The organism is Candidatus Neomarinimicrobiota bacterium, assembly GCA_036476315.1.
Classification (GTDB): Bacteria; Fidelibacterota; Marinisomatia; order Marinisomatales; family S15-B10; genus JAZGBI01.
In genome coordinates this window covers 1-57671 of the sequence record JAZGBI010000011.1, presented here as the reverse complement: position 1 = coordinate 57671, position 57671 = coordinate 1, and the positions used below count along the sequence as shown (strand labels likewise).

At 50.9% G+C, this 57671-nt stretch carries 54 protein-coding genes (1 of these 54 running past the window's edge); 48 read left to right on the top strand and 6 right to left on the bottom strand.

Going from position 1 to position 57671, the window contains the following annotated elements:
- On the top strand, positions 1 to 19 hold part of the coding region annotated (locus tag V3U24_01340; protein ID MEE9166100.1) for a hypothetical protein (this coding region is incomplete at its 5' end). The annotated region extends 316 nt beyond the left edge of the window; 19 of 335 annotated nt are visible.
- Between the two features lie 41 nt (positions 20 to 60).
- The gene (locus V3U24_01335; protein ID MEE9166099.1) at positions 61 to 1065 is read left to right on the top strand and encodes a glycosyltransferase; all 1005 of its coding nucleotides are present in this window, start codon (positions 61 to 63) and stop codon (positions 1063 to 1065) included.
- On the opposite strand, the gene V3U24_01330 is transcribed toward V3U24_01335, so the two are convergent.
- Positions 1033 to 1896 carry a sulfotransferase gene (locus tag V3U24_01330; protein MEE9166098.1) on the bottom strand — a complete coding sequence of 288 codons (864 nt, stop codon included), beginning with the start codon at positions 1894 to 1896 and terminating at the stop codon, positions 1033 to 1035. The genes V3U24_01335 and V3U24_01330 overlap by 33 nt on opposite strands.
- A 52-nt stretch (positions 1897 to 1948) precedes the next feature.
- Positions 1949 to 2929 carry a sulfotransferase gene (locus V3U24_01325; protein MEE9166097.1) on the bottom strand — a complete coding sequence of 327 codons (981 nt, stop codon included), beginning with the start codon at positions 2927 to 2929 and terminating at the stop codon, positions 1949 to 1951.
- A 177-nt stretch (positions 2930 to 3106) separates the two neighbouring features.
- On the opposite strand from V3U24_01325, the gene V3U24_01320 reads away from it, so the two are divergent.
- The 6 genes from V3U24_01320 to V3U24_01295 all read left to right on the top strand — a co-directional run bounded on the left by V3U24_01320 (position 3107) and on the right by V3U24_01295 (position 11000).
- Entirely contained in the window at positions 3107 to 4588 is a 1482-nt protein-coding gene (locus V3U24_01320) for an oligosaccharide flippase family protein (protein ID MEE9166096.1), read from the top strand.
- A gap of 5 nt (positions 4589 to 4593) precedes the next feature.
- Positions 4594 to 6975: a YfhO family protein gene (locus V3U24_01315; protein MEE9166095.1), complete on the top strand. Its 2382-nt coding sequence runs from the start codon at positions 4594 to 4596 to the stop codon at positions 6973 to 6975.
- Between the two features lie 110 nt (positions 6976 to 7085).
- The gene (gene sat / locus V3U24_01310; GenBank protein ID MEE9166094.1) at positions 7086 to 8225 is read left to right on the top strand and encodes a sulfate adenylyltransferase; all 1140 of its coding nucleotides are present in this window, start codon (positions 7086 to 7088) and stop codon (positions 8223 to 8225) included.
- A complete protein-coding gene (gene cysC, locus V3U24_01305) occupies positions 8215 to 8778 on the top strand; it encodes an adenylyl-sulfate kinase (protein MEE9166093.1) in 564 nt (187 codons plus the stop codon). The genes sat and cysC overlap by 11 nt, the downstream gene beginning before the upstream one ends.
- Positions 8779 to 8802: 24 nt before the next feature.
- Positions 8803 to 10005 (top strand): HAMP domain-containing sensor histidine kinase, encoded by a 1203-nt coding sequence (locus V3U24_01300; GenBank protein ID MEE9166092.1) that lies wholly within the window; start codon positions 8803 to 8805, stop codon positions 10003 to 10005.
- A 26-nt stretch (positions 10006 to 10031) separates the two neighbouring features.
- A complete protein-coding gene (locus V3U24_01295) occupies positions 10032 to 11000 on the top strand; it encodes a N(4)-(beta-N-acetylglucosaminyl)-L-asparaginase (GenBank protein ID MEE9166091.1) in 969 nt (322 codons plus the stop codon).
- Positions 11001 to 11020: 20 nt separating this feature from the next.
- Here the strand turns inward: V3U24_01295 and V3U24_01290 are convergent, their stop codons facing one another.
- Positions 11021 to 11626 (bottom strand): superoxide dismutase, encoded by a 606-nt coding sequence (locus tag V3U24_01290; GenBank protein MEE9166090.1) that lies wholly within the window; start codon positions 11624 to 11626, stop codon positions 11021 to 11023.
- A 251-nt stretch (positions 11627 to 11877) separates the two neighbouring features.
- Between V3U24_01290 and V3U24_01285 the strand changes: the two genes are divergently transcribed.
- Positions 11878 to 13017 (top strand): hypothetical protein, encoded by a 1140-nt coding sequence (locus V3U24_01285; protein MEE9166089.1) that lies wholly within the window; start codon positions 11878 to 11880, stop codon positions 13015 to 13017.
- 133 nt (positions 13018 to 13150) lie between these two features.
- Here V3U24_01285 and V3U24_01280 read toward each other — a convergent pair whose 3' ends face one another.
- The 3 genes from V3U24_01280 to arsC all read right to left on the bottom strand — a co-directional run bounded on the left by V3U24_01280 (position 13151) and on the right by arsC (position 14957).
- Positions 13151 to 13624 carry a GNAT family N-acetyltransferase gene (locus tag V3U24_01280; protein ID MEE9166088.1) on the bottom strand — a complete coding sequence of 158 codons (474 nt, stop codon included), beginning with the start codon at positions 13622 to 13624 and terminating at the stop codon, positions 13151 to 13153.
- 186 nt (positions 13625 to 13810) lie between these two features.
- Positions 13811 to 14581: a sulfite exporter TauE/SafE family protein gene (locus tag V3U24_01275; GenBank protein ID MEE9166087.1), complete on the bottom strand. Its 771-nt coding sequence runs from the start codon at positions 14579 to 14581 to the stop codon at positions 13811 to 13813.
- Between the two features lie 25 nt (positions 14582 to 14606).
- On the bottom strand, positions 14607 to 14957 hold the full coding sequence (gene arsC / locus V3U24_01270) for an arsenate reductase (glutaredoxin) (GenBank protein ID MEE9166086.1): 351 nt from the start codon (positions 14955 to 14957) through the stop codon (positions 14607 to 14609).
- A 379-nt stretch (positions 14958 to 15336) separates the two neighbouring features.
- On the opposite strand from arsC, the gene V3U24_01265 reads away from it, so the two are divergent.
- The 39 genes from V3U24_01265 to pdxS form a co-directional block, all read left to right on the top strand.
- On the top strand, positions 15337 to 16365 hold the full coding sequence (locus V3U24_01265) for a rod shape-determining protein (protein ID MEE9166085.1): 1029 nt from the start codon (positions 15337 to 15339) through the stop codon (positions 16363 to 16365).
- A gap of 12 nt (positions 16366 to 16377) precedes the next feature.
- Entirely contained in the window at positions 16378 to 17169 is a 792-nt protein-coding gene (gene mreC / locus V3U24_01260) for a rod shape-determining protein MreC (protein MEE9166084.1), read from the top strand.
- Complete coding sequence (gene mreD, locus V3U24_01255; protein MEE9166083.1) at positions 17166 to 17651, top strand: rod shape-determining protein MreD; 486 nt, start codon at positions 17166 to 17168, stop codon at positions 17649 to 17651. The genes mreC and mreD overlap by 4 nt, the downstream gene beginning before the upstream one ends.
- A 15-nt stretch (positions 17652 to 17666) precedes the next feature.
- On the top strand, positions 17667 to 19451 hold the full coding sequence (mrdA, locus tag V3U24_01250) for a penicillin-binding protein 2 (GenBank protein ID MEE9166082.1): 1785 nt from the start codon (positions 17667 to 17669) through the stop codon (positions 19449 to 19451).
- A complete protein-coding gene (gene rodA, locus V3U24_01245) occupies positions 19448 to 20671 on the top strand; it encodes a rod shape-determining protein RodA (GenBank protein MEE9166081.1) in 1224 nt (407 codons plus the stop codon). Before mrdA ends, rodA begins: the two co-directional genes overlap by 4 nt.
- Before the next feature lie 192 nt (positions 20672 to 20863).
- A complete protein-coding gene (locus tag V3U24_01240) occupies positions 20864 to 21619 on the top strand; it encodes a tetratricopeptide repeat protein (GenBank protein MEE9166080.1) in 756 nt (251 codons plus the stop codon).
- Positions 21620 to 21659: 40 nt separating this feature from the next.
- Positions 21660 to 22499 carry a glycogen/starch synthase gene (locus V3U24_01235; protein ID MEE9166079.1) on the top strand — a complete coding sequence of 280 codons (840 nt, stop codon included), beginning with the start codon at positions 21660 to 21662 and terminating at the stop codon, positions 22497 to 22499.
- A gap of 43 nt (positions 22500 to 22542) precedes the next feature.
- Positions 22543 to 23793 (top strand): hypothetical protein, encoded by a 1251-nt coding sequence (locus tag V3U24_01230; GenBank protein MEE9166078.1) that lies wholly within the window; start codon positions 22543 to 22545, stop codon positions 23791 to 23793.
- A complete protein-coding gene (locus tag V3U24_01225) occupies positions 23780 to 25051 on the top strand; it encodes a hypothetical protein (protein MEE9166077.1) in 1272 nt (423 codons plus the stop codon). The genes V3U24_01230 and V3U24_01225 overlap by 14 nt, the downstream gene beginning before the upstream one ends.
- 1 nt (position 25052) lies before the next feature.
- Entirely contained in the window at positions 25053 to 26366 is a 1314-nt protein-coding gene (locus V3U24_01220) for a hypothetical protein (GenBank protein ID MEE9166076.1), read from the top strand.
- Between the two features lie 320 nt (positions 26367 to 26686).
- Positions 26687 to 28015, top strand: coding sequence for a serine hydroxymethyltransferase (gene glyA, locus V3U24_01215; GenBank protein ID MEE9166075.1), 1329 nt, complete (start codon positions 26687 to 26689; stop codon positions 28013 to 28015).
- Positions 28016 to 28090: 75 nt separating this feature from the next.
- Positions 28091 to 29056 (top strand): TRAP transporter TatT component family protein, encoded by a 966-nt coding sequence (locus tag V3U24_01210; protein ID MEE9166074.1) that lies wholly within the window; start codon positions 28091 to 28093, stop codon positions 29054 to 29056.
- 43 nt (positions 29057 to 29099) lie between these two features.
- Complete coding sequence (gene dctP / locus V3U24_01205) at positions 29100 to 30068, top strand: TRAP transporter substrate-binding protein DctP (GenBank protein ID MEE9166073.1); 969 nt, start codon at positions 29100 to 29102, stop codon at positions 30066 to 30068.
- Positions 30069 to 30094: 26 nt separating this feature from the next.
- Positions 30095 to 31906 (top strand): TRAP transporter large permease subunit, encoded by a 1812-nt coding sequence (locus tag V3U24_01200; GenBank protein ID MEE9166072.1) that lies wholly within the window; start codon positions 30095 to 30097, stop codon positions 31904 to 31906.
- Positions 31907 to 32075: 169 nt separating this feature from the next.
- The gene (locus tag V3U24_01195) at positions 32076 to 33401 is read left to right on the top strand and encodes a PorV/PorQ family protein (GenBank protein ID MEE9166071.1); all 1326 of its coding nucleotides are present in this window, start codon (positions 32076 to 32078) and stop codon (positions 33399 to 33401) included.
- Between the two features lie 64 nt (positions 33402 to 33465).
- Complete coding sequence (locus tag V3U24_01190; GenBank protein ID MEE9166070.1) at positions 33466 to 36339, top strand: T9SS type A sorting domain-containing protein; 2874 nt, start codon at positions 33466 to 33468, stop codon at positions 36337 to 36339.
- Positions 36340 to 36607: 268 nt separating this feature from the next.
- Positions 36608 to 39547 (top strand): hypothetical protein, encoded by a 2940-nt coding sequence (locus V3U24_01185; GenBank protein MEE9166069.1) that lies wholly within the window; start codon positions 36608 to 36610, stop codon positions 39545 to 39547.
- 1 nt (position 39548) lies between these two features.
- A complete protein-coding gene (locus tag V3U24_01180) occupies positions 39549 to 40457 on the top strand; it encodes a hypothetical protein (GenBank protein ID MEE9166068.1) in 909 nt (302 codons plus the stop codon).
- Positions 40458 to 40490: 33 nt separating this feature from the next.
- Entirely contained in the window at positions 40491 to 41249 is a 759-nt protein-coding gene (gene bamD, locus V3U24_01175; GenBank protein MEE9166067.1) for an outer membrane protein assembly factor BamD, read from the top strand.
- Positions 41250 to 41258: 9 nt separating this feature from the next.
- Complete coding sequence (gene nadD / locus V3U24_01170; protein ID MEE9166066.1) at positions 41259 to 41843, top strand: nicotinate-nucleotide adenylyltransferase; 585 nt, start codon at positions 41259 to 41261, stop codon at positions 41841 to 41843.
- A 6-nt stretch (positions 41844 to 41849) separates the two neighbouring features.
- Entirely contained in the window at positions 41850 to 42770 is a 921-nt protein-coding gene (locus tag V3U24_01165) for a calcium/sodium antiporter (protein ID MEE9166065.1), read from the top strand.
- A gap of 34 nt (positions 42771 to 42804) precedes the next feature.
- Complete coding sequence (locus V3U24_01160; GenBank protein MEE9166064.1) at positions 42805 to 43455, top strand: ATP-binding cassette domain-containing protein; 651 nt, start codon at positions 42805 to 42807, stop codon at positions 43453 to 43455.
- Complete coding sequence (locus V3U24_01155; GenBank protein ID MEE9166063.1) at positions 43452 to 44321, top strand: permease-like cell division protein FtsX; 870 nt, start codon at positions 43452 to 43454, stop codon at positions 44319 to 44321. The genes V3U24_01160 and V3U24_01155 overlap by 4 nt, the downstream gene beginning before the upstream one ends.
- Positions 44322 to 44405: 84 nt before the next feature.
- On the top strand, positions 44406 to 45449 hold the full coding sequence (hrcA, locus tag V3U24_01150) for a heat-inducible transcriptional repressor HrcA (protein MEE9166062.1): 1044 nt from the start codon (positions 44406 to 44408) through the stop codon (positions 45447 to 45449).
- On the top strand, positions 45442 to 46011 hold the full coding sequence (locus V3U24_01145; GenBank protein MEE9166061.1) for a nucleotide exchange factor GrpE: 570 nt from the start codon (positions 45442 to 45444) through the stop codon (positions 46009 to 46011). The genes hrcA and V3U24_01145 overlap by 8 nt, the downstream gene beginning before the upstream one ends.
- 3 nt (positions 46012 to 46014) lie before the next feature.
- Positions 46015 to 47130 (top strand): molecular chaperone DnaJ, encoded by a 1116-nt coding sequence (gene dnaJ, locus V3U24_01140; protein ID MEE9166060.1) that lies wholly within the window; start codon positions 46015 to 46017, stop codon positions 47128 to 47130.
- Between the two features lie 130 nt (positions 47131 to 47260).
- Complete coding sequence (locus tag V3U24_01135; GenBank protein MEE9166059.1) at positions 47261 to 47572, top strand: helix-hairpin-helix domain-containing protein; 312 nt, start codon at positions 47261 to 47263, stop codon at positions 47570 to 47572.
- Positions 47573 to 47587: 15 nt separating this feature from the next.
- Positions 47588 to 48349, top strand: a complete 762-nt coding sequence (locus V3U24_01130; GenBank protein ID MEE9166058.1) for a hypothetical protein — start codon at positions 47588 to 47590, stop codon at positions 48347 to 48349.
- A gap of 6 nt (positions 48350 to 48355) precedes the next feature.
- Entirely contained in the window at positions 48356 to 49282 is a 927-nt protein-coding gene (locus tag V3U24_01125; GenBank protein ID MEE9166057.1) for a hypothetical protein, read from the top strand.
- Positions 49282 to 49524 (top strand): hypothetical protein, encoded by a 243-nt coding sequence (locus V3U24_01120; GenBank protein MEE9166056.1) that lies wholly within the window; start codon positions 49282 to 49284, stop codon positions 49522 to 49524. Before V3U24_01125 ends, V3U24_01120 begins: the two co-directional genes overlap by 1 nt.
- Positions 49521 to 50045: an RsmD family RNA methyltransferase gene (locus V3U24_01115; GenBank protein ID MEE9166055.1), complete on the top strand. Its 525-nt coding sequence runs from the start codon at positions 49521 to 49523 to the stop codon at positions 50043 to 50045. Before V3U24_01120 ends, V3U24_01115 begins: the two co-directional genes overlap by 4 nt.
- Positions 50042 to 50536: a pantetheine-phosphate adenylyltransferase gene (gene coaD / locus V3U24_01110; protein ID MEE9166054.1), complete on the top strand. Its 495-nt coding sequence runs from the start codon at positions 50042 to 50044 to the stop codon at positions 50534 to 50536. Before V3U24_01115 ends, coaD begins: the two co-directional genes overlap by 4 nt.
- A gap of 437 nt (positions 50537 to 50973) precedes the next feature.
- Entirely contained in the window at positions 50974 to 51255 is a 282-nt protein-coding gene (locus V3U24_01105) for an FmdB family zinc ribbon protein (protein MEE9166053.1), read from the top strand.
- Between the two features lie 2 nt (positions 51256 to 51257).
- Positions 51258 to 52568, top strand: coding sequence for an isocitrate dehydrogenase (NADP(+)) (gene icd / locus V3U24_01100; protein ID MEE9166052.1), 1311 nt, complete (start codon positions 51258 to 51260; stop codon positions 52566 to 52568).
- A gap of 131 nt (positions 52569 to 52699) precedes the next feature.
- Positions 52700 to 53677, top strand: coding sequence for a GTPase ObgE (obgE, locus tag V3U24_01095; GenBank protein ID MEE9166051.1), 978 nt, complete (start codon positions 52700 to 52702; stop codon positions 53675 to 53677).
- Positions 53637 to 54758: a DNA-processing protein DprA gene (gene dprA, locus V3U24_01090; GenBank protein MEE9166050.1), complete on the top strand. Its 1122-nt coding sequence runs from the start codon at positions 53637 to 53639 to the stop codon at positions 54756 to 54758. Before obgE ends, dprA begins: the two co-directional genes overlap by 41 nt.
- 181 nt (positions 54759 to 54939) lie before the next feature.
- Positions 54940 to 55986, top strand: a complete 1047-nt coding sequence (locus V3U24_01085; protein ID MEE9166049.1) for a bifunctional oligoribonuclease/PAP phosphatase NrnA — start codon at positions 54940 to 54942, stop codon at positions 55984 to 55986.
- On the top strand, positions 55983 to 56858 hold the full coding sequence (ispH, locus tag V3U24_01080; GenBank protein ID MEE9166048.1) for a 4-hydroxy-3-methylbut-2-enyl diphosphate reductase: 876 nt from the start codon (positions 55983 to 55985) through the stop codon (positions 56856 to 56858). The genes V3U24_01085 and ispH overlap by 4 nt, the downstream gene beginning before the upstream one ends.
- Positions 56839 to 57671, top strand: an 833-nt coding sequence (gene pdxS / locus V3U24_01075) for a pyridoxal 5'-phosphate synthase lyase subunit PdxS (protein ID MEE9166047.1), incomplete at its 3' end; no start/stop codon positions are given. The genes ispH and pdxS, both read left to right, overlap by 20 nt.

The following is a 57671-nucleotide window of genomic DNA, read 5'->3' as shown; positions in this document are numbered from 1 at the left end:
AAAGGGGTATTATGGGTAGCCCTGAAACCAGTTAGCCAAAAGAGAATACAGGTCGAGCGGGTGACCAGGAATAAAGGAATCTTTGTGGCCTGGACCGAAGTTTCGAGAAGAAGCGAGGAACTCGCAAAGCAACTGGGTGCAGAGTATTACCGACTCAAAAGAAAGGACGCCCCCACTTTTCTCGCAATACTGAGGCTGATGGTGAATGCCATTATCACTTTCATCAAGTTCCTCCGATCACACCCCAAGGTGATCTACTCCTTTCAAGCGCACCCATTCATTACATTCACGGCCATGTTCTACAAACTTCTATCCGGTTGCAGAGTGATACCGGATCTTCATACCGCGGCCTTCAGCGACTACGATACTTTTCCCGTGAATTTCTTCAGTTTCATGCTCTGGCGCAACTGTGACATATTGCTGGTTCATAACGAGGGGCTGTCCCAGGCGCTTGGTGACCGATTCCCTTCCCTGGAGGGAAAGCTGTTCGTTCTTGAAGATCCCATCCCCGTACTTTCGGGTTCATCAGATCAGAACATGCTCAAGTGGAAGAACTCAGGTATGACTGCGGTATTAATCAGTCGGTTTTCCAGGGATGAGCCGATTGAACCCTTTTTGGAAGCGGCCGTGAGGCATGCCCATATCCATTTTTACATTACAGGCAACTACCATAGAGCCAAATTTTCACTGGAAAAATACCGCGAGCAGAATATCACCTTCACGGGATTCTTGCCTGAAGAGGAATATGTCTCTTTGCTTCGCTCGGCTGATTTCCTCATCGTGTTAACTACTCGAGACCGTACTTTGCTCTCAGGAGGTTACGAAGGACTGTCCTTGGTTAAGCCGATGGTTGTCTCGGAAACGGATACGATCCGCCGCTATTTCTCTGATTCGGTGGTCTACGCCCGAAGCACCCCGGACGCGATCTACAAGGCAATCGTTGAGGTAGCGGAGTCTGTTGACAAATATACTGTCCTGGCCGCTGCGAAAAAGAAGAACAAGATAAGAGAATGGGAAGAAAAGCGACAGAACTTACTCACGCTTTTGGGGAGTGCTATTCTGTAACTGGAAGGCTTTCAGGTCTATGTTTCTCATCTTCCTCAGGATGTAATCCTGCCTCTCCTGCGAGAATAGCGTTTCGAACTTTCGAGTTTTACGAATAGGTTCACTATTCCTGACTTTCCAGGTTTCCTCTGGTAATCGAAGTGTGGCCGCCTCTGTCTCGTAACTCAGCATTTTCTTGCTAAAGGCGATCCCGATCGCATCACAAATATGTTTGAGTTCCCTCTCCGGATCTACCACGATGTTTTCGTACATGACATGGACGTGATTATCAGAGTCAACGAACCTCCTGGATATTGACACGTCATGCTTCCATCGTCTGATGCATCGGTTCACAGATCGGGCTCCTCCAAAGTACTCTGGATGCTTGTGACTCGCCTCGTAGAGAGACGCGACCACATCCTGGCCATTGCGAATGACGTGAATGAAACGGCTGTCGGGACTGACCGAACTAATGAGGTGGATGTAGTAGAGATGCATGGGAGTTTTTTCCACCCACGCTGAATAATCCCGCTTGAGGCAATGCTCGTCCAGAATCCGTATGATGGCAGCTGACCACCTTTCAGTGGACCAGGTTGATTGAGGAAGCAGATGCAATAAACTTCCGTCTCCAGCCCTGTTCAATAATTCACCCATGATCCTTCTTTCTCCTGAACCGTATTTCTTAAGCGGACGCATCCACGATATCTTGGGCACTGTCGCTCTGAAAAAGTGGGTTTCAGGAAATGAACAGAGATCAGGGTGGGAGGCAAAAAGACTCTGCACAAGGGTAGTGCCAGATCTGGCGGCCCCAACGATGAAAATGCGTTTTGTGATTCGGTCTTTTTCGGACATAATCGTGTATGATGGTAGCTCTATCCGATGTCAGCCACTTTCCTTGATTCGGTCAGCGGTTGGTGGAGAATTCATGGTAATGCCTCACCGGGAGGATGCCGTATCCCTTCTGAACGGATTCCACTTGGTCGGGTGTCAGTTTCTGCCTCCATTTGTCGATTTGACCGGCCGCTTTCCGCCTTATTTCGTAACCGATTCCATCCGTATCGTGGGTCAGAAGGAATTCACCCACCTCTCTTCTCCACTCCAAGCCAAGTTCCTCATACAATGTGCGAAACGAGCCTTCAGGTTCATTGCAAAGCGATTCATGCGTCACAGACAACCATTTGGGATTCTCTTTCAGTTGCTGTTCCCAAATGTAGTAAAAGATGGATACCTGCAGACTCATTAACGCAACCGGATCCTTGAGTCTTTCAATTTTCTCCATGTAAGGCTCCAGAAAATCCTCCGCCAGAGCAGTCTGCCTGAAAATCTCCCTGTTGGCGTCGTACAGTCCCAGTTGAAGACAGCTGGATACCACGTTTGCAGGGTGGCGGAACACCAGAAGAACTTGAGGTCTAAAATGTTGATACAAGAAGGGGAGCGCAAGTCCCGTGTGCACGGACTTGACAATCCGCCGTCTACTCCTTGATTTGTAATAAAAGAAGGATGCTTTGCTAAGGACGCGAGTGATCTGGTCGTAGGGAGATGTTTGAAAAGCGTGAGGCTGACTGTTATTGGCCTGCCTGCACTTGTCCCTTACATAATTCTCAAGCCGGGTGGAATTCAGATTGAATCCCCTTAGCAAGGACTTGTTCAACACCGTTGCACTCGGAAGAAAATCATAGTCGAGAATGTGTCTCCAGAAACCTGCATACACCGGCTCCATTTCCGCCTCTCTTATGTAGGGCATCCGGTGATATCCGTGCTTCCATCGAAATGCGAGTACGTTTATCTTCTCGTTGTCCGGTTCGTGGAGAAGAGAGGTCTGGTGGGCCTCACTGAGGACTCGAGCCGTCCAGGTCGTTCCGCTGCGTGGAACACCAACTACCAAGATTGGAGGTGTTGAATTCTCTCTCATGCGCGAAGAGGATAAACCTTTAATGTCAAGAAGACGAACACTTTTTTGGATTAGTACATTACTCCGTCTAAATTTAACCCGTTGCCATGAATAATTCTATCTCCCCCACCAGATGACCATGCGCTCCTCCCTGAAGATGAGACTCAATCAGTGGCGATAAGGAAACCGATAGTAGAACTGGGAAGAAGTACCGCCATTTACGGACTGGGAAATGTCCCTTCCAAACTGGCCGCCTTTCTTCTCATTCCCATATATACTCGATACCTTCCCTTGGAACAGGTGGGAATCCTTGTTCTCCTTGAAATGGTAGAGACGTTTCTCGTTGTCCTGATTCCCTTCGGCATCAACAATGCGGTATGGCGCTACCTGGCAGGTGGCAAGGGGACAGAAAGAAAGCGGGTCGTCGCATCGGCTTACGGGGGTTCGCTGGTCCTGAACGTCGTTGTCCTCGGTCTCATCGCTGTTCTTCACCGATTCCCGGGAAAGTTCGTTGGGCTGGGACCCAGTCAAGATTTCCTCATACTGATTCTTCTGCTGAATGTTTTCCTGGCATTTGGCACGCGCTTCTTTCTCGGTCTTCTTCAATATGACGGTAAAGCTCTCACTTACGTCCTTTTTTCGTCAACTCAATTCATCGGCGTGCTTGCGGTCACTTTCATTTTCGTTGTAATGAAGGGTTGGGGACTCCTGGGCGTCCTGGTTGCCAGATCGGTGGTATATGGTATCGCGTTTCTGGTCACCGGTTCGGAGATTCTCAGGTCCAACAACGCCAGACCATCTCTTACTATCTTCCTGCGACTGCTCAAGTTTGCTGGACCGCTCGTGATTCTGGCTATGGTGGCACCCGTGCTTACGGTATCCGATAGATTCTTCCTCAAGCTGTTTGTCAGTCTCGAAGAAATTGCCGTCTACGGAATTGCCTATAAGTTCGGAATGCTCATCAGTATGTTTTTCGTTATCCCCCTCCAGCGGGGCTGGGGGCCTATGATGTACCGGATGGGTGTGGAAGAGGAATCTCACGAATACCACCGCGATGTTCTATTCTATTTCGCAGTGATGGGGGGTCTGTTTTTTCTTGCCATTTCGTTCTTCGCCGGGGAGGTCATCTCCCTCGCGGCCACGCGTGATTACGTCGCAGGTGCAGCAATTATTCCTCTCGTCACTCTTGCCTATTTTCTGAGTGGCTTCAGGCAATTCTTCATGGCCGGAGCGGCCGTGGGAGGCCAAACACCCAGACTCGCGTGGGCCGCTGCGATTTCCATTATTCTGAATCTCCTCTTGAACTTTCTGCTCGTGAAGAACTACGGTGTCATGGGAGCTGCGTGGGCCACGTTGTCCTCTTATGCCATCCTGGCTGCGGGTGTATACCTGGCCTCTCAAAAGGTTGCTCGAATTGACTGGAATTGGTATCGGCTGGGAAAGCTTATGGTGACCATGTTGGCCGTCTTCTGGGCCATCCACACCCTGCAGTTCCAACACCCGGATTGGAGACTTCAGTGGGGGCTTCTTGGCCTCTTTCTCTTTCCCGCATTGTTATGGTTGACGCGTACGATTGGCGTGCGGGAGTTAAGGGGTCTCACGTACCTGCTCAAATCGACGTGGAAACGTCTTAGACACGCTTTGGATCGATGAACCGGTTGGCCAGATTTTCGATTGTGGTGATTCCCGCGGCAGTTTTCCTGTTTCTGAATGAGATGGTCATCTCAGGGAAAACTCCTCTGGCTCCCGACTATCTTGCCCACTACCCCATCAAAAAGTGGGGAGAGGAATTCATCAGGGAAAAAGGAGAGATGCCACAATGGTATCCCCACCTGTTTTCAGGGGCCCCCTCGTACGCCGGGTACATGTATATGCCCTCCGACCTCGTTGCGAACGTTCTCAGACCGGTTTTTGTCAATCTGGGAGTGAAGTACTGGTTCTATTTCTCTCTCGGGGGGGTTGGAATGTTCCTGTTTCTCAGAAGGCGACGGTTGGGATATGTACCTGCTCTGTTTGGCTCTGCCGTCTACGGTCTAACACCATACCTGTTCGGTCTCATCAATGCCGGGCATGGAATAAAGATTCTCTCTCTGGGCTATTTGCCGTACGTCTTCTTGATGGTCGAGTACATTTTCGCCCGCTCATCATGGCGAGGTGTTCTTTATCTTTCTCTTGCAACGGCGCTTCAAATTTGGGCGAAGCATCCCCAGGTTGTCTATTATACCTGGATGCTGGTGGTATTCCTCTGGATCTGGAGGCAGGTGAAATCCCTTCTTGGCCGAACCTGGAGCCGTAAGAGGGAGGGAATCCAGACAGGGGCCATATTCGGCGGTCTGATCCTGGCTCTCATGATGGTCGTGGACCCCAACGTGCCGGTGTATCAATATCAAGGTCATTCTACGAGAGGAAGTGCGTCGGCACTGCAAAAGACAAAAGAGAGTGAACGCGGTACAAGCTGGGATTATGCCACACAATGGTCATTCCATCCCAAAGAGTCGGTATCGTTCATCTACCCCTATTTCCACGGACTTCAGAATTATCCAACTCGAGATTTGAAGTCCGCGGCGTACTGGGGTCGCATGCCGTTTACACAGTCCACCCATTATCTAGGTTTGCTGACAGTTGTTCTTGCCGTTCTGGCGCTCACCATTCGGAAGCCGTCGGGACTCACCCTATCCATGGCCATAGCGACAGTCTTAATCCTTCTTGTTGGATTCGGAAGACATTTTCCTCCACTCTACTGGTCCCTCTACAAGTTTGCCCCTTTGTTCAGCGGATTCAGGATTCCTTCGATGATTTTTGTTCTCCTCCCTTTTACAATGGGTGTGCTGGCAGCCACGGGACTCGAAAACCTCATGGAAATCCTGGAAGAGAGAATAGCGGAAACTGTGAAAAGGCTTCGGTTATCTGTTCTCCTTATTCTTGGGCCGCTCATCGGCTTGTCCCTCGTTTTTCTCTTGATTGGTGACTCAACTTACGAAGCACTTGGGCTCTTTGTGAAGAGCGGTGATGCGGAGAGATTTCAACCACAAGTGCTGGCTCAACTCGCTGCAGTCAGGAAAGAGATATTTCACAGAGGTCTTCTTCTGGCCTTTTTCGTATCGATCGCGGGACTCACTTCCATCTGGCTCGGAATCAGGCAGCACCTGAACGGGAAAGCGGTCGGCCTGATTCTTCTCAGCATTCTGATGGTTGACCTTTGGGTGGTTGACAGAGAGTTTCTCCACCTTAAAAACCCGGTAAACCTGCCGGAACGGTTTCGTACAACTCCAGAGATCGATTTCATGAGAAGAGACTCCAGTCTGTTCCGCATTCTGCCTGCTGACGAGATGAATAGCAATCGCCACGGATATTTCGGTCTGTCGAGTGTTGGAGGGTATCGCCCGGTGAAGCTGAGGACCTATCAGGATCTAATGGACGGAGGAGGGTTAAGCAGTCTGCCCGTTCTCAACATGCTCAACGTGAAATACCTTGTCACGTCCCGACAACTTCAGCCGAGAGGTTTTCAATTGGCTTTCAGCGAAAAACAGTCGGTCTACAGGAATCTGACTGTTCTTCCCAAGGCCTGGCTGGTATCTCAGGTAGACCCCGTGTCGAGCCAGGAGGAATCCCTGAGAAAAACAACGGATCCTGCTTTTGATCCGGCAGTGGAGGCAGTTGTCATTAACTATGACGGTCCGGAGTTTGAACCCGGTGGAATGGGAACTGTCGAGGTGAGGAAATATTCAGAGAATGAAATTATCCTAGAGGCTTCTTCACCGAACGGTGGTCTGCTGGTCCTCTCTGAAAACTATTACGGGCCCGGGTGGAAGGCGACGGTAGACAACGAGCCTGTCCGGATTTACCAGACAAATCATGTACTGCGATCTGTCGTTCTTCCCGCAGGCGGCCATTCGATCACGTTTGAGTACGACACCAAGCTCTTCCGGATATGCCGTGCAGTTTCGAGGATTGTGCTGTCAGCCGTTCTTCTTGTGATCCTTTTTATCAACCGGGATAAGTTAGTTCGCGTGGCTCTAAGATTCAGGAGTAAGGTGTGAATGAAGGGGTCTTCACCGGACATAAATCATTGAGGTAACTTGCAGGTTTTGTAATTTTGCCGCCTGACTTCTTGTGCAAAGTCTTTCACACCGTTGAGGAAAGGACTGTCATGATCGAGCCACATGGAGGCGTTCTACTGGATCTCATGAAGGAGCTGCCGGAAGATGAGGACTCCCTGAACCCTTCACTAATTCTGAACAGAAGAAATCTTGCCGATTTCGAAATGCTGGCAACAGGTGCATTCAGTCCTCTGAAAGGGTTTATGTCGAAAGCGGACTATTTGTCGACACTTGCAGATCTCAGGCTGCTCACTGGACAGGTATGGTCCCTTCCCGTCACTTTGCCCATCACAAAAGATCAATACGATGATCTGAAAGGTGAAGATGCGATATTCTTGAGGGGTCCTGACGGCACGGCCCTGGGTAGGATTTCGGTTTCGGAGGTTTTTCACTACGATAAGGAGAAGGAGGCAAAGGAGGTCTACCTCACCAGCGACATGTCTCATCCCGGCGTAGCCGCACTTTTCTCTCAGGGTGACTACTATATTTCCGGAGACGTTGAAGCATACGTGCTACCACATCATGGTCGATTCGGTGACTACCGGCTCAGTCCCGCACAGTTGAGGGAACAGTACAGGAAGAGGGGTTGGAAATCGGTGGTGGGCTTCCAGACCAGAAATCCCATTCACAGGGCTCACGAATATATAACGAAATGTGCCCTGGAAATGGTGGACGGCCTATTGATTCATCCCATCGTTGGACAGACAAGTGAGGATGACATCCCTGCCGAAATCAGGATGGAATGTTACAGGGCCATTCTGGACAGCTACTTTCCCCACAGGCATACACTCCTGTCTGTCTACCCGGCCTTCATGCGCTATGCAGGCCCCCGGGAAGCGATACTCCACGCGATTGCAAGAAAGAACTATGGCTGCACCCACTTCATTGTCGGAAGAGATCATGCGGGATATAAAGATTTTTACGGAACCTATGATGCCCAGAAAATCTTTGACACGTTTTCCAGGGAAGAGATTGGCATTGAGCCCATGTTCTTTGAGCATGCCTTCTACTGTCGGCGAACGAATTCCATGGCCACGACGAAGACATCGAGAGCCCTGGACCACGAAAAGATATTCTTAAGCGGAACGAAAATACGGGAGATACTGGAATCCGGGGGAAGACTGCCCGTCGAATTCACGAGACCTGAGGTGGAGGAGGTTTTGAAGAGGTATTATCAACATGAAGAGTAAGAAAACTCTCCGTCCGGGGGATAACACCGTTCCGGGAGTTGCCGTATGGTTGACGGGCCTGTCCGGGGCGGGAAAGACCACGATTTCCATAGCCCTGAAAGAAAAACTGGAGACAATGGGTTACCGTGTCCAGAGACTGGATGGAGATGTCGTCCGGCAGAAGCTGACCCCTGACCTGACTTTTACCAAGGAGGACAGGGACAAGAATATCGAGAGGGTCACGTTTGTCGCCAATTTGCTGGTTCAACACGGCATTATTGTTCTCTGTGCCTTTATTTCTCCCTATGAGCAGGAGCGCCGATACGCTCGAGGGGGAATCGGCAGATTTGTCGAAGTATTTGTGAAATGTCCTCTGGAAGTTTGCGAAGCCCGTGATGTGAAAGGACTCTATTCGAAAGCTCGTCGTGGTGAGATCAAACACTTCACCGGGATTGACGACCCTTATGAAGAACCTGAGAACCCCGAAATAACCGTGAACACCAGCAAGTTGGCGTTGAGGGACGAGGTTGATTCCATAATTCATTATATTAGACAGAATGACTTTATCGAATAATCTCCCGTGTGGCGTTTTCAACCGGTGAGGCTTTACAGGCAAGCTGGAAACATCAAGGCGGCCCTTTTCGTGGCTGCTGTTGTTCTTGTTGCCGGCCTTCTTTTTTACACCCAGTCTGTCATTAGAGATTTGAGACAGGAGAGCAGGGAGACCGTTAGTCTGTATGCTCGATTGATCGCCAAGGGAATCACGGATGAGAGCGACACAGAACTTGAGTTTGTTTTCAGGGAAATCATCCAGAAGGTTAGCTTTCCTGTTATCCACTCGGACCCTGACGGAATTCCTGTCAACTGGCGAAATCTTCCAGGGAATGGGGAACTGGAGCTCAAATACGTAAAGCGGATCATGAGAGATATGGACAGTCAGAATGTTCCTATCCCTCTGGAAATTACGGTTCCCGCCGTCGGCCCAAAAGCGGCCGAAAGAATCGTTGTTGGGCATCTCCATTACGGCGACTCCGGCCTCATCAGGCAGCTTCGGCTTCTGCCGTACGCTGAGATTGGAGCGGTGGCACTGTTTATCTTGCTGGGTTACGGTGGCTTCCAGGTCATCCGGAGAAACGAGAAACAGCACATCTGGTTCGGCATGGCTCGCGAGACGGCACACCAACTGGGTACGCCTGTCTCGTCACTCATGGGATGGTTGGAAAGGCTTCGCGACTATCCGGAGGAGGCGAACAACGTATCAGGCCAGATGGAAACCGATATTGCCCGCCTGCGCCAGATTAGCGACCGATTCGCCAGAATGGGCTCATCCCCGAGTCTCGAGGAGGTGGACCTGAAGGATCTTATCTCCGGCACCGTTGACTATTTCCGGCGACGTATCCCCCAGACTAGCAAGAATATCGTTCTCAACGTAAACGAGGAGAAATCCGTTACAGTGAGAGGAACACCCGTTCTGCTCACATGGGTTTTGGAGAACATTGTGAAGAACGCTATCGATTCTATCGATAAGCCCACCGGAGAGGTCTCCATAGGCGTGGCCCAGCAAGGGATGAAAGCCGTCATTTCCGTCAGGGACAACGGGAAAGGTATTCCAAAACGGGACTGGAAAAACGTCTTTCGTCCCGGCTACACCACGAAGACGCGAGGCTGGGGATTGGGATTGAGTCTCGCGAAGCGGATTATCGAGGATTTCCAGAGAGGGACGATTTCCGTTCGCTGGTCGGAAATGGGGAAAGGAACAGTCTTCGAGATCACCATTCCCATGGGGAGAACCGGCTCATGAGATCCGTGGAATAAGAGGGAGTACGAATGTTGACCAGAAGAGTTTTCATGAAAAGTGGATTCTTGAGTGCACTGCATCCCGCCATCTTTCTCGGGCAGTCCGAACCTTCCGTCGAGAGATCGATGGGCAAACCGATGGTCATCTCTACCTGGCGTTTCGGTCTGGATGCGAACAGGGAAGCCATGAAAACTCTCATGAACGGTGGATCGGCAGTGGACGCCGTTGAGGCGGGGATCAGAGTACCCGAGGAGGATCCGAATGTCAGTTCAGTGGGATATGGGGGAACGCCAGATCAGGAAGGAAATGTCACTCTGGATGCCTGCATCATGGATTCGGACGGGAACGCCGGATCCGTGGTCTTTCTACAAGACGTGAAGCATCCCATCAGTGTAGCCCGGAAGATCATGGAAATGACTGATCACGTCATGCTGGCGGGTGAAGGAGCCAAGAGATTTGCACTGGCTAACGGGTTCAGAAAGGAAAACCTCCTGACGGAATCATCCCGGGAGAAGTGGTTGAAGTGGAGGGAAAGGTCAAGAGAGGGGGATCATGGGGAATCCGGGAAGTCCCACGATACGATTGGCCTGATTGCCCTGAACGAGGAAGGTGAAATGGCCGCAGGTTGCAGTACCAGCGGTCTCGCATTCAAACTTCATGGAAGGGTAGGGGACAGTCCCATCATCGGTGCCGGGATGTTCTGTGACAATGAGGTCGGAGCCGCCGTGGCAACAGGTCGAGGTGAGGAAATTATGAAGACACTGGGATGCTTTCTGGTGGTGGAATTAATGCGACAGGGACGACTGCCGCAAGAAGCATGCCTGGAAGCCGTTCAAAGAATTAGAAGACGTCATGGGGACAAAGCCGATTTCCAGGTGGCCTATGTCGCCCTCCGAATTGATGGGAAATGGGGGGCAGCCGCCCTGAAAGACGGCTTTCAATGTGCCCTTTATGAATCCGGTTCTAACAGGGTGATTGAAGTGGAAACTCAGCTCTAAAACGGAAATCGAGTCATTTCCTATAGTCTGTCTGCCACGTAGTCCCAGTTGATAAGATTATCCAGCACGGCGGCAACATGGTCACCCCTCCTGTTCTGGTAATCCAAGTAGTATGCATGTTCCCACACGTCAATTCCCATCAACGTTTTCTGTCCCCCCGCAAAGGGACTCTCTGCGTTCGGAGTACCCGTAATCGCAAGCGAGCCGTTTTTCTCTACGAGCCAGGCCCACCCGCTCCCGAAAACACCAACGGCCGTTGTCACAAATTGACTCTTGAACTGATCGAAGCCCCCGAAAGATTCCTCAATCCCCTGCATAAGCCGGCCTGAAGGTTTCGGACTCCCACCTGGCTTCATCTCTTCCCAGTAGACGATATGGTTCCATGCCTGACCGGCATTGTTAAATAAAGCCTGGCGGTCAGAGTTGCCGAAACTTCGCCGGACAACTTCCTCAAGGGGCATGTCGGCAAATTCAGTACCCTCCACGAGTCTGTTCAGGTTATTGAAATAGGCCGCATGGTGCTTGCCATAGTGGAGCTGTACCGTCTGTGAAGAGATAGCCGGTTGAAGCGCATTTTCTTCAAAGGGTAGTTGCGGTAATTGGAATGGCCCTTCATTTCCAGTCATGACAAAATGTCCTTTCTCTTTTCTGCAAAGTGATCGGTTATGGTCGTTTGTTCACGTCTCGATCCGCTTCCCTCACGTGCATAGATTTGTTCTGAGGGCAAATTGTCGAGGTGCTAATTTAACCTCGTTCCGCAAAGTTGGACAGGGTAAATCAGATAAAATTTGTCCTATTTTTGACGGTTATGCAATAATCCGCTTCATGGTACCACGAATGATTGGTAATTTTGGAAGGAAAACGAGGAGAGAATGGTTTGAAAAGGGCAGGTCAAATACTCCTATTCCTTATCTTCAGTGCCACCGTGGGATTCCTCGCCATGAGAATGAACGTGCTGGAAAAGAGTCCTGAGTCCGAACCGGAGGAGAATCCATCGACTGTTTATCTATCCTACGGTGACGATGAACTGGCCAAAGGCGCTTCCCTCGTCGTCGAAGGAGAAAAGCATTTCAAGGCCATGCGCCAGCTGACCTTCAGTGGTCAGAATGCCGAGGCGTATTTTAGTGCCGATGGATCCAGATTGATCTTCCAGGCTCATGAGGGAGACGAAAACTGTGACCAGATATTCATTCTGGATATTGAATCTGGGGGGATTGAGATGGTATCGACGGGAGCGGGAGTCACGACGTGCAGTTTCTTTCAATATCCGCACGATGACGCTATCATATACGCTTCAACCCATCTGGGTGGTGAAGCCTGCCCCGCCAAAGCGGATCCGACACTTGGCTATGTCTGGATGTTGCATCCTGCGTACGATATCTTCGGGGCTCTGCCGGATGGTTCGGAGATGAGTCGGCTCACGGAAACATATGGGTATGACGCCGAGGCCACTTACGCGTTCGATGGCAACAGAATTGTCTACACATCTCTCGCCTCAGGTGATCTTGAGATCTGGACGATGGATCCTGACGGTTCAAACAAGCTCCAGCTTACGGATCGTCTCGGTTACGACGGCGGAGCGTTCTACAGCCACGATGGTCAGAAGATTGTGTGGCGAGCATATTATCCGGAATCAGAAGAGGAGGAAGAGCGCTACCTTCAGATTCTACGGAACAATGCGATCAAGCCGATGGCGCTGCAAATCTGGGTTATGGATGCAGATGGCTCAAACAAGATCCAGATAACAGATAACGAGGGTGCTAACTTTTCCCCCTTCTTTTTCCCCAACGACAATAGGATCATCTTTTCGTCAAATCTTGCAAATCCCCGAGGGAGGAATTTCGATCTCTACAGTATTGATGTCGACGGCTCGAATCTGGAACAGATTACTTTTTATGATGGGTTCGATAGTTTTCCCATGTTCAACCATGACGGCAATCAGCTCGCGTTTGCATCGAATCGCAACAACCAAGAGCCTGGGGAAACCAATGTTTTCATTTGCAGCTGGGTCGATTGATCCGAATATGGAATATGGAGTGAACCATCTCCTGATGGTTCAGCATCATCGGGAGATGATGCAGTCCATATTCACTCCATAAGATGCATTCAAGGAATCGCTTGATTTCATCTGCGACAAGTACGGACGGCAGCTAGTTTGCCCCCTCCATTGTGAACGGCGGCTCACATTCCATGAGCATGTATTGAGATATTTTCATCCCGAGCCTACCGTATGCTTGCTGGGCCAGGCTGTTTTCCCCATGGACGTACAGACGGAAGCCACAGACATTCCCCTCTTCCCGGGCCCGTTTCAAGGTCTCATTATGGAGAGAACGATACACTCCCCGTCTTCGGAACTCAGGGTGCACATATACGCTCTGTATCCACCAGAACTCGGCGTTACGCCAGTCGCTCCATTCGGACGTAATCAGAAGTTGCCCTGCGATAGTTCCCTCTACCTCGGCTATCAGATAGAGGCCCTTTCCGGGTGAAGTGAAAACCCGGGCCACTCCCCGCATCAATCTGTGAGTGTCCAGGTTTTTGTCTTCCGTTTCCCTCGCCATCGCCAGGGAAAACTCAACGATTGTGTTCTGATCCTCTTTTGTCGCCTTTCGTATTCTGATCATGTTTACCCCCATGTGGTCTATCCTGGTTTGTTCATCAGCGCGCCTGTCCGACCTCTTCCCCCGAGGCGTTGGACTGCTACAGAGCCAAGCAATCTCTCCATACATGAAACCTCAATGTTTGAACAACTGAACATTTGATGCTTATGATTTCAGGTCATTGGTGTTCTTGGCCACAAATGACTCAGGTTAGATGATGCCACTTCCCAGCGCCAGGGAGAGTATGATGAGTCCAAAAGCCACCAGTTTTTGAATATGGGCCATTGTCACTTTTTCCACCAGGCTTTTTCCGGCCATCACTCCGAGGAAGGCGGCGCAGCATGCCGCAATTATAAGGGGTACGTTTCTGAGACCGATCTGAGTTATGTGCACGCCGTATACCGCAAGTCGCGTCAGGTCTACCAGGCACGCGATGGTTACACCGGTGCCGATGAACTGTTCTTTTGTCAGTCCGGTTTTGGCGAGAAAGGCGCTCCGCATTGCACCCTGGTGTCCAGAAAGTCCCCCCAGCAGACCGCTGACCATGCCGCCCACAGGGAGGAGTTTGGGATTGAACTCCAGATTTCTCAGCCGGGGCACTACTTCCAAAAGAGCGAAAAAGGTGATTAATGCGGCGACGATGATCTTGATTACCTCCACGTCTTGATTTCTCGCGAGCAAATTATATGAAAAGGCTGGTTTGAACTGTGACATCACGGTGAGCAGCCAGGCTCCCACGGCAGCAAAAACCACTGCCGGCACGGCGAATTTGATGAGGACGTCGTTGCGCCGAAATCTCCCGAAAAGGGCAAACTTAAAGAAGTTATTTGCGAGATGGACGAGGGCGGTAGCGGCGACTGCAACTTCCACGGGGAAAAACAGCAGCATGACGGGCATCAAGATGGAACCCAGTCCAAAACCTGAGAAAAGGGTTAGACCGGAGGCGATCAGGGAAACCAGGGTGACGATTACAATATCCAAGAGACTCCACTCTCCATGGGAAGCGTTACAGCAGTTCCAGCACGCGTTCTGGTGGTCTACCGAGAACGGCTCTTTCGCCTTTGACGGCGATGGGACGTTCTATCAATCTGGGATGGGACGCCATTGCCTGCAGCAACGCCTCACTATCATCCAATCTTTCCTTCAGTCGGAGCTCCTTGAAAACTGCTTCATTTCTCCGGATGAAATGCTTGGGTTCAAGTCCCAATTTCCGGGAGATATCCTTCAGAGTATCCAGGTCAGGAGGAGTCTTGAGGTAATGAATCAATTGAGGGTCAACGCCTTGATCTTTGAGAATCTGCACGGATTCTCTACTCTTACGTCACCTCGGGTTGAAGTAGACGGTAATCTCATTCATTTCGTTTTCTCTCCTTTCTTGCTTTGGAAGACACAGGCTTTGGCTTAGGCTAAGAATAAGGCCGAGGCTGAGGCGAAGGCCAAGAATTGAGAATCCTATTCATTACAAATTCAACGAGAAGAGTCTTTGTTTTCTCCCTTCATTTCCTTCGCCTTCGCCTCAGCCTCTTATCTTGTTAATTCCTCAGCCTTCGCCTTAGCCTGAATAGTATATGAATATAGTTTAAATTTGAATTCCTTTCCATTTTTCCCTGTCTGGGAAACTCTGGATCAATTGAATTTGAATTGACAACCCGTATCCTGATGACTAATTTTCCTAGCATTGTAGTCTAGTTCCGAGGAGAAACTCATCACTATTTGTTGGCTTCCATCTTAGAAACATGGCCTTTTTCAGAGATGCGCTAAACGTTGGGGGTTGGGTATCCGGGGATCTTGCCATCGACCTGGGCACCGCCAATACGCTCGTCTGGATCAAGGGGAAGGGGGTCGTATTGAGCGAACCTTCGATCGTGGCAAGCAGCATAAACGACGGGTCGATTCTTGCCGTGGGCAACGAAGCCAAAGAGATGGTTGGTAAAACTCACCGGGACATTCAGACTATCCGTCCTCTCAAGGATGGTGTCATCGCAGACTTTCACATGACGGACGCCATGCTCCAGGGATTCGTGAAGAAGATTCGTTTCAGCCGTATCGCCCGGCCCCGGATGGTCATATGTGTTCCCAGCGGCATCACGGAGGTGGAAAGGCGGGCGGTTAAAGATTCAGGTGAACGGGCCAACGCCCGCGAGATTTTCCTCATAGAGGAGCCCGTGGCAGCAGCCATCGGGATTGGACTCGACATCAGTAAGCCGGTGGGCAACATGATCGTGGATATCGGAGGGGGAACCACGGAGATCGCGGTGATTGCTCTTAATGGTGTTGTGACGAAGGAGACGGTCCGGGTGGCAGGAGCACAAATGGATGAGGCGATCATCCAATGGTTCCGGAATGAGCATAAGCTCGAGATCGGTGAACCCTCAGCCGAAAAAATCAAGATATCAGTTGGATCCGCCATGCGAATGAAAGAGACCATGATCACGGTCAAGGGTCGAGATCTCGTGTCGGGTATTCCGAAAACGGCCGAGGTCTCATCCGACGAAATTCGTCAGTCACTGAAGGACTGCGTCACTCAGATTGTTGATGTGGTAAAACGGGCTCTGGAACAGACCCCGCCGGAACTTTCCGTCGACATCCTGGAACGGGGAATCATTCTCACTGGCGGAGGATCTCGCTTAAGAGGCATCGATCAGAATATTCGTGAGCGGACCAATCTTCCGGCCAACGTTTCCGAAAATCCTTTGCAAGATGTAGTCATCGGTACCGGGACTGTTCTCAACGACATCAAAAAGTATAGAGACGTCCTCATATAGCCTTGCTTCTTAATGCGTAGGTTCATCGGTTTTCTTCATGAACGTCGTGATTACGTCGTCCTGATTATCAGCATCGGTTTCTCCCTCTATTTCCTCTCTTCAGACGAGTCCTCGGAAGTTCAGATCATTCGTGGCAAGGCCAACAGCTTTTTCTCGGTACTGTATCGCCCCATCCTTTGGGTAAGAGGGATTAACGAGTTGCGGACGGAAAATGAATTACTCCGGGATAAAACCGTACAACTCGGACTGCTGAATTCCACGCTTCTCAAGTATAAATACGAGAACGACCGCCTCCGGGAAATGCTCAACTACAGACGGAAAAGTCAGTTGAGTCTCATCCCGGCGCGCGTTGTCGGCAAAGGAATTTCTCCTATGGTCTCCTCCATTTCCATCGACGTGGGGAGGGATCAGGGAGTGAGAAAGAACATGTCAGTGTTGAGCATAAGAGGTGTCGTGGGGAAAACAGTATCGGTAGGCAATAAGACGTCCACGGTCCAGATCATGACGGACTACAATTTCCGACTCAGCGTGAAATTTGAAGAGTCAGGAGCCACGGGAATTCTCAGATGGAAGGACCAAGGTGTGTTCGAAATCTGGGAGGTTCCCGAAACAGTGGAGCCGAGAATAGGGGAAAGGATTCTCACCTCAGGTTATAGCAACATTTTTCCAGAGGATCTGCCAGTGGGTGAAGTGATAGGGTTTGTCGATTTCCCAGATCTGCTTGAGACGGTTGTTCTTGCCCGGGCCTACACCGATTTCGGAGTACTGGAGCACGTGTTCGTGGCCGGAAAAGTGGGGGGATGAACTGGCGAAGGACACTTTTTCTGGGCCTGGGCGTTTTTCTCACGCAGCTCTTCCTTTCCGAATTGATGACAATCAGAGGGATCAGACCCGATTTTCTGCTCATTTTTGTGATGTATATGGCCATGCAAAAAGGAAGTCCGACGGGTGTCGTGACGGGATTCGTTATCGGGTTTCTTGAAGATCTGTTGAGTGCGGGTTCGCTTTTCGGTCTGGCATCCCTGACGAAGTCCCTCTCCGGCTTCCTCCTCGGTCGACTGCACGGGAGGTATCCCAGAATGAGTCCGGTGGTTTTTCACGTAGCCTGGGTGTCGATCGTCCTCATCCATTTCTTTTTGTATATTTACGTGAGGTTTCAGAGCGTCTACAATTCCTCCAAATTTGAATTTTGGGTCACCTGGCTGTTCACTGTGATTTACACACTCGTCTTCGTTGGGATCGTGCAGGTGATTGTTCCTCTTCATAGAATCCAGCCGGAAGAATAGAGAGGTCAGCGGAAAATGTTGAAGAGTGAAATCCGTGTCCCCAGGGTCAAGAGAAGGGTGGCCGACGGAGTGGTCATGGTTTTGCTCTCCGTTCTGGTGGCAAGACTCTACTACTTGCAGGTATACCGCCATGAAAAGTTTCAGGAGCTCGCGGATTACAATCGTATCCGTCCTGTGACTATACATGCACCCCGAGGGCTGATCCTGGATCGAGACGGACGGGTTCTCGCTTCAAATCGATTCGTCTATACCATTTCCGTCATCAGGGACGAACTTGTGGACGAAGAGACAGAGTTCGAAATGATTGCGAGGTATCTGGATGTCCCTGCAGGTGAGATTGAGGCAAATTTGAACAAGTACTACCGGGATCGATTCCTTCCAGCGATGGTTTCCCGGGAGGTATCCTTTAGGAATCTGAGTCTGATTGAAGAACATCGCGACGACTTGCCTGGCGTCATTTATTCCAAATTCCCTGTGCGACGGTATTCCAATAAGGCCGAGGTGAATGCGTCTCATATTTTGGGATATCTGAGGGAGATCAGTCGAGAGGAACTGGATCGACATGATGGGGAGGACTATGCTCCTGGCGATTTCTCTGGGGCCCATGGCATTGAAAAGCGGTACGATTCCAGGCTCAGAGGGAAAAAGGGTTCTCTTTTTCTGCAGGTCGACGCCCTGGGAAGGGAAGTGGGGCCTGTGAAGGAGAGAGATCCAATACCTGCAGAACCGGGTGAAAACATATACCTCACCATCGATGCCCGTCTACAGGGTTACGTCGAACGTCTCCTGAGAGATAGGACCGGAGCCGCGGTGGTTCTTAACGCTGCCTCAGGTGAGGTGCTGGCCTTGGTAAGCATGCCGGACTATCCCCTTGACGATTTTGCAGGATTCATTGAAATGGATACGTGGGCTAAGCACTCCGATAATGAATCGAGGCCCCTTTTCAATCGATCGGTATCGGGACTTTATCCTCCAGGATCGGCGATAAAACCTATCACCGCCATCATGGCCCTGGAAAACGGTCTGGTGGACCTCGATTGGACGGTGACATGCACGGGCGAATATCTCTACGGCGATCGGATATTCGGGTGTTGGGTTCCAGAGGGGCACGGCAAGGTGAACCTGATGGACGCAATTACCGAGTCCTGCAACATCTATTTCTACCATCTGATTCAAAAAGCCGACCTGGACACATGGTTCCGCTATGCACGGCTTTTTGGCTTCGGACAAAAGACTGGAATAGACTTGCCCGAGGAGAATAGCGGCATCGCTCCAAACACAACGTTTATGAACGACAAGTACGGCGAGAATAGTTGGTCGGGGGGCCATTTACTGAACGTGGCCATCGGACAGGGCGACGTCCTTGTCACACCCATTCAAATGGCCCGTTTCATGGCTACGGTTGCCATGCGTGGATTTGAAAGAAGACCCCGACTTACTCTTGAGGAAAGGTCCTCGGAGAAGGAGACTGAAGGGAATAGGATGGAATTGGAGGAATCGACTTGGGATATTATACAGAGGGCCATGTGGAACGTGCTGAACAGTCCTAAGGGTACGGCGTTCTCAAGCAGGGTGCCGGGTGGGGAGATCGATTTCTTTGGAAAGACAGGCACCTCCGAGAACCCCCACGGCGAACCTCATGCGTGGTTCATAGGTTTTGCCAGGAAAGGAGAAGAAACGATAGCGTTTTCGACACTCGTTGAGCATGGCGGCAAGGGAGGATCTACGGCCGCCCCTCTGGCCAGGAGGATTGTAGAGCACTATTTTGGAGCCGACAGCCTGAAGGTGGCAATCAAATGAGACAATTTTTCAGAAAACTGAAAGAAGCCAATCTCAGATGGGTTTTCGTCGCTCTCGCGCTCAACGGCTTCGGCTTGGTTGCTCTCTACAGCATCGGTTCCGATGCTGAGGAGCTGTCCATGAATTCCCGCTTTTTCAAACACCTGTTGTGGCTAGTCCCCGCGTCCGGTGCTTTCATTTTCTTCCTGGCAATACCAGTCAGGGTGATTCACAAGTATGCATATGCTGCCTTTGGTCTTGTCCTTGGCTTGCTCTTTGTTCCCCACCTAACCGGGCCGGTGGCGGGAACCTACCGGTGGATCAGTTTTGGTGGTGTCGGTTTCCAGCCCTCGGAGATCATGAAGTGGGTGCTGGTCATCGCCCTCGCCCGATATCTTTCTGATCATAATCTCAAGATAAAGAGCATCCGGTCTGTCATCGTTCCCATTCTGATAACGCTGATACCTGCAGTGGTGATTATGAGGCAGCCTGACCTGGGATCGGCGATCATTGTTGTCGCTCCCATCATTTCACTCCTTTACTGGGTGGGAGCACGGTCCTTTCATATCTTCATACTGGTGGCACCCATTTTAACCATGATCACCGCATTCAATTTCTATACCTTCACTTTCTGGATAGTGTTGGTAGCCGTGATTCTTTATCTATCCAATACAACGTTCAGGGCGAAGCTCTCAAACTTCTTCGTGAATATTTTCATCGGTCTGCTTACCCCCGTTCTGTGGGGACAATTGAAATCCTACCAGCAGGAGAGATTCCTGGTGCTGCTCGATGTCTCCAGGGACCCAAGAGGGGCTGCGTACCAGGTTATTCAATCTCAGACGGCAATCGGTTCTGGAGGATTCTTTGGAAAGGGGTGGGGCAGAGGGACGCAGACGCATCTGAAGTTCCTGCCGGAGCAGGAGACAGATTTCATTTTCTCAGTCATAGGGGAAGAATTGGGGTTTATTGCTGTATGTCTCATACTGCTTCTGTTCGCTCTGCTCATCCTCGACCTCATAAGAGCGGCTTACGTGTCCAGTGAGAGATTCTCGAGTCTCATACTCATCGGAATTGCGACTCTCTTTCTTACTCATATGTTCGTCAACGTGGGGATGACGATCAACCTGCTTCCGGTGAAGGGCCTGCCTCTCCCATTTCTGAGCTACGGTGGTTCGTTCCTCGTTTCATGTTACGCTATGATCGGTCTCGCTATGAATGTGAGCGTGGAAGCGCTGGAATAGTACGGCCGCCTGAAAATCATTGTTATTCACCGTCGGAAAGGGTAATTTCTGCATCAAATTCTGCGGACATCCACTATAACTACCCATCTTACTGTGAAAAAATGTAGCGCTCGTGTTCCTGTCATCGCACTTCTGATTCTCAGTAATTTCTATTGCCTGGCTGCCCGTTCTCCCTCACCTACCAACGGGGAGATGCAGCGAACCGGACCGCCAACCCGGTCGAATGCCCAGCAGGACCAGCTGAAGGAGCTGTCTCAACGGGTGGATGCTTTGGAGAGTAAACTGAATCAGCTTATGGGGGTGATTGTCCCCGATGTTGAAAATGCGCTGAATGTCGTGGTCAAGTCAAGAGCCCAGTCAGACAGTACCACAATTCTGCTCATCAACAGGATCAATACCATTCAGAACAAGATGAAGATTGTGGAGGATAGGGCCGAATACTCGGACAGTACAAATCTTGAGATGCTTGAGCAACTGCTGATGATTGAGAACAAGATCGTGACACTCACGCGTAGCTTCAACGAATTGTATGCTCTCAGATCCGGAGTTGTCGAACCGGGCGATTTAAGGATACGTGGAGATGACTTCAGGCTGAAATATGTTGAGGCGTTGAGTCAATACCAGAACGGTCATTTCCAGATCGCGATTGACGGTTTTTCTTCGTTGGCTGCGTCAGGGCTTGACCACAAGCTTGCGGATAACAGTCAGTACTGGCTGGCCGAGTCTTATTATGCCCTGAAGAATTACAGACGGGCCATAAAAGAATTTGGGCGAGTTTTTGAATTTAAGGGCGGGGACAAATGGGATGACGCCCAGCTAAAGATTGGGTTATGCTATCAAAGGATCGGGAACACTGATAGGGCGAAAAGCGAGTTCCAAAAGCTCCTGGATCACTTCCCGGATAGCGAATACTATCAGAAAGCTCAACAGTATCTCCGTCAACTCTAGCTGTTTCCAAAGCTGAAATCCTTCCCGGGAGAAGAGTGCCATGCCTCTGAAACTCTATTTCTTAACATCTGAGATTATTCCCTTCGCTGAGACTGGTCCCCTTGCACATTTCTCCAAGTATGTCCCTATTCGACTACAGGGGCATGAACACGACATACGTCTCACGGCTCCTAAATACGGTTTCATCAGTGAACGAAAATATATACTGAGAGAGGTAATCCGGCTCCGCGAGATTGAGTGCGAGATGGGAGATGAGATCATCATGGCCTCGGCGAAATCGGCATTCATTCCTCAAACTCGTGTGCAGGTTTACTTCATGGAACATCCGTCATGGTTTCAACCCTTGAACCCTCTTCTCTACAAGTCGAGGAACGGGAGACCTTTACCTGACAATGACGACAGGTTTGGGTTCTTCGGGAAGACGGCGCTGAATATGTTAACACATCTGTTCTGGAGTCCGAATGTGATTTTATGCAATGACTGGCAGTCTTCATTCATTCCGATTCTGTACAAGCAGCTCTATAAGGATCAGGACTTCTACAGGAATATTAAGACTGTTCAGATCATTCATTCACTGAATGATTATTCCGCCGTATCGCGTGCCACCTACGACAAGCTGGGTGTATCCCTCCCCAGTGAATTGGAAGGGGAGGAGGTAAATTCTCTTGCCATCGCCTCTGATTCTGCGGACATGGTCATCGCCGTGGATGGTCCCGAGAGAAAGATATCGAAGGAACTTTCCAAACATGCGGACTTTAAAGCGGCATATGAATCTATTGAGAAAAAACTTGAAACGGTGACTCACGATGATACTTCAGAGGAAAGCTATAGATCCGCGGCCGACCATATCAACGACCTCCTTCAGGATCGTTTCTCCTAATTCTCACGCCTAGGGCCGAATCCCGGCGAGTAAAGTCATTCCGTTGAGCAGTTATCCCGAGAGTCTTCTTCAGAAATACGCGGTCGTTTTGGCCATCCTCACGCTGTCAGGTTGTTCCGAAGAAGCATTTCTCACCGATCTTGACAACACCCCCCTGAAGGTGCACATTGTTTCATCAACGGCTATCCAGTTCAAGAGTTATCAGATACCACCAATGCTTGGGAATTATCCTGTCCTCTTTCTAGGCACGAAGGACGACTATGTTATGCCATTATCCTTAATGAGTCTCGCAAGTCTGGATGTCCTCAGAGACAGTCAGATCACGATTGACAGTGCATTCGTTCAAATCACTATCAATAGTGAGGATTCAGACACATCACTGTGGCAAGAGGAACTTACTCTTGGATTCTTTTTTGACTTCGATTCCAGCTATTCGGAATCGGAAACGAACTATTTCAATATAGATGAGTTGGTACCCGAAACTTATCCGTTTCTGGATTCCTCCCGGGTAGGGGAGAGAGACACGTTATCGCCATATGTCAGGTTTCATATTGAACCTGCGCTCATAGAAACATGGGTGGAAAGCGACACTACAGAACCCCTCTTTATTCTGGAGTCCGCCGCCGGTGATTTTGCGGGTCTATATGCTTTCCATTCCAGCGAGAAATCGGAATTCTATCCTTTCATGAAGGTCTTCTATACAACAGAAGATACTGCCGCGGCCGATACCGGCACAATCATTCGATTCCGTTCCGACGTGACCATCGTGACACCGCCCAGTTTGGAGGTCGACAACTTCGATTCCACGCGGAGCTACGTCGGCTGGGGAGCGGGTCTCAGGTCGCTGGTATTTGTCGATATTGACAGTCTGGGAATTCCCGGCAGCGCCGTGATTACCAGGGGAAATCTGATACTTCCCGTTGATTTCGAGACAAGCCTTTTGACCGAAACGCCCGGCATGGCGTTTCAGATGTTCTTGCTTCAAGATAGTGTCGAGAAAAGTGAGTGGGGAGAATCGGAGTGGTTCAACGAGGATATTTTCGATCCTCTCTCTCCGCTGGGGATATATTATTCAGGCACATCCATCCAGAAAGATTCGACACTCGCCCTGGACATCAGTGATATAGTCCAGGGGTTTGTGGTGAAGAAACTTGTGAATGACGTTCCATTGAAGAACTTCGGATTCAAGCTAGTCGCTCACAATTCCTCCCCTCTTTTCGATCACGTGGCCTTTCATACGGCGATGGAAGGAGATCTTTCACCACGGATTGAGGTACTGTATGAAACACCATAGAGCGAGCGCCCTGATCTCCGTCTTGGCTGTCATTTGTTCTGCCCAGTCTCCATATAACAGTATCTCCCACGGGATTATTCTCAACGGCGGCGAGGCGTCGAGTCTGGCCCAGGGGAGTGTCGGACTTGTCCCCTCTCACAATTCGAGAGTTTCCTACTTGAATCCTTCCACGTGGCACGCAATGAGATTTGCTTACCTCACGGCACATTACGGTACTGGCAGAGTTGAATATCCAGACCAGGATTTCAGAAGTGAGTTTGGCCAGCTCGAGAATATTGCATTCGTGGTACCAATCAGAGGAACGTATGCGTGGGGATTCGGACTCAGACCCTATTCGCGAAAGAATTTTTCCATGGAAGGGAGTCAGGATTCCACCCTTATCTTTTCCTCCGATACGTTGATGCGGTCGAAGAAAATTGACGGAACTGGCGGCATCAGCAGCCTTTTCACCGGAGGGTCCTGGAAAATCGATGATAACACCGCCGTGGGCGCTCGTCTGGATTTCCTTTTTGGGGTCTTCCACGAAGTCACTTCCTCACGATTGGATGGAGGTCCCCCTGTCGTTGCTGGCAGAGATCTTCAATACAGGGGAACGCTTTTCTCTGTATACTACCGTTCGTTCTTGGGAAAAGTCCTGGCAAACTCTACCCTCTATTTGGGTGGACAGTTTCCACTTTGGGGTGGGGAAATTGCGGTAACCGATCAGCCTCTCTTTCTGGATCAGGGTCAGGACGGGCAGCATACCAACTCCGATCGGCCCCTTCCCGGTGAAGTCATAAAGACTGTCAACCATATCGCCTTTTCGCTCCCTTCCACCGTTTCCCTTGGCTGGGTTTACCATTTGACAGCGCAAACTCATATCAACTTTGAGATTTCTGCAAGGCGCTTCCCCGGAAAAATTGAGTCAACGTTGAGTTCCATAGAAAGTGGAAGTGGCGTGAAAACCGGGTCGTCACTGGGTGTGGGACTGCTCAGAGAGAGAATTCCGGGTTCCAGTGATTTCTTCAGTCTGTTTCATTACCGCGTTGGATTTTTCCGGAGACAACATTACATTTTTCGCTCGAACGGAGCCCTGAGTGAACAGGGATTCTCCGTGGGAATTGGAATTCCCTTTGGGTCGAAGCTGAACCAGCTAGACTTCGGATTCCTTCTTTCGCGAAGGGATGGATTCTTTTCGGAGGACCCGGAATTCGTGAGGCAGGTTTCCCTTGGGGTCACCATCGGCGACGTCTGGTTGGTGAAACGAAGAAGGAGATAAGATGAGAAATCGCCGCTTGATTGCGAGCATTTTTGGTTTTTTCCTGATCATTATTGGTCCGTCCGTTGTCTTTGTGTTCATGGGATGCGTGCCGCCATCCTCTCAAACAGGGGAAGATGCGGACGCAGGAGGGGATGCGGCAAGAGAGAGTGCGGACGATATAAGGTGTCTCCGACTCTTGAGTTCGGCAGCGGAGTATTACAAGAACACGGATTGGAAGTCGACAGTTCGAGTCTATGACGAATTAGTTGACCTTGGATGTGACGCTGGGAGTGAAGAGGAGGTCTATCAATACTGGGCTATTGCATACGAGTATTTGGGGAAATTCGACAGTTCTGAGTATGTTCTACTTCAAGGTTTGAAGCACCTACCTGAGAATATCAATCTCCATAACCGCCTCGCTTACGCTTATAAGCGTCTTGGAAACCGGGAAAAAGAAATCTTTGAGTACCAACGTATCATAGACCTGATTCCCCAGGACACTGAACCGTTGAAGCGGCTGAGTGAGTTGTACGGTGAAGCAGGTCTTCATGAGGATCAAATATATTATTTGGAGAAAATCCTCGAATTGGAGCCGGACAATAAGGACGCGCAGGGGGACCTTGCCCAGGCATATGAACAGACGGGGAAAGATCCGCTCGACATTTACCGCCAAAGATTCGCGGATAATTCAGACAATCTCTCGTTCGGACTGGACCTCGCGGATCAATTGACCGCTGCAGAAGAACACGAAGAGGCCATTCGTGTACTCAACAGACTCAAGAATGCGAATGCCACAAACGGATCTGTTTCCATGAAACTCGTTCTTAAGAAACTTTCCCAGGCATATTATCGCGTGGACAGACTTGAAGAGGCTTCCAGCACGTACGAAGAGCTCTTCGAGCTTGACCCCAGGGATTTCACTACTGCCCTGGACGTGGTGAAGATAAACATAGATCTTCTGAATTTTGCGAAGGCGATGAGGTGGGTTGAAGAATCAATTGAAATCGCCCCCGACAACGGAGAGATTTACGGTCATAAAGGACTTGTCTACTACAGGGCATTCCAGGAATGTCGCAAAGACTTCCCTTCTTCAGACGACAGGATTATCGCCTCACTCGCTCACAAATACTTTGTTGAGGGTGAGCAGTTGAACTTCAAACGTTTCCTGCGTGACAGGAGATATCTTGAAGATAACAAGGATGATCTCATGTTCGGGCAAGCTAACTGGTTCATGCTCGACGAAGAGGTGAAGCGGCAGGGCTCCATCGCCCCCTCCAGCGATTGCTACAGCTGGGCGACGGAATCCTTGACTAAAGATCCAAGCTGGAAATAGACCCATTTATCTATCACTTCTGAGGTCATAGGTTTCTAACCTGGATAATCCACAGGATCTTCCAAAGGATCTTGAGATGAGATTCATCAGCATTATTCTGATATTGCTTATGTAAAAGAATAATAAACACTTGTACCAGATTAATATTCATTCTGATGAATTATCCACCGATTCGTCCCGCCCCGCATTTTGCGGGGCGGCCCGTCGAAGATCCCGTGGAATGCGGGGAAGGGTCCCGATAAGTCGGGATGAAAACTCATGAATAGATCAGGCTACAATGCCGCGATAGACTCAGGCATCTTCCACAACGAGGGAAATCCGTGAGCAATACGTCCAAATCAGCTAACACCGCGGGGGCTCTCCGCCGACAGGACCCGGAGGTCTATGAGGCCATTCACCGCGAAATCATGAGGGAGGATGAGACTCTTGAATTGATTGCCTCCGAAAACTTCGTCAGCTATCCTGTTCTGGAGGCAGCTGGGAGTATCATGACCAACAAGTATGCGGAGGGCTATCCGGGCCGGAGGTATTACGGCGGATGCGAATGGGTCGACGTTGCAGAGGATCTGGCCCGGGAAAGGGCGAAAAAGCTCTTCAGTGCCAAATACGTGAACGTGCAGCCGCATTCAGGTTCTCAGGCAAACATGGCTGTCTATTTTACTTTCCTCAAGCCCGGCCACACGATGATGGGTCTCAATCTGGCGCACGGTGGGCACCTCACTCATGGGAGTCCCGTCAACTTCTCAGGAAGGCTCTACAATGTAGTGTCCTACCAGGTGGAAAAGAAAACGGGAAGAGTAGATTTTGACGAGCTCCTGAAACTCGCGCGAGAGGCAAGACCCGAGATGATTGTATGCGGTGGCAGCGCATATCCCAGGTTCATTGAATTCGAGAAGTTCAGGGAAGTCTGTGATGATGTGGGAGCGTTTCTCATGGCGGATATTGCCCATCCAGCAGGACTTGTGGCCACGGGTATTCACCCTTCCCCCTGGCCACACTGCGACGTTGTGACGTCCACGACTCACAAGACTCTCAGGGGTCCCAGGGGCGGTCTCATTCTCATGGGAAAGGATTGGGAAAATCCGTGGGGTATCGTGGCCCCGAAGTCGCGTCGGACCAAAATGGTTTCCGAGCTGATTGACTCGAGCGTAATGCCCGGGACTCAGGGAGGTCCTCTCATGCATATCATTGCGGCCAAGGCGGTGGCATTCGGAGAGGCGCTCCGACCGCCGTTCAAGAAGTATTGCCGAAGAGTCGTGAACAACGCGAGGGAGATGGCTCAGGCACTTATTGAGCGGGACTATGAGCTTGTGAGTGGAGGAACGGACACTCATGTAGTCCTTGCGGATCTCACCCAAAAGAACATGACGGGCAAAGCTGCCGAGGCGGCCCTTGAAAAGGCCGGCATTACGGTAAACAAGAATATGGTGCCATTCGATGAACGGAGTCCCATGGTCACGAGCGGAATCAGGTTGGGCACTCCTGCCATAACGACGCGCGGTATGGGAAAGAGTGAGATGCATCAGATAGCCGACCTTATCGATCGGGTACTCAGACAGATGGACGATGAGAAGGTAGTGTCGAAAGCGCAGGAAGAAGTTCGAGAACTCTGTTCCCGTTTCCCGCTCTATTCCGATCTTCAGAATTGATCGATTCTCCTGCCGACTGGGTATCGGTCTGCCCGCGGTGTTGCTTATCTGTTTCTTACTTGGTAAACTTTCACCGTGGATAATCTAACCGGTCGTTTCCATTATTTGAACCTTCCATCCATGGCAAGGTTTTCCCGCAGAAAAGAATTTTCCATCCTCATTTTGCTTCTCATCCTCTGTGTGATGAGCTGCTCGCCTGCGAGATTCATCACGAACAGATTGGTGGCTCCCATGGAGGAGCTGGATGAGCTTTATCTGACGGAAAATGATCCCCAGCTGGTACGGGAGTCAATGCCTTCCACGCTCAAGATGCTGGAATTGTTTTTGCAGAATTCACCCGACAATCCGGGACTTCTTTTAGCGGCCGCACAGGCATTTACTCTCTACGGCTATGCGTTTGTTCTGAGGGATGCTGAAGTGGCAATCGCTCATGACGTTGATGAGGCAAGACGTCTCCGTGAGCGGTCAAGCCGGCTCTTCCTTCGGGCGAGGGAGTTTGCGTTCCGCGCCCTGGAGGTGAAGTACCCTCGGTTTCGGGAAACCTATTTCGCGTGGCCTGTAGAGTCGCTAAATCGGGTAGAAAAGGAAGATGTTTGTCTCCTCTATTGGGCGGCCGTTTCATGGGGAAGTCTCATTTCATCTTCAAAGGATAATCCGGGGGTCATCGTTGATCTCCCCCATGTGGGGCGCTTTCTGGAACGAGCCCTGGAACTCGACGACGGCTATGACAAAGGGGCTATTCACGAAGTCATGATATCGTACTCCATCAATCGTCCCGATGCGGGCAGCGCCGGGATAGAAAAGGCAGAGCACCACTACGAACGTGCTCTCGAGCTCTCGGGTGGAAATCGAGCATCCGTTTATGTCAATTATGCCGAGTCCATTTGTGTGAGGAAACAGGAGCGAGAGGAATTCTTGAACCTACTTGATCAGGCTATCTCCATCGACGTCGATGAGGATCCCTCCTCAAGGTTGGCCAACCTGGTGGCCCAGGAGAAAGCCAGGTGGTTGAAAGAACGTGTGGATGAACTTTTCTTCTGACGACAAAGTGTTGCGATCACTCTGCATTTTGATTCTCTGTTGCATGGTACCGGTTTGCGGAGCGGGAAAGACTCTCGTTGTCAAAATGGCCACCCTCGCTCCAGATGGCTCCCCATGGCATGAGATCCTGGTGGAGATGGGCCAGCAATGGTATGAGGTGACTGGTGGCGAGGTTCAACTCAGAATCTACCCTGGCGGTGTCGCAGGAGACGAAAGACACATGATCCGAAAAATTCGGATTGGACAGATTCATGCCGCTGCAGTTACTGTCGAGGGTTTGACGGAAATCAGTCGGGACATGAACGTTTTCTTCATACCTCTGCTTGTCTCTTCGTTCGAAGAGCTGGATGCTCTTCGTGATGAGATGGAGCCCCAACTTTTATCAGAGTTGGAAAGGAATGGATTCAAACTGCTCAGCTGGGCTGACGTTGGATGGGCCTACTGGTTCACAAGGGAGCCCATTCGGACTCCACAAGATCTGATGGATCTCAGGATTTTTAGCTGGGCGGGCGATTATCGCTGGACAGAGCTGTGGAAACTGGGTGGTTTTCAGCCCGTATCACTGGCATCGATTGATGTACTACCTTCTCTGCAAACGGGACTCGTGGATGCGTTCGCGACCGCGCCGATTGTGGCCCTGTCCATGCAGTGGTTCGCCCTGGCACCATATATGCTCAAATTAAAGTGGGGACCCTTGATAGGTGCCGTCATCATTGGCAAGAAGACCTGGGACGCCATTCCGGCGGAATATCACCCGGATCTTCTCGAAATTGCCAAACATACAGAGGATCGGGCAAGATCCTTACTGCCGCAGGCCCGGAAAGCCCTCGATGCGATGCAAGCGCACGGACTGGAAATCCACATTCCCTCTCAGGAGGAAAGGGATACATGGCTTCGGTTTACAAGATCTTTCTATCCTCATCTTCGAGGCAACCTGATTCCTGAAGGAATCTTCGACAGAGCGATCGAACTGCAGAAGCAGCTGAGCGTTCAGAAAGACCAGGATAACTAGGTCCGCCTCTCTCCATGAAATCACCGTTGAAGTCTTCCAGGCCCCTTCATGAGACCATGGGTCTCGGGGAGGATATTCTGGCTTCGACAGCCCTTCTGGCCATGGCGGCGCTTCCCTGCATTGAAGCAATCACTCGGTTATTTCGACTTCCAGGGATTCCCGGTTCCACCGTCATAGTCCAACATCTGACCCTCTGGATCGCTTTCCTTGGGGCGATTCTCGCCGCCCGCCAGAATAAGCTGCTTGCCCTTACTCGAAGGCAATTTCCGGAAAAGGATGACGGGGGGGGTGTAGGAACCTGGATAGCGAACACAATCTCCGTAACCGTGGTGGTCATGCTCGCCTGGGCCAGTTTCAAACTCGTTCAAGTGGAGGCCGCTTTCCCAAGGGAAGTGCTCCCGGGAGTGTCCATATGGGTTGTACAGTCAATTATGCCCATTGGTTTTCTCCTGATCGCCATTGAAATATGGAGGCAAAGCAACAGGGAACCTGTCTGGCGATCCCTTATGCTCGCCATTGTGGTCATCGTGTGCGCAATCGGCCTGGGGGAAAGTCTTCGAACTTCAATCATGCTCTGGATTGGCGTCGCCGGTCTGGGTGTTGCACTCGTTTTTGGTGCACCCCTGATTGTTGGTCTGGGTGGTATAGCCGTGCTCCTGTTTTGGCACGACGCCGTACCCGTTTCCGCTGTCCCAACCGAGATGTACAGGATTGTCGTCTCTCCCACATTGCCAACCATCCCCCTGTTTACCCTTGCGGGCTATATTCTCGCGGAGGGGGGGGCCTCTCGCAGGCTGATAAAAGTGTTCCGCCTCTGGTTTGGCTGGATCCCGGGAGGTACTCCTGTTATGGTGGCACTGCTCAGCGGTTTCTTCACGGCTCTTACCGGTGGTTCCGGCGTAACTATTCTGGCTCTGGGAGGACTTCTCCTCCCCATGCTCGTGGCCCAGAATTATCCCAAGAAATTCTCCATAGGCCTTATTACCGTTTCCGGTTCTCTTGGACTCCTCTTCCCCCCAAGTTTGCCGGCAATCCTCTACGGTGTAACAGCGGGCGTAGCCATCAACCGCATATTCCTCGCCGGCGTCATCCCCGGTCTCCTTCTTATTATCCTGGTTGCGTTATGGGGTGTACGGCAGGGAGCCAAGTCCAGTATTGAACGCACTCCATTTGAACCCGGGCCGGCATTCGCTGCACTCTGGAAAGCAAAATGGGAGGTTCTTCTTCCGGTGATCATTCTCGGGGGGATTTTCGGCGGATTCACAACACTGGTGGAGGTCGCTGCCTTTACGGTCATCTATGCACTTCTGGTGGAGGCGATCATATACAAGGACCTGAAGCCCAATGCGGTGCCAGGAGTCATCGTGAATTGCGCCACGTTAGTGGGTGGCGTTCTTCTTATCCTGGGAGTAGCGATGGGACTTACGAATTACCTGGTTGACGCCCAGGTACCCATGCATGCCCTCGATTGGGTGAAGTCAAATATTGACAGCAAGCTCGTCTTCCTGCTGACCTTGAACGGGTTTCTCCTGATCGTGGGTTGCATGATGGACATTTTCTCCGCCATCATAGTGGTCGTGCCTCTGATCGTTCCCATGGGTGTTCATTTTGGGATTGATCCGGTTCACCTTGCCGTCATATTCATCGCCAATCTTGAACTGGGATTCTTGACGCCTCCCGTAGGGATGAATCTGTTCCTTTCGGCTTACAGGTTTAATAAGTCGATGCCAGAGATATATGTGGCCACGCTTCCGTTTTTTCTCATAAGGCTGCTGGCAGTGCTCGCCATCACGTACATTCCCATAATCTCCCTGGGTCTTGTTGGCGGGACGCCGTGACCCGGGGCAGGATTGGCCCTGAGAAGAACAGAAGAAATGATTCTAATTCTTGACAAATGGACTAGGTGAGGATATATTGAAAATTGGTATTCCGGGGAGAATCCGTCAGGAACACGTGGTTCAGGCGACAGTATAATGCCTTAGTGAAAACAGTTGTGGAAGAGGTAATATGAAGAAGACTTGGTATGGTACGGTGTTGGTGACGATCCTGTTGTCAGCTCCGCTCACGGCAGTCAGTGAGGCCGGCGCCTTGTTTCTTCTCATATCACCAGGAGCACGGGCAGGTGGAATGGGTGAGGCCCAGGTGGCCGTTGCCAACGATGCCTACGCCAGCTACTGGAATCCGGCCGGACTCGCCTTCCTCTCGAGCAGTGAAATTGCTCTGATGCACGTCAACTGGCTTCCCAATTTGGTTTCGGACATGTACTATGAGTTCTTGGCATTCAGGCATCATTTTCCGACACTGGGGACACTGGGCGGTCACATTATCTTCCTGAACCTCGGAGAGCAGGTGCGCACTGACGAACAGGGCGAAAATCTCGGCACTTTCAACAGTTTTATGTTAGCAATCTCCGGGTCGTATGGAGCCCACATCTCAAGGAATTCATCCGTGGGCTTCAACGTAAAATTGCTCCACCAGAAGCTGGCGGAAATCGGTGCAGGGGCTGAGAAAGGCAAAGGTGTGTCTACGGACTTTGCCTTTGACGTTGCCTACTATAAGAAGAGGTTCCTGACTTCGCGCCTTGATCTGGGCATAACCCTGACAAATATCGGTCCGAAGATTGCATTCATCGATGAGGCGCAAGCGGACCCCATGCCCACGAATTTCACCGTTGGGTTCAACTACAGACTCGTGGATACAGAACATAATAAGCTCAGTTTTGTCATGGATTTGCACAAGATGCTCGTGGCTTCGTATCCTGACATGGATTGGGACGGCGACGGAGTGGTGGGCCACTACGATAAGAGAGGGAATTTCGAAGGTCCCGGCGGTGATTACAACGAAAAGGGCAAGCTCGAGGTCGCTCATACCGATCCCATCTTCCTGGGAATCGTGACGTCATGGTTGGACGACTGGCTGCTGGGTGGTGATATCGACAAGCCTGGAAAGGACGGCACGTCTGACGGCAGAATTGGTGGTTATATCCGCGATGGTGACGGGAATCTCTCGGCGACAGACGATCAGGAGTGGGGCGAGTCGGGGTACGGAAAGTACAACGACGCCGGAGAACTCGAATTGGGCACCGGTGACCAGCGAGCCTTCAAGAGAGAGATAGAAGAAATGATCATGAATTTTGGTGCAGAATACTGGTACTCCAAGTACTTCGCCATCCGGGCAGGGTTCTACTATGATCGGATGGGAAAGATCAATAATCCCACTTTCGGTATCGGACTTCGTTTCGGCGGCTACGGATTTGATGCGGGATTTACCCTTGGAGAACCGGGTCATCCGTTGACCAATACCATGAGATTCTCCCTCAACATGGAGTTTTAGCGACGATCCGACAGTGAATTCGAGTCCTGTAATCGCTGATTACGGGACTTTTTTGTAAGTAATCGTGAGACACATCGTTCTGCCTTTCATCGTCGTCTCCTGCCTGGCCGGGCAGTTCGCAAACAGTACCGGAAGCATTGCTGTCCTTGGGATTCGTGTTTCATTTCAGCCTGACGGCGATGAGTCCACAACGGGAGACGGTACCTTTTTGACCGAAGCTGCCCTTGAGCCATGTGGGGATTATTCCATCGACCGCCCTCCCCACAATCGAACCTATTTCGAAACCCAGCTGCGTGCCGTTGATAGTTATTTTAGATCTGCTTCGGTGGGCAGTTTTGGCATCGATCTGGGAGAATCGAGAATCTTTCCCCTCGACGAATCGGGAAGCTATTCACTGGATACAACCATGGCTTACTTCCATCCGTTTGGTGACGAGGCACTCCAGGACCGGAGACTTGCCGAATTCTTCCGGGCGTCACTCACAAGGGCCTATCAAGAGGACAGTCTGAGTTTTGGCTCTTTTGATGTCATCGTTATCTTCCACGCGGGCATAGGCCAGGATTTCGCCCTGCCATTTCTCGACCCCACCCCCGAAGACATCAACTCAGCCTATGTCGATTCTGATTTCCTGACTGAGCAACTGGGGGAACCTGAAATCATATTCGCTGAAGGGAATTCCGTTTCTTCGGGGATCATTCTTCCGGAAACACAGAATCATCTTTTCTATGACATTTCCGATCAAATTTTCCTGGGCATATCAAACCCCTGCGATTATCAATTTGGCCTGACGGGTACTTTTGCCCTCATGCTCGGATTTGCCATAGGCTTACCACCCCTGTGGAACACGGAATCGGGTGAAAGCGGGGTTGGCGTTTTTGCATTGATGGACCAGGGGTCCAACAACGGGAGGGGTGTCGTTCCTTCCCCCCCCGATGCCTGGACCCGCACACATGCGGGGTGGGAGGTTCCCACCGTTGTCAGGCCGACGAATACCGTAGACTTGATGGCGAGAGATTCCGTGCCGGATCAGATTGTGCGAATCGACATCACTCCATCTGAATACTTCCTCATAGAAAACCGGAACAACTGGGTTGTCAATGGCGTGGACATAGACTCAATGCGGTGGCGGAATCGTCGACAGAAGAACGGAGAGGTCATCGTCCCCTCCTACCTGGAAATGTTGATGGATTCCGGCGGCGTTGACATTGACAGTGTGTTCCACGTCGTCACTTCCGTCCCCAACTATGATCTCGGCCTCCCGGGATCCGGGCTTATCATATGGCATGTGGATGAACAGAAGATCAATGAGGGCCTGGTAACGTACTCCGTTAACGGTGATAGGGAGCATCGCGGGATTGACCTTGAAGAGGCGGACGGTGCACAGGATATTGGGTATCCACTGATCTTTCTCTTCACGGACCCCACCTCGGGTCTCTGGTCAGATATGTGGTTTTCAGGAAATTCAGAATACTATTTGGCGAATCCCGGATTCAAAGGTCAGCCGCCATCTTTCGGCCACGATACCTTTCCGAACACGCGCAGCAACAAAGGATCAGACACCTACATTCAAATAGACGGGATCTCAAAAGCAGGCAATATCATGTCGTTCACAGTTGACAATTCTCTTATGGCCAGCGGGTTTCCGGACACCTCCCTCCACATTCACTTTTTATACGATTTCAGCCGTGATGGGAAACCCGAATTGATAGGAGGATTGGATTCCCTCTGGTGGTCAGACTCAGATTCACTGTCCAGGGTCAATTTCTTCGAATTGCCTTCCAATTCATTCCAACTGGCGGTGACCAATTACGAGTCTACAGCACCCGCCTTGGTAGCCGTTATGGACCTTGGGAATGAGGTGTTGCGTGTATCTGCATTCACTTTCGAAAATGATAACTCCGGTTTCGTGCTCGAGTGGGACCACCACGTGTCAGCCTCGGGCTTACCGAAGCTCTCTTCAGGGTTTCCTGACTCAGTCATGGTGGTTCTCAATTGGGGACCGACAGAAATCATTGTAACGGGAGATTCTGTGGAAACTGTAGAACAGATTCCTGGGGACCCGGATCCCTCCAGGACAGTTGTCGCGGAAATGAAGGACCTCGAATCGGATTCCAGCGAAGTCTCAATAATCTCCATACAGGAACAGGGGGGATTGCTGGTGGAGCACGAAGGTTCGATAGCATACGGCATGGAACAGGTCGATTTTCGCACCATCGGCGCGGTCGATCTCGATCTCGACGGAAAAATCGAGATAACCGGTGTCGACACAGAAGGAAGATTGTACGTTATAAACAGAAATTTCACGGTTGAATCCGGGTTTCCGATTTTCTTCAACGTTACCTCCCCTGTTCTGGCTCAGGACCTTCTCGGGGATGGCCATCCCGAGCTTGTGGCTCAGGTGGATTCCTCTGATATTGTGGTCGTGGACTGGCAGGGAAATGAGTTGTATCGGCTGGCAAACCCGAGAGGGAGCCAGCTGCGAATGCTGAGCCATTATCTGGGTCGAAACTGTATCGCGGCGGAATCTGCCATATGGCTTTTTGACAGAACGTCGACCTCTGGGGGAAACCGTTGGGCGTACGTGCACCATGACCCAACAAACCGTCGCAGGTTTCAGGGAACATCGGCGTTCAGGGCTCCACCGGCAGAAAGTCTCATGGATGCGGCTCGGACCTACAATTATCCCAATCCAACCCAGGACAATTCCACGACTCTTCGCGTATACGTGGGCTCGGCAGAGAAAGTGGAGATTCTCATTTACGACGTGGCCGGATTCTATCTGGACAGGCTCAGCATGGAATCGCCTGTCCAGGGAGAGGTCAATGAAATTGCCTGGGATGTCTCCGCCGTGGATAGCGGAGTTTACTTTGCCAACGTGATCGCCACCCGGGGGTCCCGGTCGGAGAGCAAAATCTTGAAAATTGCGGTGGTACACTAGAGTTCTTTTTACTAACCTGAACTGCTCATTGGCCACATCCCGACTTGATCGGGACAGGGTGAACACAGAGCATATCAATCTGATATCAAGAAACTCATAATGGTTCATTTCAAATCTATTCGTGAGAGTATCTTAGACACGTCATGTTTCTCTAAACCTATGTTAATTATACTTCTCTGTGACTTTCCCGCCTGCTCCATCCTCGTCGGGAGGGCGGGCAGGTGTGGCTTCGTGGTGAACAATCGAGGCTAAAGAAGGATATGCGTTCATGAGTCATAGGCTGGGAAGAACGACTCTTCATCTTACGCTCTTGTTTTCCGCAGCGTTTTCACAGGTGGGATACAATCATCCCGAAATTGCATGGAAGACCTTTGAAACAAAGCATTTCTACATTCATTTCTCCAGGGAAACGGAGCGTTCGGCCCGTGAGGGAGCGTTTGTTGCGGAAAGCATCTACCCTCATGTTACCCAATTTTACGACTACGAGCCTCCCGTCAAGACACACATTATCTTTCTTGACACCGACGACGTGTCAAACGGTATTGCCTACGCCTACGACAATAAGATTGAGATCTGGGCATCTCCCCTCGATTTCGAATTGCGGGGAAGCCACCGCTGGCTGCAGAACGTGATCACCCATGAATTCACCCACATCGTTTCCATTCAAAAAGCGATGAAGTTCGGCAGGAGTTTTCCAGGAGCCTATCTACAGTGGATAGGATATGAGGACTACAAGAGGAAGGACGTGCTGTACGGTTATCCCCAAACTCTGGCTTCATATCCGATTCCAGGGTTGACAGTCCCTCCTTGGCTGGCAGAGGGAACTGCACAATATCTGTTTGAAGGATCCAGACACGATTTCTGGGATACTCACCGGGATATGATACTTCGCGATGCCGTATTGAACGGCAACCTTCTTTCATTCACGGAAATAAACACTTTCGGGAAACGGGGAATCGGGAACGAGCTAACGTACAACACAGGATTTGCCTTCGTTCGATTCATAGCTTACAAGTACGGGGACGGGATTTTGATGGAGATTCTCGACCATCTGGCCAGACCTTTTCAATTTTCCGTCGATTCGGCCATTAAGAAAGCGGTGGGCGTCAGCGGGTCGGCGCTTTACGAGGACTTCAAGCAGACTCTGGAGGATCGGTACCGAGCGCTCACCGGGACCATCAACACGAGCGAATTGAAAGGCAAGATTCTTCTGACTGACGGGACGACGAATATTCATCCCAAATGGTCGCCGGGAGCTGATCGCATTGCCTATCTTTCAAATGCCGGAAACGACTTCTTCTCTCAGACTGGTCTTTTCATTTATTCCCTTGAGGATGGAAGATCAGAAAAGATTGCCGATGTCGTCATTTCGGCACCTTCGTGGGCTTCTTCGGGCGATGAGATTTATTATGCCAGGAAGGCCGAACCCGATCTCCATGGTTCAAGATGGTATGACCTCTATGAATACTCTTTTGAAGAGAAAAAGGAAAGCAGGCTTACCCGCGGCGCCAGGACTTTTTCCCCCGTGCTCCTCCCTGGCGACAGCTTGCTGGCTTACCTGTCCATTAAGGATGGTACACACAATGTCTTCCTCATCAACCTGAAAACAAAGGAGTCGGAAAAAATCACGAATTTTGATGATGGTGAACAGCTCTTCGGACTGGCGTATGATTCCACCCATGAGTGGCTCATGTTCGACTATGTCTACAACCATTTCAGGAATACTGCCACACTCAGTCTCGGTGACACGAGTTTTTCGAACCTTTTGGCCACGGAGGAGTGGGATGAACGAGATGTCACATCCACCCCGGCAGGAGGTCTCATCTATGCATGTGACAGAAGCGGCATATTCAATCTGTGCTACATCAATCCGGCCGATGGGAGTCAGGGATTCATAACCAATGTTCTGGGCGGTGCATTCATGCCGGACGTGAATGGAAGTGGAAAAATTGTCTACTCACTGTTTGAAGACGGAGGCTATAAGATTGCAGTCTTGGATTCCATGGAATTGATCGATTCTGAACGGGTGGGATATGGCCCCAACTACTACGCGAAATTCGCAAATCTACCTTCCCCTCTTGACACACAAAATCGACAGGAAGCGGTACCCTACGAAGACCATTTTTCACCCATGTTCATTTTTCCCAAGATAATGATGGATTATGGCATGTTAAAGCCAGGTCTTTACTTCTATTCCAGCGAGATTGTCAATCGTCTGAACGTATTTGGCGGAGCCTCAGTAAACCTGGTACGGGATCTCGACCTGTTTCTCCTGTTCGAATTTCGGAACTTCTATCCGACCCTGTTCACGGAAGTCTACTTCCTCACCCGGCATATTTCGGAAAAATCGAAGCTGATGGACGTCTACGATTTCGATGTCGATGTTCTTTATCGACTGTTCCAGTTGGACAGTGGAATCCGGATACCCATCCGCGGGGTCAACGAGTTGAAGCTGTATGCCTCATATCAGAATTACAGGGCCAGCGCCAACTGGCTGATTGGAGCGGAGAATGTGCTCACCGGTAAGTCAGGGGTAAACTACTATGTTGGAAAGCATCTTGGGGCCAGATGGACCAGCGACGTATTCCGGAAGACAATTGATTACGACATCAACCCGAACAACGGCTTTCAATTGGATATAGATCTGAGGTTCGAAGATGACAGTTTTCTCAATTCTGATAGCTCGGTGGTCGACTACGTCTATGACCATTATGATTTCTTCAGACTCACGGGCCAGGGTGCCCTTCACGTTGCCGTTCCAGGGACGGAGCGATGGACCATTACCGGAGAGCTCAGAGCTGGATGGATGTCCCATGTGGAAACCGATTCTTTTTTCTTTTTCTTCGGAGGGGGCATGCCCGGAATCAAGGGATATCCCTTTTACAGCATTGCGGGAAATCGGATGGCACTCGGGTCGCTTACTCTTCGCATTCCCCTTATGAGGGGAAATCACTACTTGTTTGGACCTCTGATTCTGCAGAACATCGTTCTTGGAATCATCGGACAGACTGGTGACGCCTGGGACTCGAGCAACAAGGGCCGGTTTAGTCCCAAAAAATCCGCGGGCATACAGCTTCGTCTCGGAGGTTTTTCATTCTATAATTACCCCACAGGAATAGGCGTGGAAATGCACAGAGGATTGGATAACTTTAAATCGTTGAAATCGTTGAAAACCCGGTACTATTTCACACTGCTATTCGGCTTTTGACGTGAGAGTCTCATTCTCAGTTTTCCTTCTTGCCTTGATATTGACCTCTGTTGCCACAGCTGGAGAGTCCAGTCTTCTGGTGCACCGGCACGAGGTCAACAGGGGCGTAGGAAAGACTCAGGATCAGGCCCAGACGGATACTTCTGAATCCGTTCCTCACGGTGAAATATATCCCGCCAGAGGTCTCATCCTCTCCCTGGCCATCCCGGGTGCGGGTCAATGGTATGCCGGTGAGAAGACAAGATCGTTGGTTTTTGCGGGTCTGGAAGTGGCAGGACTGGTTGCGTGGTATCGGTTCCGGAGGAAAGGTGAGGACAAAATCACCGATTACGAGCGGTTTGCCGATGAACATTGGAGTCTTCAATCCTGGGTCGAATGGGCCGGGTATCTCTATGCCCAGGGTGAGGAGTATCACGATGTGATTATCGATGGCACTCACCACCTCAAAATCATCCTGGATGGCAGACTTGTATCCTCGGATACCCTGGGTTCGCCGGACTGGCAAGGCGATCTGGAGGCTCTGGAGGTAATCCGGAGTTCGGAATTCTACGAAAATGTGGGGAAGTATGACCAGTTTGTATCGGGTTGGGACGATATCTTTAACCAGAATGGTGAACAGGCATGGGAGCTCCACTATAAAGATGTGGGCGATACGGTGGAAGTCATCATATTGACCAAGAATAAGCGAAGGTATCTGGATTTGAGAAAGGATAGCAACAGGGCTTTCCAGATAGCGGGTTATGCTGTAAGTGCGATGATGCTCAATCATGTTGTCAGTGCCATAGATGCTTTCTGGGTGACAAGAAGGAGGGCGGTGGATTCCCCTCGAATTAACACATCCTTACGTCCCCTTTTCACCACCAAATCAAAGTTTGGTATCGCAGGTATTTCAGTCTCCATAAGCTGGTAGGCAGTATCTCCCATCATCGCGGCCTTAAAGCAGGTGCACTCTAAAACCCTCCTCGGCTGGATTCCAATTCTGGCATTCGCCTTAGCTTGTTCCAAAGCGAAAGTCGACCCCACAGGAGATGATCTTCAGATCCGCTTCGATCATGGAACGACGTATCTTGAGAAGAAAAAATACTACCGCGCTCAGCAAGAATTTGAGCATGTCTTGCTCATGGGAAGACATACAGAGCTGGGTGACGACGCGCAATTCTATCTGGCTGAAGCGTACTTCTTGAATGGTGAATACCTGTTGGCTATCAATGAATACGATCGGCTGGTGAGGCAGATGACCTACAGCCCCTTTGTGGAAAAGAGCCGATTCCGAATCTGTGACAGCTACGCGAAGAAATCGCCCAGGTTCTATCATGACCAGGAATACACTGAAAAGGCGATCCAGAAACTTCAGGAGTTCGTGGAGGATTTTCCCAATTCTGAATACTACGTTGATGTGGTAAAAACGATTCATTCCCTCCGGTCCAAACTGGCGAGAAAGCAGTACGAATCATCCATTCTCTATATCAAAATGGAGGCCTACGATTCCGCCGTTAACTATCTTACCGATTTACTGGCGACTTACTATGACACTCCCTACGCTGACAAGGCTCGATTGAAAATCGTGGAGGCTTATCTTAAGGCGGAAAAGTTCGAGGAAGCGGAGAATTTCTTCGCGGAGAATGAATCTAGATTCGATAACAAGAACTTCCTCGAAGAAGCGAGGGCACTTATTTCCGAAGAGAAAGGCATGAGGGATTAGGAGACAATCGTGAGGATATGTCTTTTTGGCGGTACTTTCGATCCTCCGCATGTGGGTCACTTGATTATCGGCAGGATCGTCAAGGAATCTGAAGATTTTGACAGAATGATTTTTGTTCCCGCCTTCGTTCCGCCCCTGAAAAGCCGCTCCCGTGTATCATCGACAAAAGAAAGGCTGGAGATGCTCAGGCTCTGTCTCGACCGCGACAAGGATTTCGAGTTGTCCAGCGTGGAAATCAACAGGGGTGGTATTTCCTATACCCTGGAGACCATCAGAGAGGTGAAGTCCCACTACCGTCCTGATTCTTCCGAGCTTCATTTCCTCATGGGATCAGACTCTCTCCTTGATTTCCATCTTTGGAAAGATTACGAGAAAATACTGAAGGAATGTCAGGTTCTCGTGGCAGCCAGGCCGGGGTTCCGCGCCAGCCAGATCTCTCCGCAGATCCTATCACGCATTCGCTTTGTCAGAGCCCCCCAGATTGAAATCTCCTCCTCTCAGATTCGGCAGAGAATCCGAGATGGTCTAACCGTGCGGTATATGGTCCTTGATCCTGTCTGGGAGTTCATCAAGGAGCATGGTCTATACGGGTAGTCGCCAATGCTGCAGGTCATAATCCTTCTTTTGGGCGGCGCTCTCCTCCTGTACGTGGGTGGTGAGTTTCTCGTGAGGGGTGGCAGCCGGATGGCCAGGCTACTTGGGATTTCACCCATGGTCGCGGGCCTCACGGTAGTGGCGTTCGGGACATCCCTCCCCGAACTCGTGGTGAGCCTCGTGGCAGCGCTGGAGGGCCGAGAAGCCATCGCCGTGGGAAATGTCATTGGGTCGAACATTGCGAATGTTGGGCTGATTGTGGGGCTAAGTGCGATCGTGTTTCATGTAGCCGTTTCAGGCAAGAGGTTTCTAAGGGATATGAATATCATGCTCGGAGTCACCGTTCTCTTCGGGGTAATGCTCCTCGATGGCTACGTAGCAAGATGGGAGGGACTCGCCCTATTCGTCGGGATCATTGCCTACACTTACTATCGCATTGTTGCCGGGAAAGGAGATAGCGCATCCAGTGGTAAACCTGGCACCGTACCTGCCAACTTAGCTCTCCTGGTTTTCGGGACACTGGGACTGGCATTCGGAGCGAAAATGTTTGTGGACGGTGCCTCTCAGCTGGCAAGAACCCTGGGTGTTGCGGAACTCGTTATCGGACTAACTGTTGTGGCGTATGGCACATCATTACCTGAACTGGCGACATCCCTGGTTGCGGCTTTCAGGAGAGAAAGCGATATATCCATAGGAAACATAATTGGGTCAAACCTTTTCAACATGATGGGCGTGATCGGTCTTGTCTCCCTCGTCTCCCCACTCACAGTAGATCGAGAGGTTTTTACTTTTGAACTCCCCATTATGATTGCATTTTCCCTCGCGCTTTACCCTGTGCTTGTCATGAAAAAAAGAATCTCGAAATTGTATGCTCTTGCATTGTTCCTGGGATACGTTACCTTTCTCATAACCCTGTTCACGCGATAATCTGTGGCAAAAGTCTCCCCATTTGATTTCACCGATGATCAAGTTTGAGAACGTCACCTGCAGTTTTGTCAGTGATCCGGGTGTCATCGACGCAAGCTTTGAGGTAAACAGGGGGGAATTCGTTTGTATCATTGGCCCCACGGGAGCGGGAAAGACGACTCTCCTCCGGTTAGTCTACATGGACATCTTTCCCGAAGAAGGGAGAGTAACCGTGGAGAAATTCTCTTCCTCGAAAATAAAGCGGCGTCATATCCCTCACCTCAGGCGAAAAGTTGGCATGGTATTCCAGGAATTCGAGTTGTTGGAGGACAGGAACGTTTTTGAGAATGTGGCGATCCCCCTGAGGGTGATAGGGATGAAAACAAGGGACATCAGACAACGTGTTAACCAGGTGTTAGAAGAGCTGGGAATGGAGGGGAAACGTAACCATGTTCCTTCCGAACTTTCGGGTGGGGAACAACAGATCATCTCTCTTGCCCGGGCGATTGTCAAGGAGCCGATGGTTGTGTTGGCCGATGAACCCACGGGCAATCTGGATCCCGTATCCTCCTTCAAAATCGTGACACTCCTTGAACAGATCAACAAGAATGGTACTGCCGTACTCATGGCTTCGCACGATTACAATCTGATAAAAGATCGAGGCCATCGGATAATGAGAATCGTAGACGGCTATGTCAGCGGATGACCGATAAGTTCCTCTACCTGATTGCTGAGGGATTTCGGAGTCTTTGGAGAGCGAAACTTTCAGCATTCGCTTCCATCACGGCTATCGGGGTTGCCATGAGCCTTGTGGGTTTCGGCGCGATCCTGGGTGAGAGTTTTTCCAATCTGATTCATATTGCACGCTCGCAATACAAACTGGAAGTGTTTTTTCATCCCCTGATTACGGATTCGGAGGCATCCAGCGTGGTCGTTGAGATTGGGAAAATCCCGGGTGTGCGATCGGCCACCTTGGTTACCAAGCAGGAAGCAGCGGAAATCTTCGAAAGGCAATTTGGGGAAAACATTTTTGAGCTGCTGGAGGAAAATCCTCTTCCGTCAAGTTGTGCGGTGACGTTGATTCAAGAGGGACGCCAGCCCTTGGATGTGAGTCCCATTGTGAGCCGCATGCAGGCTCTTGGCCATGTGGACGAGGTCCGATATCAGGGGGGGGTGATCTCAACTATTGAACGATACTATGAGGGCTTTTTTGCTTTGATTACTGGTCTTGCGGTCATTGTCCTCATTGGAACAGTGATTCTCATCTCAAATACGATTAGGTTAACGATTTATTCCCGGAAGGATCTCATAGAAACGCTCAGATTGGTGGGGGCGACGAATCGGTTCATCCGATTCCCTTTTCTGGTTGAAGGGGTTATTGAGGGTGTGTTAGGTGCTCTCCTCGCGGGTGCTGTCACATACGGGTTCGTGCGGGGTGCTAACTACTTTCTCTCTTTGTTCACAAAGCAGAGGCTCGCTTGGGATATCCGGATTGTCGCTCTCCTTGTATGCGTCGTGGTCGTCTTTTCGGTTGCGGGAAGCGGGCGAGCCGTTCGAAAATTCCTCCGTTAGAGTATATTCATCAGGAGGATACGTAGGCCTTGATTCTCCTGCTTTATGAAGTTAATTTGTCGTGATTAGGTTGCAGAGTACATCATGGAATCAAACGGCAGATTAGAGTCTCCCACGGAGAGGGAACAGGCCATCCTCAAGATGGTTGTCGAAGATTACATCGAGACGGCTATCCCGGTCCCCTCTGTGCGCCTGAAGAAAAAATTCCGGGTTTCATGGAGTCCAGCTACCATCAGAAAAGCACTGCAGACACTCGAGAGTTCCGGTCATTTGAATCATATTCACACATCCTCCGGCAGGGTGCCCACCGATCACGGGTACCGGTTTTACGTCGACGAATTGATGGAGGCCGCCGAGGAGTCTAATCTGCTAAAGCTTCAGATCCTGGAGGAATTGTCGACTGTTGCTTCGAGCGTGGACCAATTGATTCAGGTAACTGCGAATTGCCTGGCCCAGGTGAGCAATCTTTTCGGCTTCGTTCTTCTCTCCTCCAACGAAAAGGCCAGATTGGCCGATCTCCAACTGGTGCCGTTGAGTTCAGGTAGCGTCCTCCTGGTGCTCGGTTTCCAGTCGCAGCAGATAAAGACGGTTATCCTCAATCCTTCGGTTGAGGTGAAGGATGCCCACGTGAATACCGTCGCTTCAGTGCTGAGGGAACGTCTGCTGGACCTGACCATTGACAACATAGAAAAAACCATAGGTGAGCGACTCAAGGGTCAATTGGTCTACGAAAGCGACATCGTCCAGATTCTCATCGAGAATCGGGAGGAGTACTTTTCTCCATTTGCAAGTCAGAATCTCTGCACGTCTCAAAAAAGCTTTCTTCTCCGACACCCCGAGTTCAGCAAGTCCGACCGGCTGCAATCCATTGTTTCGGCACTGGATAACCAGGAGACGCTTTTCAATTCCCTCTCGAGTTACGCCGATCGCAGCAGGACACTGACATTCATAGGCGAGGAAAACTCTGTCGAAGCTCTCAGAAACTGTTCAGTGGTGTCGCGACGTTTCAGAATTGGAGATGTGGGGGGACGTCTGGGTGTTATCGGTCCCACGCGCATGGATTACCATGACGTACACGGCCTGGTGAAAACCTTTTCCAGTGTCATGCGGCAGCTCTTCCATGGCTGAGAAGAAAAAGACCGTCAAAACGCCGCCGAAGGCGTCGAAAGCCAAGCCCAAAAAGGCCGCCCGACCCTCCAAGGTATCCCGCCTCGAAAATGAGGTAAACCGTCTGAAGGCGTCTCTGTCGGAATTTGAGGACAGACACCTCCGTTTGAGGGCAGAATTTGACAATTACCGTAAGAGAAAGGAGAGGGAACTTGCCAGGCTTCTCAGATACGAAGGGGAGGAGATTACTCGAGGCTTCCTCAGAGTTGTGGATGATCTTGAGAGGATTGTCCGTTCCGTTGACGGAGGAAAACCTGAGAACGTGGATGCCGTCATCGACGGGGTAAACCTGGTTCTGGAGAAGCTGATGAAGCGATTGAAAGAATTGGAGGTGGAGCCATTTGAGTCCGTGGGAGAGACATTCGATCCCGAGTTGCATGAAGCGATGATGACCCAGAAGTCGGACAGCCACAAAGATCATGAGATTACCCAGGAATTCACGAAAGGATACAGGTTCAAGGACAAGGTGATTCGCCACGCAAAGGTCGTGGTGAATTCAGCATCGGGCGACGAAAGTGAATAGCGGATGAGAAAAGACTTCTACGAGATTCTAGGTGTGGACAGAAACGCAGCCGAAAGCGAGATTAAGAGAAAATACCGGAAACTCGCCATGCGATATCATCCTGACAGGAACCCCGGTGACGGTGAAGCAGAGCAGAAGTTCAAGGAGGCGGCTGAAGCATATTCTGTCCTGAGTGATCCCGGAAAGCGGACGCAGTACGATCAGTTCGGTCATGCGGGAATGGAAGGAGGAACCGGGGGTTTTGGTGGTTTTGGATTCGCTGATTTCGATCTATCCGATGCTCTCCGCACGTTCATGGAAGGTTTCGGTTCATTCGATGATTTCTTTGGGGGTGCCACACGTCGGCCGCAGAGGCGCAGGGCCGGGGATCTCAGGATTACGCTGGAGCTGACCCTTGAAGAAGTCGCCCTGGGAGTAGAGAAAACGGTTAAGCTAAGACGGCTCGAGATATGCGATACCTGTGGCGGCGGTGGTGCCCAGCCCGGAACGAAACCGTCTCAGTGTCCCAACTGCAACGGAACGGGACAGGTTAGACAGATCTCCCGTTCCCTTTTCGGACAATTCGTGAATGTGGGTCAGTGTCCTCACTGTGGAGGGAAAGGCGAGATTGTCACCGACCCTTGTCGCACCTGCTCCGGCGAGGGAAGGGTCAGGCGATCGGTACAGGTTAAGGTGGAAGTTCCAGCCGGAGTCTCGACAGGGAATTATATGACACAGAGAGGTGAAGGGAACAAAGGCCCGCGAGGGGCGGAAAATGGCGACTTGATCATCTTTTTTGAGGAGAAAGAGCATCGGTACTTTACGCGTCACGGTGTCGACATCCTTACCCAGGCTGAGATTACGATTTCTCAGGCGGCATTGGGGGATTCGGTAGAAATTCCAACCCTCACGGGCAAGGCCAGGCTCACCATTCCAGCGGGTATCCAGTCCGGCCAAGTGCTGAGAATGAAGGGTAAGGGAATTCCTGAATTGAGAGGGAGCAGGAGAGGGAATCAGCTCGTTAGCATCCAGGTGAAGACGCCTACTTCTCTGAATTCGAAGGAGAAGGCTCTCCTGAAGGAGCTGGCTTCCTCCAACGGAAGCATGGGGAAAACGGTGGTGCGAAGAATCCCTACCTAATGCCATGACGTCCCACGAAAAGCTGATCCTACGTTTTCTGTTAACCGTATTGGCCGTCGGCTTGGTCGTCGGGTTCGTCAGAAGGACCTGGTTTTCGCCGTCGCTTGAAACGTTGGTAGATCCGGAGGCAATGGCGGAGAAAGTCGCAGCCGCTGCGGAAAACACGCGTGCCCGGCATCTCAAAGTCGACAGGATGGATACGGGTGTCGAAACAGGAGAAAAGATAAACCTGAACAACGCGCCCAAATATCAATTGATGTTGTTACCAGGTGTGGGGCCCGCCCTAGCGGAACGAATACTCATATTCAGAGAAGACCATGGTGATTTTGAATCGATTGAGGAGCTTGCCCGCGTGAAGGGCATCGGAGAAAAAACAGTCCAGGGACTTCGCGAGTGGGTGACTGTTGAGGGTCAAAATCAGAAGGATTTTGAAGAAGAGTAAGGAGAGGCAGACCGGATGGCAGAACTATCGGATGTGAGATACAAGTGGTGGTTGGGAGATCTTCTGGAACTGGGGATTCTTGTGGCAATGCTGGTGTTCATGGCTGTCATCTATATTCCAAGATCAATTTGGGATGAGGAGAACGAGATCAGGGATGAAAGTCGATTTCGTATGGAAAATGTGTATGACATATTGAGCTTCTTTGAGACACTCACGGGCGACAGGACCGCGGATCCACTTCTTGCGTTGAGGGTCATAAATGCTGCACGGGATTCCCTCACGGCGGATTCCACATTTCTGGGTCCCCGGCACATTATTCTTGATGGGGAAAACGTTCTGGTGGATATGTATTCGGGATACGGTGCTTCATTCGATACATCCTTTGGCTATTTTAGGACGAGGAAAGACACGCTTGTGGACACCGTTCTGACGGTTGTACGGTTCAACCGGGAACTATCGCTCAATGATACCTCCTTTGTCCGCCTGGAAGAGATTGATCCCTTTTTGGAGGATACAACCCTGGTGGGCATTCCGGATACTGCGATCTCCACCCACATTGAGGTCGTGAGCTATTATGAATCCTACATGCCCGATTCGTCCATGCTATTCTGTCCCCTGACGAATCTTCCCTATATCGTTGAGGCTGGAGAAGAGGGGCTGAAAGTCGAGAGTCCTATTGTGAAATCTTATGAAGAGCCGCGTTACCTGTTATTCTCCTTTCGAGCCGAATCTCACGGCAGTGTTGAAAACGCTGAAAAGAGCTGGGCTCGATTCTGAATACCCATGCTTGCTGTTGGAATCAAGGATGATTGGGTTCGATATGCCCAGGCTGATATAGAAGACCAGTCGCTGGTGCTTAACCTTCTCGATGGTCATCCCCTTCCAGCCGAACTGAAGTCGTTCGACCAGGGATCTCCGGAAATGGCCGGGGAGTTTCAAAAACTTTTCCAGGGGATCGTCTCTTCCTCGAGTGTACCGGACAGGGACGTATACGTGTCGCTCGGAGAAGAGTGGATAGAGTGCCTTCTGCTGGAGGCGGACGGCCGGCTGACCGACGAGGGAAAAGAGGGGTATTTGAATTGGATCTTGAAACAGCGGCTGGGAACCCTTTGGGATGACACGGTTGCCTTTTTTCAGGATGAGGGAAACGGTGGAAACAAGTCACCTCAGGTCTTATCTTGCCTCGCCCTGAGGGGACTCATCGAAGTGATTAAGTCAGCGGTCAATGCCACGGGGGGTCGCCCCAGGTGGATGGAGTCGAGTGTACAGTCTATTGGGCGAGTGGTGGCAAAGATGGACCCGGGACCCTCAGTTTCCGCAGTGGTAATGGAGCCTCATGCGGGTGGGTATGGAGTGCAATTCTATGACAGAGGACAGTTGCGATCCTTGGCGGAACTAAGGCTCCAATCGGGAAAGTTCCGTGACAGGTATGTAAAAGGTGATTCAGCCTTTGCGAAACAGTGCCTCTCTAATTTGAACCACCTCGTCCACGGCGGAGGGTCCGAACCTGTGATGGATTTTCATCTTTTTTTGGTGGGTGAATTTTCGGACAAACAGCTGGAAATTCTCCTGCCAGATGATTATTCAGATTCTGTTACGTTGGTACATCCTTTTTCACACATGAGGACGGGTAAGATTAAGTTGCCCGATACTCCACAGGGTTCCTGGTTCGTGCATGTTTTAGGGCTGTTGCTGCTGGAGCTTGACTGATGAACGACATCGATCTTCTCAGCAAGTCCGGGTTTCAAGAGAGGAAATCAGAAGCGGACAAGGGAAAGGAGAAAAAATCCCCGAAGAAATCTCATCGGTTTTCACTTAATGAGTTTCTGGCCGTCCTTGTGGCGATCGCGCTGGGTCTCCTGGTTTGGTGGTTTTTTTCGCTGAAGTCCTTCGTTAAGTCCGAGGTGAAGGAGTATACACCGGACGAATTCATGATGAGACCCGGGTCGTGATCGCACTATTGATCCAGGCCGGAGTGTTCAAAGGGTTACGGATCCAGACGGGGGATGTGAGACACCTCCGCCCTACAACTTCGAGAATAAGGGAGAGCATCTTCAACATGGTTCCGAACGTCTCTGAGGCGAAGGTATTGGATTTGTACGCCGGATGCGGCACGCTGGGTTTTGAAGCATTGAGCCGCGGTGCGTCCTCGGTCATGTTCGTCGATCATGACAGGCGAGCAATCGAGATAATTGAGCTTAACGGGAAGTTATTCCGTGGTCATGACGTTGAAGTTGCACGCATGGATTCCTTTGAATATCTTAGTCGTTCTGATGAGAATTTCGATCTCATCTTCGCCGATCCGCCCTATGGTGAGGTGAATCTTCCGGTCTTGAAAACGTCGGCATGGACCCACCTGATTGGTGGCGGTTTTCTCATAATTGAGTCGGCCTTCCGGGATGGGTGGCGTGACGGGCATGCGACCATCAAGCGCTACGGGGATACACAGGTCTCACTCTTCAAGAAAGAATGAAATCCGTGAGAAAAGCCATTTATCCGGGCTCTTTCGATCCCATTACGAAAGGGCATATTGATATCATAGACCGGGTGACGAAACTCTTTGACCATCTAGTAATTACCATTGCCACTAACCGGGACAAGGAGCCTCTATTCGATCTGGAGCAACGTAAGAACATGATCGAAGAATGCACGCGGAATTACTCAAACCTGGAGGTAACCTCCACCGGAGGTCTTGTTGTGGAGTACGCAAAAAGTATCGGGGCATGCGCGCTGATTCGCGGACTGCGGTTTGTGAGCGATATTGAGTTTGAGTTTCAGATGGCCTGGATGAATCGACGTCTGAGCGAGGAAATTGTCACCGTCTTTCTCATGACTGATGCCAAATATACTCATCTCAATTCCACAATCATTCGCGAGGTCTCAGAGCTTGGAGGAGACGTTCATGAACTTGTTCCACCAGGTGTCGCGCTCAGTCTGAGAGAAAAATTCTCCGGAAAGAGATAGACCACACTATTCGCTCAATCCTTCTTTCGGGTACCGGAATAGTCAGAAATCTGTTTTTTGGCCTGATCAATTCATCCCGACCGGTCCGGATGAATTGATCACCCTTCCCTGCATTCTACGGGATCTTCGACGGGCCGCATGTCCCGAGAACTTTCGGGACTGCCTGCCTGGCGGTCAGACAGGCGAGGCTAACCTCCCGCCGGGCGGGACCAATCGGTGAATTGTTCATCGGAAGAACGGAGACAAATAGAAATGTATTTGTCTCACCTGTAAATAACATTTACTCTATCTTCGCCGATGAGCAATTCAGATTAGGACGTAATTACTCTTCAAAACCGGCTGGCATTTAGTAAATTCTTTGATGATTTGTTTCATTTTTTGTGGTTTCTTCCTTGACCACTAAAAGGCACGGTGAGAGGTGAATCGAAGGAGGGACAATGCCCACCTATGATTATCGATGTGACGCATGCGGACACAAGTTCGAATTTCTGCAAAGTATAACTGAAGCGCCTCTGACAGAATGCCCGGTATGTGGCGGAGCAGTCCGTCGTCTCATAGGCGCCGGAGCAGGTCTTATCTTCAAAGGATCGGGGTTCTACGTTACTGATTACCGGAAGGATTCATCGAAGGGAGAAGAAAAATCAAGTTCAAAACCTGAGCGAGAAGAGAAGAAGTCAGACGGTAAGAAGACATCAACCGACGGGGATAAGGGTGATTGACTATGGGAAACGATAGGGATATGGAGGTTTCTGAAGGTGGAGAGCACATCGTTCTGCAAAACGACAGACTGATCGTTCCGGATAGTCCAGTCATTCCCTTTATTGAAGGTGACGGCATAGGCCCGGACGTCTGGAACGCAGCCGTGCGCGTATTGGATTCGGCCGTGAAAAAATCGTACACGGGCAAGCGCAGAATCATTTGGAAGGAAGTCCAGGCAGGAAGCAGGTCGTACGAGGCGGCCGGCCAATGGCTGCCCGAGGAGACCGTTGAAACCATCCGCGAATTCTTTGTCGCAATTAAAGGTCCTCTTACCACGCCCGTGGGGGGAGGGATCCGTAGTTTGAATGTTGCTTTAAGGCAACTCCTGGACCTTTACGCATGCGTCCGCCCGGTGCGCTGGTTGAAAGGAGTACCATCTCCGGTGAGGCATCCCGAAAGGATGGATGTGGTGATCTTCCGGGAGAACACGGAAGATGTGTACGCGGGCATTGAGTGGCAGGGGGGCAGTGAGGACGCCAGCAGGCTAATCGAGTTCGTCAATACCAATTTCCAAAAGAACATCCGGGCGGAATCGGGCATCGGGATCAAACCCATGAGTCCTTTCGGCTCAAAGCGTCTCGTGAGGAAAGCCCTGGAGTACGCCACCGACCGAAACCGCAAATCGGTCACGATCGTCCACAAGGGAAACATCATGAAGTTTACGGAGGGGGCCTTTAAGGATTGGGGTTACGAAGAGGCAATCGAGCGATTCCGTGACAGGATCATCACGGAGGCAGAATTATGGGATGAGACCTGGGCGGAGAATGGGGTTACGCCCGTCACCAAACCCGGAGCTTTTGCCCGGTTGCGAAACGGAAACCCCCCTGGGAATCCCGGTGGAAGAATCGTGGTAAAAGATCGTATTGCCGATTCCATGTTTCAACAGATTCTCACGAGGACGGATGAGTACGACGTCATATGTGCGCCAAATCTAAATGGTGACTACCTTTCCGATGCCGCCGCTGCCCAGGTGGGGGGTCTGGGAATGGCTCCCGGAGGCAATATTGGAGACCATGTGGCCGTGTTCGAGGCGACTCACGGGACTGCCCCAAAGTATGCCGGTCAGGATAAGGTGAACCCCGGTTCTCTTATTCTGTCGGGTGTCATGATGCTGGAATATCTTGGGTGGCAGGAGGCGGCAGATGCGGTGGTTCGGGCCATGGAGCAGACCATCTTGCAGAAGACCGTGACCTATGATCTTGAGCGTCAGATGGAGGGCGCCACCAAGGTTTCAACATCGAAATTCGCCGACGACGTTATCGGAAATATGTGATCTACCTTCATACTCTCCGTACTTTCTTCATGTCTGTTTTTTATTCCCCTTCGCGCGCATTAGGCCATTCGGTAGTCGTATTCAGACAGCAGGTATAAGTTCGCATAATCGAGGCTTATCTCGTCCCTATCATGTTTGTGGATTATGCAAAAATAAGAGTTACGGCGGGCCACGGAGGAAACGGATGTGTCTCCTTTCGCCGGGAAAAGTACATCCCGAAAGGTGGTCCCGATGGCGGTAATGGTGGGCGAGGTGGACATATCATATTCAGGGCGAATTCACAGTTCCATACCCTTCAGGACGTTCGATACAGAAAGCATTATCGGGCAGCCAACGGCCGTGACGGCTCTGGCGGAAGGAAAACCGGGAAGGGTGGTGAGGACGTGATCGTCCCTGTGCCGGTGGGAACCGTCTTCCGGGGGAAAGGGAAAGACGCTGTCCTCGCCGACCTCGTGGAAACCGGCGGCCAATTCATCGCGGCACACGGTGGAAAAGGGGGAAAGGGGAACGCTGAATTCACCACCCCAACACGCCAGGCTCCCCGCTATGCAGAGTCCGGTGAAAATGGGGAAGAATTGATATATGAAGTTGAGCTAAAAGTTTTGGCCGACGTGGCGCTCGTAGGGCTACCCAACGCGGGCAAATCAACCCTCCTGTCAAGACTGTCATCAGCCAGGCCCAAAATCGCCGATTACCCGTTCACGACTCTGCAACCACACCTGGGAATCGTCAAGTACGGTGATTTTCGATCGCTTGTCATGGCGGATATTCCCGGTCTGATCGAGGGTGCGAGTAAGGGAAAAGGACTCGGTTTTCGTTTTCTCAAGCATATAGAACGAACCTCGGCTCTTGCCATTCTCATTGAGTCGACGGAGGAGAATCTCGGTTCGGTATGCGCCAGCTTGGCGAAGGAACTGGAATCTTACAGTGAGAAACTCATTGCTTTGCCGACGGTTGTCGTTCTCACCAAAGTCGATTTGCTTCAGGACAAGAATCGGTTACCCGCTATGGTGAATGATTATGAAACCGTGGCCATCTCCAGCATCTCCGGTTTTGGATTGAAACAACTTGTCGAAAAGCTATCCTCGTTCATCGATGAAAAACAGTGATCTTATTTCCCTGCTCCGGCTAATTGAAGTCTCGGGCCTCGGACCTACTCGGATAAGGCTGCTTGTGGAAGAGTTCGGAAGCCCTGAAGATGTTTTCCACGCATCTTTGAGAGCCCTTTGTCGGGTGGAAAGAGTGGACATCAAACTGGCACAGAAGATCACCGAGCACCCTTCGTCTCCATTTGCGCGTGATCAGCTTGAAAGGGCAAAGAAACTGCACACCGATGTCGTGACGTTATGGGACAACAGTTATCCCGATCTGCTGAAAAAGATTTATGATCCACCCGTCCTTCTGTTTGTAAGAGGATCGTTGACGGGGAAGGATGAAGACTGTCTGGCCATTGTGGGGACTCGAAAGCCTTCCCCGTACGGGATGGGGGTGGTCAACAATATCGCGGAGGGACTGGCGAGAGTTGGCCTCACCGTTGTTAGCGGGTTGGCCCGGGGAATTGACACACTGGCTCACAAAGCGGTCCTTCGAGCCGGGGGCAGGACCGTTGCCGTGTTGGGAAATGGTCTGGATATCACCTATCCTCCTGAAAACCGGAGGCTACTCCCGTTGATTGAAGACAGAGGTGCCCTTGTATCTGAGTTTCCCTTTGGGACAAAACCCGATGCCGGGAACTTTCCCCGCCGCAATCGGATTATCAGTGGATTGAGTCACGCCACCATCGTGGTTGAAGCAGGAAATCGCAGCGGAGCGTTGTTGACGGCTTTTAACGCTGTTGACCAGAACAGGGAGGTGTTTGCCGTTCCCGGGCGTCTCACAGACAGGATGAGCACTGGATGCCTGCGTCTCATTCGCCACGGAGCCATACCAGTGGAAAGTGTGCAACAGATTGTAGATATCGTAAATCCCAAGTTGAAACACCCGTCCAAACCTGTTCAGAAAGAGCTGAACCTCGACCTAAAATCGGACGAGATGAAAGTTTATTCGGTTCTCTCAAATGAACCGAAGCATGTGGATGCCATAGTTGAAGAAATGAACCTCCAACCCTCGTCTGTCCTGGACTTGTTGCTCAGGCTGGAGTTAAAGGATGCAGTTGTTCAACTGAGTGGAAAGCGGTTTGTAAGGAAGTAGACGACTGTTGTTTCAGGTAAGGAATCGATGTATGATTTTGACATGTTCGTTTATAAGCGTAAATTTATTTTCTGGCAGAAACTTAAACAGGTGATTCCATATTTCGGAACAGACGCCTATGTCACCGTCGGGTCTCGGAGGTGAGTCCCGGGCTTTTCGCCGTAAAACGTCAGGAGGGAAAATGAGTCAGAACGGACCGGATGAGCGTTGGGCGGAGTTTCACAGCTTGATTGGGACCGCCCAGACAATCGTCTTCTCCACGCACGTGGAGCCCGATGGGGACGGGCTCGGCTCGCAGGTGGCTATGTATCAGTTTCTTTCGCTCCGGGGTAAGAAGTGTAGAATTCTCAATCCCTCGCCGCTTCCCGATGCGTATCTGTTCCTGTCAGATCTGGCCCCTTTTGAGTACTACGACCGGGCATCACACGCCCACTGGCTGGAGCACGTGGATCTTGCGGTGATTTTCGACAGTGGAAGCTACAAGCGCCTTGCTCAACTGGGGGAGGATCTCAGAAGACTGACCGTACCCACCTTTTCCCTCGATCATCATCCTCATCCCAATCCCAATGGTTTTGTATACACATTGCATGACGTTTCCGCCTGCGCAACCGGCTATCTTTTGTACGAATATATGAAATATGCCACGGCCCGTTGGGGTGGTGATGACGGACTCACGAAAGAAATTGCCGAGGGACTGTACGTTGCCTTAATGACCGATACAGGTTCTTTCCGCTTCAACAATACCTCGGCCGGAGCTCATCAAATGGCCAGCGAATTGATTCGCCTTGGAATCAGGCCTTATGACTTATACCAACGCGTGTATGAATCGACACCCGTGGAGAGGATTCTTCTCATGGCAGATTCTCTTGAGACGGTCCGGTTGACCGGAGGAGGAAAATTGGCCTGGTTCACGGTCACAAGGGAGATGATCAAGAAAGTGGGGGCACGCCCCGAGTACGTCAGCGGATTTACGGACGTCGTCAGATCGATTCGAGGAGTTGAAGTTGCGGTAATGGTCCACGAACTCACGGGGGATAGCTGCCGGGTGAATTTCCGGTCAAAAGGGCGAGTTAGGATCGACATGGTGGCACGCCGGATGGGGGGAGGGGGGCACCCGTTTGCTGCGGGCACCACCGTCCAGATGGGGCTGGAACAGGCCGTTGAGTATGTCGTTTCAAATACGTTGAGAGAATTGGAGTCTCAGATGGCCAACGGGAGTGCTGCGTGAAGATAACGATAGCCAAGGACGCCGGATACTGTTTCGGTGTCAGAGACGCCGTAAGCTTGGCGTACGAAAACGCCAGCCATAACGGGGAAGTCTTCATGCTGGGGCATATTGTTCACAACGAGCGTGTGGTGAAAGACCTGTCGGAGGCCGGGACACGGGTTGTGGAAAACCTGGACAATGTTCCTGAAAAAGCCCCGGTATTGTTCCGGGCCCACGGGACGGCAGCAGCAATCTGGTCCAAAGCCCAGGAGAAGGGCATGAACATTATTGATGCCACCTGCCCCCTCGTCCAGGAGATACACAGTGAGGTTCAGAGTCTCGAAAAAGAGGGCCGTCCCATCATTATCATTGGAGATCACGGACATGACGAGGTCGTTGGGATTGCGAGCCAGGTGAAGGATCCCGTCATTGTGGCTACGCCTGAGGAGGCCCAGGGGCTTCGCAAGATGAAGAAGGCAGGAGTGGTGAGCCAGTCGACTCAGACCATCGAAAACGTTCAGGCGATTGTCAACATTTTGATGACCAAGGTGTATGATCTCCACTTTATCAATACCATATGTTATCCCACGAAGCGCAATCAGCAACAAATCAAGGAACTGGCCCGGGATAGTGATGTCATGATCATTATCGGATCATTTACAAGCGCGAATTCCAAGCGGCTGACCGAGCTTGCCCGGGAGATTAATCCAAATACATATCAGGTGAATTCCTCAGATGAGATCGACTCTTCCTGGCTTTCAGTAGCGGAGAGGGTCGGCATCTCGGCGGGTGCGTCGACACCCGATTATTTGATTGAGGAAGTCAAGACAACCATTGAAGAAATTTCGGCACAAGTCGAGGAGGTGAGGAAAGATGGAAAAGGGATCATTTGAGGTCAAGGTCGGTCTTGCTGAGATGCTCAAAGGTGGTGTCATTATGGATGTCACAACCGTCGAGCAAGCGAAGATCGCAGAGGATGCGGGTGCCGTGGCGATTATGGCCTTGGAGCGGATACCGGCGGACATTCGCGAGGAGGGGGGCATTGCCCGGATGTCAGACCTCAAGATGATTGAGACCATTCAGAAGGAAGTGTCCATACCGGTGATGGCAAAATGCCGCATAGGTCACTTTGCCGAGGCACAGATTCTGGAGGCCATCGGTGTTGATTTTATCGATGAAAGTGAAGTATTGACTCCTGCCGATGAAGCTCATCACATCAACAAGCACCCTTTCAAGGTTCCGTTCGTCTGTGGATGCCGGGATCTCGGTGAAGCCCTTCGAAGGATCGGCGAGGGAGCTGCGCTGATCCGGACCAAAGGAGAGGCGGGAAGTGGAAACATCGTGGAAGCTGTGAGGCATATGAGAAGTGTCCAGGATCAGATAAGGGAATTGACGGTTCTTGGCGAAGAGGAAATGATGGCAAAAGCCAAGGAATTGGGGGCTCCCTACAGTCTGGTGAAACAGGTGGCCAAATTGGGAAAACTCCCTGTGCCTAACTTCGCTGCCGGAGGCATCGCCACGCCCGCCGATACCGCTCTAATGATGCAACTTGGGGCTGAAAGCGTCTTTGTAGGATCCGGAATCTTCAAATCTGAGGATCCCCCTGCGAGGGGAAAGGCAATTGTCGCCGGAGTAACCTACTACAATGACCCGACAAAGCTGGGGGAAGTCTCTTATGGACTGAAGAAGGCCATGAAAGGGGTCGA

Excerpts from the sequence above, each read along its gene's own strand:
- V3U24_01330 (MEE9166098.1), bottom strand. The coding sequence starts at position 1,896 with ATGTCCGAAAAAGACCGAATCACAAAACGCATTTTCATCGTTGGGGCC.
- sat (MEE9166094.1), top strand. The coding sequence starts at position 7,086 with ATGATCGAGCCACATGGAGGCGTTCTACTGGATCTCATGAAGGAGCTG.
- cysC (MEE9166093.1), top strand. The coding sequence starts at position 8,215 with ATGAAGAGTAAGAAAACTCTCCGTCCGGGGGATAACACCGTTCCGGGA.
- V3U24_01295 (MEE9166091.1), top strand. The coding sequence starts at position 10,032 with ATGTTGACCAGAAGAGTTTTCATGAAAAGTGGATTCTTGAGTGCACTG.
- V3U24_01290 (MEE9166090.1), bottom strand. The coding sequence starts at position 11,626 with ATGACTGGAAATGAAGGGCCATTCCAATTACCGCAACTACCCTTTGAA.
- V3U24_01280 (MEE9166088.1), bottom strand. The coding sequence starts at position 13,624 with ATGATCAGAATACGAAAGGCGACAAAAGAGGATCAGAACACAATCGTT.
- V3U24_01265 (MEE9166085.1), top strand. The coding sequence starts at position 15,337 with ATGGCCTTTTTCAGAGATGCGCTAAACGTTGGGGGTTGGGTATCCGGG.
- mreC (MEE9166084.1), top strand. The coding sequence starts at position 16,378 with ATGCGTAGGTTCATCGGTTTTCTTCATGAACGTCGTGATTACGTCGTC.
- mreD (MEE9166083.1), top strand. The coding sequence starts at position 17,166 with ATGAACTGGCGAAGGACACTTTTTCTGGGCCTGGGCGTTTTTCTCACG.
- mrdA (MEE9166082.1), top strand. The coding sequence starts at position 17,667 with ATGTTGAAGAGTGAAATCCGTGTCCCCAGGGTCAAGAGAAGGGTGGCC.
- rodA (MEE9166081.1), top strand. The coding sequence starts at position 19,448 with ATGAGACAATTTTTCAGAAAACTGAAAGAAGCCAATCTCAGATGGGTT.
- V3U24_01240 (MEE9166080.1), top strand. The coding sequence starts at position 20,864 with ATGCAGCGAACCGGACCGCCAACCCGGTCGAATGCCCAGCAGGACCAG.
- V3U24_01235 (MEE9166079.1), top strand. The coding sequence starts at position 21,660 with ATGCCTCTGAAACTCTATTTCTTAACATCTGAGATTATTCCCTTCGCT.
- V3U24_01225 (MEE9166077.1), top strand. The coding sequence starts at position 23,780 with ATGAAACACCATAGAGCGAGCGCCCTGATCTCCGTCTTGGCTGTCATT.
- V3U24_01220 (MEE9166076.1), top strand. The coding sequence starts at position 25,053 with ATGAGAAATCGCCGCTTGATTGCGAGCATTTTTGGTTTTTTCCTGATC.
- dctP (MEE9166073.1), top strand. The coding sequence starts at position 29,100 with ATGGTACCGGTTTGCGGAGCGGGAAAGACTCTCGTTGTCAAAATGGCC.
- V3U24_01195 (MEE9166071.1), top strand. The coding sequence starts at position 32,076 with ATGAAGAAGACTTGGTATGGTACGGTGTTGGTGACGATCCTGTTGTCA.
- V3U24_01185 (MEE9166069.1), top strand. The coding sequence starts at position 36,608 with ATGAGTCATAGGCTGGGAAGAACGACTCTTCATCTTACGCTCTTGTTT.
- V3U24_01165 (MEE9166065.1), top strand. The coding sequence starts at position 41,850 with ATGCTGCAGGTCATAATCCTTCTTTTGGGCGGCGCTCTCCTCCTGTAC.
- V3U24_01160 (MEE9166064.1), top strand. The coding sequence starts at position 42,805 with ATGATCAAGTTTGAGAACGTCACCTGCAGTTTTGTCAGTGATCCGGGT.
- V3U24_01155 (MEE9166063.1), top strand. The coding sequence starts at position 43,452 with ATGACCGATAAGTTCCTCTACCTGATTGCTGAGGGATTTCGGAGTCTT.
- hrcA (MEE9166062.1), top strand. The coding sequence starts at position 44,406 with ATGGAATCAAACGGCAGATTAGAGTCTCCCACGGAGAGGGAACAGGCC.
- V3U24_01145 (MEE9166061.1), top strand. The coding sequence starts at position 45,442 with ATGGCTGAGAAGAAAAAGACCGTCAAAACGCCGCCGAAGGCGTCGAAA.
- dnaJ (MEE9166060.1), top strand. The coding sequence starts at position 46,015 with ATGAGAAAAGACTTCTACGAGATTCTAGGTGTGGACAGAAACGCAGCC.
- V3U24_01135 (MEE9166059.1), top strand. The coding sequence starts at position 47,261 with ATGGCGGAGAAAGTCGCAGCCGCTGCGGAAAACACGCGTGCCCGGCAT.
- V3U24_01130 (MEE9166058.1), top strand. The coding sequence starts at position 47,588 with ATGGCAGAACTATCGGATGTGAGATACAAGTGGTGGTTGGGAGATCTT.
- V3U24_01125 (MEE9166057.1), top strand. The coding sequence starts at position 48,356 with ATGCTTGCTGTTGGAATCAAGGATGATTGGGTTCGATATGCCCAGGCT.
- V3U24_01120 (MEE9166056.1), top strand. The coding sequence starts at position 49,282 with ATGAACGACATCGATCTTCTCAGCAAGTCCGGGTTTCAAGAGAGGAAA.
- coaD (MEE9166054.1), top strand. The coding sequence starts at position 50,042 with ATGAAATCCGTGAGAAAAGCCATTTATCCGGGCTCTTTCGATCCCATT.
- V3U24_01105 (MEE9166053.1), top strand. The coding sequence starts at position 50,974 with ATGCCCACCTATGATTATCGATGTGACGCATGCGGACACAAGTTCGAA.
- icd (MEE9166052.1), top strand. The coding sequence starts at position 51,258 with ATGGGAAACGATAGGGATATGGAGGTTTCTGAAGGTGGAGAGCACATC.
- obgE (MEE9166051.1), top strand. The coding sequence starts at position 52,700 with ATGTTTGTGGATTATGCAAAAATAAGAGTTACGGCGGGCCACGGAGGA.
- V3U24_01085 (MEE9166049.1), top strand. The coding sequence starts at position 54,940 with ATGAGTCAGAACGGACCGGATGAGCGTTGGGCGGAGTTTCACAGCTTG.